The organism is Catalinimonas alkaloidigena (assembly GCF_900100765.1).
GTDB classification, from domain to species: Bacteria; Bacteroidota; Bacteroidia; order Cytophagales; family Flexibacteraceae; genus Mooreia; species Mooreia alkaloidigena.
Genome location: NZ_FNFO01000011.1, coordinates 288,358 through 331,217, shown reverse-complemented (window position 1 = coordinate 331,217; position 42,860 = coordinate 288,358). Strand labels below are relative to the sequence as shown.

At 57.2% G+C, this 42,860-nt stretch carries 30 protein-coding genes; 17 read left to right on the top strand and 13 right to left on the bottom strand.

What is annotated here, in order from left to right; translation table 11 throughout:
* Both BLR44_RS23905 and BLR44_RS23900 read left to right on the top strand, forming a co-directional pair.
* Window positions 1-552: NAD(P)/FAD-dependent oxidoreductase (locus tag BLR44_RS23905; protein WP_143017442.1), on the top strand; the 552-nt coding region annotated here is incomplete at its 5' end.
* Window positions 553-636: 84 nt separating this feature from the next.
* On the top strand, window positions 637-957 hold the full coding sequence (locus BLR44_RS23900; RefSeq protein ID WP_089686932.1) for a 2Fe-2S iron-sulfur cluster-binding protein: 321 nt from the start codon (window positions 637-639) through the stop codon (window positions 955-957).
* Window positions 958-1,024: 67 nt separating this feature from the next.
* Here BLR44_RS23900 and BLR44_RS23895 read toward each other — a convergent pair whose 3' ends face one another.
* Window positions 1,025-1,756: a TrmH family RNA methyltransferase gene (locus BLR44_RS23895; RefSeq protein ID WP_089686931.1), complete on the bottom strand. Its 732-nt coding sequence runs from the start codon at window positions 1,754-1,756 to the stop codon at window positions 1,025-1,027.
* Window positions 1,757-2,458: 702 nt separating this feature from the next.
* Here BLR44_RS23895 and BLR44_RS23890 point away from each other — a divergent pair.
* Both BLR44_RS23890 and BLR44_RS23885 read left to right on the top strand, forming a co-directional pair.
* Window positions 2,459-2,863 (top strand): hypothetical protein, encoded by a 405-nt coding sequence (locus tag BLR44_RS23890; protein WP_143017441.1) that lies wholly within the window; start codon window positions 2,459-2,461, stop codon window positions 2,861-2,863.
* Between the two features lies 1 nt (window position 2,864).
* On the top strand, window positions 2,865-5,210 hold the full coding sequence (locus BLR44_RS23885; RefSeq protein ID WP_089686927.1) for an SBBP repeat-containing protein: 2,346 nt from the start codon (window positions 2,865-2,867) through the stop codon (window positions 5,208-5,210).
* 89 nt (window positions 5,211-5,299) lie between these two features.
* On the opposite strand, the gene BLR44_RS23880 is transcribed toward BLR44_RS23885, so the two are convergent.
* The 3 genes from BLR44_RS23880 to BLR44_RS23870 form a co-directional block, all read right to left on the bottom strand.
* The gene (locus BLR44_RS23880) at window positions 5,300-6,646 is read right to left on the bottom strand and encodes a GAF domain-containing protein (RefSeq protein ID WP_218127166.1); all 1,347 of its coding nucleotides are present in this window, start codon (window positions 6,644-6,646) and stop codon (window positions 5,300-5,302) included.
* Between the two features lie 250 nt (window positions 6,647-6,896).
* Entirely contained in the window at window positions 6,897-7,622 is a 726-nt protein-coding gene (locus BLR44_RS23875) for a 4'-phosphopantetheinyl transferase family protein (RefSeq protein WP_089686923.1), read from the bottom strand.
* Window positions 7,623-7,703: 81 nt separating this feature from the next.
* A complete protein-coding gene (locus BLR44_RS23870) occupies window positions 7,704-14,987 on the bottom strand; it encodes a type I polyketide synthase (protein WP_176956186.1) in 7,284 nt (2,427 codons plus the stop codon).
* A gap of 703 nt (window positions 14,988-15,690) precedes the next feature.
* Between BLR44_RS23870 and BLR44_RS23865 the strand changes: the two genes are divergently transcribed.
* Both BLR44_RS23865 and BLR44_RS23860 read left to right on the top strand, forming a co-directional pair.
* Window positions 15,691-16,770, top strand: a complete 1,080-nt coding sequence (locus tag BLR44_RS23865) for an AMP-binding protein (protein ID WP_176956185.1) — start codon at window positions 15,691-15,693, stop codon at window positions 16,768-16,770.
* Window positions 16,771-16,831: 61 nt separating this feature from the next.
* Window positions 16,832-17,593 (top strand): hypothetical protein, encoded by a 762-nt coding sequence (locus BLR44_RS23860; RefSeq protein ID WP_089686919.1) that lies wholly within the window; start codon window positions 16,832-16,834, stop codon window positions 17,591-17,593.
* Between the two features lie 19 nt (window positions 17,594-17,612).
* Here BLR44_RS23860 and BLR44_RS23855 read toward each other — a convergent pair whose 3' ends face one another.
* Both BLR44_RS23855 and BLR44_RS23850 read right to left on the bottom strand, forming a co-directional pair.
* Window positions 17,613-18,311, bottom strand: a complete 699-nt coding sequence (locus tag BLR44_RS23855) for a hypothetical protein (protein WP_089686917.1) — start codon at window positions 18,309-18,311, stop codon at window positions 17,613-17,615.
* Between the two features lie 213 nt (window positions 18,312-18,524).
* The gene (locus tag BLR44_RS23850; protein WP_089686915.1) at window positions 18,525-19,280 is read right to left on the bottom strand and encodes a hypothetical protein; all 756 of its coding nucleotides are present in this window, start codon (window positions 19,278-19,280) and stop codon (window positions 18,525-18,527) included.
* A gap of 136 nt (window positions 19,281-19,416) precedes the next feature.
* Here BLR44_RS23850 and BLR44_RS23845 point away from each other — a divergent pair, with 136 nt between their 5' ends.
* Window positions 19,417-19,626 (top strand): hypothetical protein, encoded by a 210-nt coding sequence (locus tag BLR44_RS23845; RefSeq protein WP_143017438.1) that lies wholly within the window; start codon window positions 19,417-19,419, stop codon window positions 19,624-19,626.
* Here the strand turns inward: BLR44_RS23845 and BLR44_RS29295 are convergent.
* The gene (locus BLR44_RS29295; protein ID WP_089686911.1) at window positions 19,623-20,570 is read right to left on the bottom strand and encodes a helix-turn-helix domain-containing protein; all 948 of its coding nucleotides are present in this window, start codon (window positions 20,568-20,570) and stop codon (window positions 19,623-19,625) included. The two genes, BLR44_RS23845 and BLR44_RS29295, sit on opposite strands and share 4 nt — an antisense overlap.
* Window positions 20,571-20,681: 111 nt before the next feature.
* Here BLR44_RS29295 and BLR44_RS23835 point away from each other — a divergent pair, with 111 nt between their 5' ends.
* Window positions 20,682-21,914, top strand: a complete 1,233-nt coding sequence (locus BLR44_RS23835) for a nucleoside recognition domain-containing protein (RefSeq protein ID WP_089686908.1) — start codon at window positions 20,682-20,684, stop codon at window positions 21,912-21,914.
* Here BLR44_RS23835 and BLR44_RS23830 read toward each other — a convergent pair whose 3' ends face one another.
* The 3 genes from BLR44_RS23830 to BLR44_RS23815 form a co-directional block, all read right to left on the bottom strand.
* Window positions 21,915-22,757 carry a glycoside hydrolase family 16 protein gene (locus BLR44_RS23830; RefSeq protein ID WP_089686906.1) on the bottom strand — a complete coding sequence of 281 codons (843 nt, stop codon included), beginning with the start codon at window positions 22,755-22,757 and terminating at the stop codon, window positions 21,915-21,917.
* A gap of 99 nt (window positions 22,758-22,856) precedes the next feature.
* Window positions 22,857-26,315: a DUF7619 domain-containing protein gene (locus tag BLR44_RS23825; protein ID WP_089686905.1), complete on the bottom strand. Its 3,459-nt coding sequence runs from the start codon at window positions 26,313-26,315 to the stop codon at window positions 22,857-22,859.
* A gap of 262 nt (window positions 26,316-26,577) precedes the next feature.
* Entirely contained in the window at window positions 26,578-28,665 is a 2,088-nt protein-coding gene (locus tag BLR44_RS23815) for a gliding motility-associated C-terminal domain-containing protein (RefSeq protein ID WP_143017437.1), read from the bottom strand.
* 276 nt (window positions 28,666-28,941) lie between these two features.
* Between BLR44_RS23815 and BLR44_RS23810 the strand changes: the two genes are divergently transcribed.
* On the top strand, window positions 28,942-30,294 hold the full coding sequence (locus BLR44_RS23810) for a Gfo/Idh/MocA family protein (protein WP_089686898.1): 1,353 nt from the start codon (window positions 28,942-28,944) through the stop codon (window positions 30,292-30,294).
* A gap of 135 nt (window positions 30,295-30,429) precedes the next feature.
* Complete coding sequence (locus BLR44_RS23805; RefSeq protein ID WP_089686896.1) at window positions 30,430-30,867, top strand: PH domain-containing protein; 438 nt, start codon at window positions 30,430-30,432, stop codon at window positions 30,865-30,867.
* An 80-nt stretch (window positions 30,868-30,947) separates the two neighbouring features.
* Here the strand turns inward: BLR44_RS23805 and BLR44_RS23800 are convergent, their stop codons facing one another.
* Window positions 30,948-32,423 carry a leucyl aminopeptidase family protein gene (locus BLR44_RS23800; RefSeq protein WP_089686894.1) on the bottom strand — a complete coding sequence of 492 codons (1,476 nt, stop codon included), beginning with the start codon at window positions 32,421-32,423 and terminating at the stop codon, window positions 30,948-30,950.
* A gap of 212 nt (window positions 32,424-32,635) precedes the next feature.
* Between BLR44_RS23800 and BLR44_RS23795 the strand changes: the two genes are divergently transcribed.
* Window positions 32,636-33,796: a Gfo/Idh/MocA family protein gene (locus tag BLR44_RS23795; protein WP_089686892.1), complete on the top strand. Its 1,161-nt coding sequence runs from the start codon at window positions 32,636-32,638 to the stop codon at window positions 33,794-33,796.
* A 166-nt stretch (window positions 33,797-33,962) separates the two neighbouring features.
* Entirely contained in the window at window positions 33,963-34,991 is a 1,029-nt protein-coding gene (locus BLR44_RS23790; protein ID WP_143017436.1) for a hypothetical protein, read from the top strand.
* Here BLR44_RS23790 and BLR44_RS23785 read toward each other — a convergent pair whose 3' ends face one another.
* The gene (locus BLR44_RS23785; RefSeq protein ID WP_089686888.1) at window positions 34,992-35,336 is read right to left on the bottom strand and encodes an MmcQ/YjbR family DNA-binding protein; all 345 of its coding nucleotides are present in this window, start codon (window positions 35,334-35,336) and stop codon (window positions 34,992-34,994) included.
* 79 nt (window positions 35,337-35,415) lie between these two features.
* Window positions 35,416-36,843 (bottom strand): Gfo/Idh/MocA family protein, encoded by a 1,428-nt coding sequence (locus BLR44_RS23780; RefSeq protein WP_089686887.1) that lies wholly within the window; start codon window positions 36,841-36,843, stop codon window positions 35,416-35,418.
* 392 nt (window positions 36,844-37,235) lie between these two features.
* Between BLR44_RS23780 and BLR44_RS23775 the strand changes: the two genes are divergently transcribed.
* The 5 genes from BLR44_RS23775 (at window position 37,236) to BLR44_RS23755 (ending at window position 42,596) form a co-directional block, all read left to right on the top strand.
* Complete coding sequence (locus tag BLR44_RS23775; RefSeq protein WP_143017435.1) at window positions 37,236-38,576, top strand: MFS transporter; 1,341 nt, start codon at window positions 37,236-37,238, stop codon at window positions 38,574-38,576.
* 152 nt (window positions 38,577-38,728) lie between these two features.
* Window positions 38,729-39,172 carry a GNAT family N-acetyltransferase gene (locus BLR44_RS23770; RefSeq protein ID WP_089686883.1) on the top strand — a complete coding sequence of 148 codons (444 nt, stop codon included), beginning with the start codon at window positions 38,729-38,731 and terminating at the stop codon, window positions 39,170-39,172.
* A gap of 123 nt (window positions 39,173-39,295) precedes the next feature.
* Window positions 39,296-40,294 carry a helix-turn-helix transcriptional regulator gene (locus tag BLR44_RS23765; protein ID WP_089686881.1) on the top strand — a complete coding sequence of 333 codons (999 nt, stop codon included), beginning with the start codon at window positions 39,296-39,298 and terminating at the stop codon, window positions 40,292-40,294.
* Between the two features lie 202 nt (window positions 40,295-40,496).
* A complete protein-coding gene (locus tag BLR44_RS23760) occupies window positions 40,497-41,354 on the top strand; it encodes a helix-turn-helix domain-containing protein (protein ID WP_089686879.1) in 858 nt (285 codons plus the stop codon).
* A 102-nt stretch (window positions 41,355-41,456) separates the two neighbouring features.
* Window positions 41,457-42,596, top strand: a complete 1,140-nt coding sequence (locus BLR44_RS23755) for an acyl-CoA dehydrogenase family protein (RefSeq protein ID WP_089686877.1) — start codon at window positions 41,457-41,459, stop codon at window positions 42,594-42,596.
* Window positions 42,597-42,860: the final 264 nt, after the last annotated feature.

The window sequence follows — 42,860 nt, the reverse complement described above, 5'->3', positions numbered from 1 at the left end:
CAGCGGGTGGTGCTGGCCGGCGGCGGCGACTCGGCCCTGGACTGGGCCATCTACCTGGCCGAGGTGGCCAAAGAGCTCACGCTCATCCACCGGGGGGAGACCTTCCGTGGCGCGCCTGACTCGGCCGAGAAGGTGCTGGAACTAACCCAGCAGGGCAAGATCCAGCTCCTGCTCAAGTCGAACGTGACCGGCCTGGAGGGCAACGGCCACCTGCAGGGAGTGCGGGTGGTGGACAAAGCCAAGCTGGAGCTGTTGCTCCAGACCGACCACTTCATTCCCCTGTTCGGGCTCTCGCCCAAGCTGGGGCCGATGGCCGACTGGGGGCTGAACCTGGACCGCAACGCCATCGAGGTCAACACGGTGGACTACGCCACCAACGTGGAGGGCATCTACGCCATCGGCGACATCAACACCTATCCGGGCAAGCTGAAGCTGATTCTGTGCGGCTTTCACGAGGCGGCCCTGATGGCCCAGAGTGCCTTTGCCCGGGTGTTCCCCGACAAGAAGTACTCCCTGAAGTACACCACCGTCAACGGTGTCCAGGCCTTCTAAGCACTGCAACGCAAACCGGCGGCAGAAGCCTGGCTTGGCGACACCACGCTATTTGAAATTTGCTCATTTGTAATCTCTACTTCTTTGGATCTCGTAAAATTTACCGTCAACGAACCTGACGGCTCCCAGACCGAACTCGAAGCGCCCACCGATATGGGGCTCAGCCTGATGGAATTCCTGAAAGCCAGTGAATACCCTATCCAGGCCACCTGCGGCGGCATGGCCCTCTGTGCCACGTGCCACATCCGCCTGGAAAACGCCGACGTTCCCGAACCGGAAGATGCCGAACTCGACATGCTCGATACCCTCCCCTACGTTGAGGACGAGAGTCGTCTGTCGTGCCAGATTCGCATCGCCGACGGCCTGCACGGTGCCAGCATCACTTTGCTGGCCGCTGAAGAATAATAAATAAAAGGTGCGCCGCCATCTCCGCGCACCTTTCTTTCTCCTCTTTAGGCGTCCTGATCTAGGGTCATAACCAACTGTCGAGTTCCGCAGGGAAGGGCTGTCCTCGCTGCGCATAGAAATGCTCTACCAAGGCCCGGCCGCGCGGCAACGAACGCAACGCCCACCGCAAACGCAGCACCAGCGCTTCGTCGGGTGCCAGTTGCCACGTTGTGTCTTCCTGTTGCCGCAAACGCTGTGTTAGCGTGTAGAGTACCAAGGCCGCCGAAACGGCGATGTTATAGCTTTCGGTGAAGCCCACCATCGGAATGTGCAACACAGCATCGGCCTCCTGGAACACCACCGGCGAAAGTCCACGTTTTTCCCGCCCAAAGAATAGCGCCGACGGGCGTTTCAGATCGAACGTATCCGGCGTGGCCGCCCGTTGATGCGGTGTGGTCGCCACCACCTGATATCCCTCTGCCCGCAAACGCTCCAGGCAAGCCACGGTGTTGTCCGGATGATCGCGGTACAGGTGGAGGTCAACCCATTTTCGGGCTCCCATGGCAATGTTTTCTGCCACTTGGTAATCGGACGAATTCGCCACGAGGTGCAGGTCTTGGATGCCGCAACAGTCGCAAGTACGCACAATGGCACTGGCATTTTGCTCCCGAAAGGAGTCTTCTACTACGACGGTCAGATGGCGTGTACGCTGGCGTGCCACCTCCACAAGTTTCTGTCGCCGTTCATCGGTCAGGTACGTTTCTAAAAATTGCAAGAGTTCCTCCATCGGCACCGCAGAGGGTAGTAGACTGGACATGCCGGCAAGGTAGGCATTTGCACGGCACCGAGTTTTCTCCTAACGCAACAGGAACTGAGCACGCAGCCCTATCTATACAGGGTTAGTGTGTCGTACAATGCTTCATTCAGCCACAGTAACGCCATGGTAAACGTACATGGGATGTAAAGACAGCTTAGGGAACATCTCTATCAAACAACATGAACACACCTCTGGAAATCAGGAGGTGAGATTACATCAAAATACCTAAAAATAGGTATTTACTTGTACTTATAAATAGTAGTACCTTGAGCCTCGCTAGTTGGAATGAGCCACATAACCTCTTAATCATCAAGACGATAAGAAACAAGAAAAATCATTCCAATTCTTTATCTGTAGCAAGTAGACTTTAGAAGAAGTACGTCAGAATATAATTGGCACATTCGGTTTGCCTGTAATTGCGCCAATGCATTAATACCTGCTCTTCTACAGAGCTCACTACACACCGGGAGAATAATCAATTCACAGACCCATTACTTCGCCATCGCATAAGGCACATCGCTAGTAAAAATTATACGACACAGATGCCCTTATCCGATGTTTTGTAAAAGGCTTTTATAGTTGCTGAGCATCGTATGCCTTGGCCAAAACAATTTTTGAATGCTTGTCCTACTACCATACTGCCAGTATAAACACGTTTCTTCCTAACCTATTTTCTTATATCAATTAACTACGCTAGTCTTTATGAAAACACCTCTTTTACTCCTAATGCTGCTGAGCTTCACCACAGTTCAGGCGCAGCGCGCTGAAAAAGCACAAAAGCCCAAAAAAGAAAAGTGGCAGACGATCTACAAGAAACATGGGGTTACTTTTTCTTACCAGATTGTAGACTGCGATGGCCCTGAGTACGTGGCTTGTCGCATTAGCAATGCTCGTAAAAAGAAGACCGCCTTGTCTTACACGCTCTTTACGGTAGATGCACAGGGTGAGCGTTTGCCCTTGGAGAAATCGCGCCACCTCGTTCTCAAACCAAAGCAGACGGTACAGGGTAGCTGCAATAAGCCTCGCCCTGAACTTTTCCAACCGCAACTTCTCCCCGAAGTTCGGGACATCACCGTTGAACTAGATTTTCAGGCTTTAACCAAGTAAAATGATGCATAAAATTACCATTTTAACAGGGAGCTTACTCCTGAGTGCTACACTTCACGCACAAGTAAATCAAGAGTGGGTAGAGCGATACGACAACGCACAGGAAGGTAACGATTATGCGACAGCGCTGACGGTCGACGATGCAGGCAATGTATATGTTACAGGCTACAGCTTAGACAACGATACCGACTACGATTACGCCACTGTGAAATACAACGCAGAAGGCGTGGTACAATGGGTCAGTCGTTATGAACAGAGCGGGGACGATAGTCCGGTAGCGATAGCGGTCGATAATTCGGGTAATGTATACGTTACAGGCTACAGCTATGGGGGTAGTACTGATTATGATTATGCTACTGTAAAATACAACGCCAGCGGCACTCAGCTTTGGGTTAAACGCTACAATTATAGCTCTATCAATGGCTATGACAGCCCATCGGCCCTGGCGGTTGACGACGCAGGCAATGTGTATGTAACAGGTCAGAGCTACGGCGGTACTACCTATAATTATGACTACGCCACCGTGAAGTACAGTCCCAGTGGTACCCAATTATGGGTAAAACGCTACAATGGCCCCAATGTGAACCAAGACGTTGCTACGGCATTGGCCCTGGATGCTTCGGGCAACGTTTACGTAACAGGTAGAAGTTGGAACGGCTCCAATAACACCAAGTTCGATGTTGCCACGGTAAAATACGACACAGGTGGTAACCTGAAATGGACAAGTCGTTACAATGGTCCCAGCAATAACAATGACCAAGGTGTTGGGGTTGCTGTCGATAATGCAGGTTATGTGTATGTGACAGGCCCCAGCTACGGCAGCAGTAGCACGGGGTTAGATTATGCAACTGTTAAGTATAATGCTACTACGGGTACTCAAGTATGGGTAAATCGGTTCAATGGCGATGACAGTAACAATGACATTTCCACAGCGATAGCCGTAGATTACGCTGGCGATGTGTATGTGACGGGCTACAGCCTAGACAATAGTACTGATTATGATTACGCCACTGTGAAATACAATGGCAGTAGCGGAAGTCAACAGTGGGCTAATACCTACAATGGTCCTGGTAACGGTGCCGATTATGCAATGGACATCGACGTTGATAATTCAGGCAATGCCTATGTAACGGGATTTAGTCTGGGAAGTACTAGTAGTTTTGACTACGCAACAGTAAAGTACGATAACTCTACTGGTAATCAGTTGTGGGAAAAACGATACGACGGACCAGCAAATTCGTATGACAGAGCCGCGGCACTAGTTACCGACGACGCAAACAACGTTTACGTAACTGGCTTCAGCAACGGAGGTTCAGGGTACGGTTACGACTACGCAACCGTCAAATACAGTCAACCCAATTGCGACATTCCGCCTTCGTTTACAGCCTCGCCAACAGGCCCCCAATCCGTAAATACGGAAATCACGTTGGAAGCCTATTTCGAGAGTTACAGACCCGAAGGAGTATCTTTTGACTGGGGCGATGGCACCACCGAACCGGCTGAAGTCTTAGAGGGTCATACGGCTACGGCTTCTCACACTTACCTCACTGCTGGTGTCTATACTGTCAATGTCACTACTGAAGGGGGCTGTGAAGGATATACATACCCCTATAAGTATGTCGTTATCTACGATCCGTTGGCAGGTTCCGTGAGCGGTGCAGGTTCGTTCACCTCTCCTTCTAATGCAAACCCCGACTCGCCAGCTTCCACAGGAACCGCTTATTTTGGTTTTTTAGTCGCTTATGATGAGCCCGACGATACTGTACCTTCCGGGTATACCTACTTAGGATTAACAGTTGCATCAGTGGGCGAATTTCTGAGTGAAGATTTTGAATGGTTAGCCATTAACGATGATAATGCCATCTTTCAAGGCACAGGCAAGATCAACGGTAGCGGGAATTACGGATTCCTCATCTCTTCGATAGACAGTGATCTGCACAGCAGTAGTGCTCCTGACATGCTTCGTGTCAAAATTTGGGATCAAGATGCAGGAGGCGTTGTTGTTTATGACACTCAATCCGGGGCAGATGATAACGCAGACCCAACTACTCCTGTCAAGATGGGGGATATTCAGATTGATGCGTACAGCAGTCCATTGGTCAGATCAGCTTCTGGAGCACAAGCTACAACAAACTTCTCCTTGTCAATCTACCCGAATCCTGTTCGTGATGTACTCACAGTCGAAGCAGACGGCTCTCATTCAATACGTATTTTCAATACGTTAGGCCGCGAAGTCATGCGACAGGAGGTGGTAGGACAAACCGAAATCTCGGTCCAGCATCTGCCTACCGGACTTTATTTTCTGCACTCAGAAGGCTTGCCGATCCAACGGATTGTAAAATACTAGTGCTCTACTCTAGGCGTTGCGTAAGCTGGATAAACAAAAAGCCCGCTATATTCGAACATAGCGGGCTTTTTTCCTGATTCGCTGTTACGTTAAACTTTGGTGGCCATGAGCTGCTGTAGCTCCCGGATTTCCTGTTTGTAGTCTTCGATTTGCTTCTCGTATTGCCGCGTTTTCCGCTCGTATTCTTCCTGCGTGGCCGCCAGCTCTTCCATGTTCTGCTGCATTTCCTCTTCCTGCGCTCGCATCATCTCCGCCTGAAGTTGCGTCTCTTCCAAGAGGGCCCGGGTGTGTTCACTAACCCGATGGCTCTGGACGAACGAGCCAATCGACTCACCTAGTTTCGTTAAAAACTCGACTTCGTATTCCTCAAAAGCACGGAACGAAGCCAATTCCAGAATGCCTTCCACACTTTCGTTCACCTTGAGCGGAATGACGGCCAGCGACGAAGGCGTGGCCGCGCCGACCCCGGAGGTAATTTTTACATATTGGGGGGGAATTTCGGTCATTACGAGGGCCTCCCGCTCCAGGTAGATTTGTCCGATCAGGCCTTCGCCGGGTTTGCAGGAGTAGTCACGGTATTTTTTACGCGAGTAGGCGTAGCAGCCTTTCATGCTCAGCCGCAGGTCCTCATCGCTGCCTTCCACGATGTAAAGCGCGCCCTGATTAACGTCCATGTACTGAACGATCTGCATCAGTAGCCGATCGTAAATGTCTTTTTGGTTTTGGTGGGTGCGAATGGTTTCAGAGACGGCGGCAATTCCCTCGGAGGTCCAGTTGCGTTGGCGCTCCGACTCTTTGGCGGCCTCGAGTTGTTCCAGATTCAGGCGCAGCGATTCCGAAGCTTCTTCCATCGCGGTATTCTTTTCCTCCGCCAACGTCAGCATCTGTTCCACCTGTTTTTCGGCCTGTTTGTTGATGGAGGCCAGGCCAATCAGGCAACCAAAGCCTGTCAACACACCGAGTGCGTTGGCTACTACACTGACCCAACCCTGCCGAATGACGGTGGTATCGGCCTCTAGGGTTACCCACTGGCTGGTGATGGGAAACGTCATGATTCCCAGGAAGGTAATGCTACACAGGATGGCCAGTGCCACCTTTTCTTCCAGATCGAAGATCACAAAAGGAATCAGCGCAAAGCTGAACTCTACCAGAAAAACGCTGGTGATGGGCTCGTCGCCGGGTCCGCACAAAATCCGGTTGTAGCTGGAAGCCAGAAAAAACGGCAGGAGCGAGATGATGTAGCGCGATACGGCAATGCCGCCCCAGTAGTTCATCATAATCACGAGCGCGCAGGTAATGCCCCCGGCAGCCGGAATCCAGGCTAGGGACGGATAATAGAGCAGCGAAATTCCTACGAAGGGTATCGCAACGGTAGTAATTAATAAGAAAGCCAGAATGTTGGTAGGGCCTATTTTCCGGCGAAGTTTGGGAGGCAAATCAAGACTATCATTTCCGTGAATGATGGCACTCAGGAAAGAGGTACCAAAAGCGGCCATGTACTGTAGAATTAGGGTGAATACTAGAAGTGAGTTACTGGCACGAAAATAGAGATTCTCCACCCTATTGATTTACAGTACCTTAGTCATAATATAGCGATGTAAGAAAAAGATGTACAAACATAAACTACCTCTAATCACCATCGATTCATCTACAAAAAATCGGCTTTTACTGGACAATAAAGTTGAATTAACTATACAAACGGCGCCGCAGATCGATTTTTTCCCTCGCTTCAGTCATTGTATACTCTGATTCGGCAGGTAACACCACCGTGCAGAAACACGCGTTCCACGCAAAAGTCAATGCTTTGTATTGCAAAAAGTGCTTGAACTGGCAACACGTGAGGTCCTTTTGCCGGGTAACGGAGGCGATTTCGTAGAACTCCATAGAGACGGTCAGCCCGGTGCGCAGCACTTTCGAGAGTGCTTCTTTCACCGTCCAGAGCCGGGTGTAAAACGCATCCATCGACTCTTTGCCATCCCAGAGACCTTTTTCGTGGGGCGTGAGCTGCGAACCGATGTTTTCCCAATTGCCCGGTTGTACGCGCTCCAGATCCACACCCATGGGATGCTCTTCCGAAAAAACCAAACACGCGGCCTGGTCGGCGGTATGCGAAAGGCTCACGCCCACGCTAGTCGGCGTGCCGACGACCAGCGGCTGTTGAAATACCCCGGACGTCAGGTAGACGTCTGGCGATGCTTCTCCCAGGTACGTATGGAGCGTTTGGCGGGCCAGAAAACGCCCTAACAAAAAGGAAGTCTGACGGGCCGGAATACGCAGGGTCTGGTACTGGGCAAATTCCAGCGGATGCAAATACGCTTCCGGCTCGGTAGGCAAGTGCGCAGTACTGGCAAAACTCAACACGCCGCGGTAGGTGCGGGCGGTCCGCTGTAGGGTCAATGGAAAAATGGTCAACTCGGTCGGGCCTTGATCGATGAAAAAAGGATAGCGGACGGAGTGTCCCCGCCCGCTATCATCTGTCTATTCCAGGCGTCGCTAGGCGATATTCTGCGCACGCTCAGCATGAATCAACTCGCTGAGGCAGGCCAGAATACGCTCTTGGTTCCGGCTCAGGAACCAGTGATCGCCTTCTACTACTTCCAGTGTAAAATCGCCCGTGGTCTGGTCGCGCCAGTGCTGAATCTCCTCCATTTCCACGACTTCGTCCTGATCGGCCGCGAAGACCGTTACGGGGAAGGGGAACGGTGCCTCTTCGTGGTAATAGTAACTCATAATCAACGGCATGTCCTTTTTCATCACCGGCAGGATCTGCTTCAGGAAGTCGACGTCGTCGATGTAGTTGAGCAGCGAAAGGATTTTCTCCTCCGAGTTGGTAAAGACGGCCGTTTCCCGGATCGACTCTTTCTCGCGCCAGAGTGGCGTCAGGTGCGGCGGAATGGTACCGGTCAGCAACAGACGCATGGGCTGCGGACCGCCTTGCCGGCGCAAATGGCGCACCAGCTCGAAGCCGACCACCCCGCCGAAGCTGTGGCCCATCACCACGAACGGCTTGTCGAGGTATGGCTGAATGGCCTGCGCCAGGTCTGCGATCAGCCGTGGCATGTCCTCGTAAGGCGTTTCGTTCCGGCGATTCTCCCGTCCCGGCAACTGAATGGCCATCACGTCGGTGTGGGCCGGTGGGTGGTAGAGGAAATGGCTGAAGATGGACGCCCCTGCCCCTACCGGGTGTATGCAGAACACACGCGTCTGGATGTCTTGCGTGTTTGTCCGGTTGCGGATGAACCACGTGTCGACCACTTCCAGCTCCTCTTCCCCGGCGATGCCCGACACGTCGGTCGCCACCGCAACACTCGCTTCTTCCCCGGCCTCTTCGTGCGTCAGTTCCTGCAACAACTGGTTTGCCAATTCCAGCAGGCTCGGGCCTTTGGCGATCTTCATCAGCGGGAAATTAAGTTCCAGTTTTTGTTGAATCCAGTTCCGAAACTGATTGAGCATCAGCGAATCCAGGCCGATCTTGGAAATTGATATATCGGTCTGAATCTTATCGACCGACGTGCCCAGAATTTTCGCCAGCGACTCGGCCAGCTTGTTCTGCAGCATCTCGGTCTGTGCTTCGCCCGACGCGGCCAGCAACTGATCGACCAGCGTAACCTGCCCGTTCCCCCCACGGCTGCGCAGGCTTTCCTGACTCAGCAGATGGGCAAAGCGGGCGTCGTTTACCTGATGCGGGAAGAATTCGCGGAACCGTTTCCAGTCGAGCAGCGCGGCCATCCGATGCGAAGGCTGTTGTAGCACGATGTTCTCGATCTGGTTCAACACCCGCTGGAGCGGCATGGGCTGCCAGCCCTGGCTACCCAGTACCTTCAACACGTGCTCTCCTTCTTTCGACATGCCGGCATAGGTGTCGAGTACGCCCAGGTTGACCGACGCCGCGGCCAGCCCCTGCGCCTGACGGTAGGCACACAGCTTGTCGAGGAAGTTGTTCGCGGCCGAGTAGTTCGACTGCCCCGGCAATCCGAAGATGGCCGACACCGACGAGATCGTCAGGAAGAAGTCGAGCGTATCGTGGAGCGTCGCACGGTGCAACGTCCAGGCACCCATGGCTTTCGGATGGAATACCCGGTGGAACCGCCGTTCGTCCATGTTGGGCAGCGTGGCGTCGTCCAGCACGGCTGCACTGTGAATGATCCCCTTCAGCGGCGGCATCAGCGCACGTACTTCGGCAAGCATGGTGCGCACGGCCGCTTCGTCGGTGATGTCTACTTTCGGCAACCGCACGCAGACCCCGGCCGCTTCCAGGTCGGCGATGGTCTGCCGGTCATAGTCTGATTTACAGCCGCTCCGGCTCGCCAGCACGAGGTACTGCGCACCTTTGGAGGCCAGCCACTTCGCCATTTCCAGGCCCAGGCCGCTCGCCCCTCCGGTGATCAGATAGGTCGCGTCTTTCGGGAGCGAAAGGGTTTCGGCCGGCAGCACATCGACCTGCTGCGTTGCCATCGTCACCGCCACTTTCCCGATGTGCGTGCCTTTGCTGAGGAACCGCAACGCCTCCGACAACGCCGACACCGGATACGTCCGGAACGGCAGGGCTTCGATCTGTTCGCTCGCCAGCAAATCGGCCAGTTCGCGGTACATCCGCTGCGCCAGCCTGGGTTTCTGCGCCATCAGGCGGTCCAGATCCACCGCGTGGTACGACAGGTTCTCTCCGAAGCGCTTCAGCCCCAGTTTGGTATCGCCGTAGATGTCGACTTTGCCGATTTCCACAAAGCGGCCGAACGGCGCCAGGCACCGGATGCTCTGCGCGATGGCTTTGCCGGTCAGCGAGTTGAGGACCACGTCTACCCCTTCGCCGTTGGTTACCTCCAGGATCTGATCGGCGAAACGGAGATCGCGCGAATCGAATACGTGTGCAACGCCCAAGGCCCGCAGGTAATTTCGCTTCTCCTCGTTCCCCGCCGTGGCGATTACTTCGGCCCCGCGCCACCGGGCAATCTGGATAGCGGCCAGCCCGACGCCCCCCGAAGCGGAGTGAATCAGGACGCGCTCGCCTTCTTCCAGGTGCGCCAGGTGGTGCAGCGAGTAATAGGCCGTCAGGTACACGACCGTTAGCGTCGCGGCTTCTTCAAACGACAGATTTTCGGGCTTCTGCACGACGCACTGACGCTTGGCGACGGTGTAGCCCGCAAAGCTGTTCGAGGCCCACGCCATGACCGGATCGCCCACCCGGAGGTCGGATACGCCACAGCCAACGGCGGTCACCACCCCGCTGCACTCCAGCCCTAGGTTGGCTTCGGCAATGCCTCCCGCAACGGCTTCCGGCGACAGCAGGCCCATTGCGTTCATCACGTCCTTGAAGTTGAGCCCCGCCGCCCGCACTTCGATCTCCACTTCGTTGGGGGCCAGTTCGGGACGGGCCGCCTGCCGGAAGGCCAGACGATCGAACGTGCCGTAGTCGCGTACTTCGGCCCGGTACCGGGTCCCGATGGCTTCGGCGCGTTGCGTGGCGGCCTGTTCGGCGCTTTCCTGATGCACCGCTTCCAGACGGCGCGCGTACCGTTGCGTACCGCGAAGCGCCAGTTCGGTGTGGCGAACTTTCTGGAGCGATTTCGGCTCGACGATGGTATCGTACAGCGATTCCAGCTCGGCCTCGTTCCACTCGGCCGACAGGTCGATCAGGCGCAGCGGGATGAACGGATATTCGTTGGTCATCACGCGGGTGATGCCGTAAAGGGTTCCCTGGGCGAAGTTGACCTGCGTATCTTTTTCGGTGAGTTGTTCTACTCCCCGGGTCACGAACGTAAAGGCCGGTTCGATGTCCTGGCTGACCACCGCCTTCACCGCCTGGATGGCCGACAGCGCCATCTGTTCCTGACGCGCGGCCATGGCGTCTGTATCCAACTCATGCGCGGCCGCTTCGTCCAGTCCCCACAGGTACACGACCCGGGTAATGGGCTGGCCCTGCGCTTGCACCATCCGGATCACTTTTTCCAGATCTTCCTGTTGCAGCGGATCGACTTCAAAGTGCTGCCCGAACAACTGCTGGTACTGGTTGCTTTGCATCACCAACGCCACCGAACGGTGCGCGGCATTGAAACGGCGCAGCAGTTGCATCGCCACTTGCCCTTTGTCGGCCAGCAGCAGCGTGCATTCGGCCGGGTTGGTCGGCTCTGTGCCCAGCGCCTGTTTTGCCGTGGCCAGCAGTTCGGACTCTTCCAGCAGTTGCCACTGGTACGTGTACATGCCCTGGTAGAGTTCGTCGCGCTGCTCACCACGCGACCCTTCGATGTACTTACAGGTTAGCCCCTGAATTTCTGCGACCAGTTCGCCTTCTTCGTTGAAGAGGCAGTAGTCGCCGTGCATGTACGTAGCGTTGCCTTCGGTCAGGTTCACGTAACACCACAGGCGATGCCCCGGATGCTGATGCACTTTGAAACGCTCGATGTGCACCGGCAGGTAGATGCCGCCTTTGCCCGTGTCGCTCTGCTCCTGCGCGAAGTACAGAATGGTGTGCAGCGACGCATCCAGCAGAGCCGGATGGACGTGGTATTTCTCCACGCCGTACAGGTCCTTTTCCGACAGGCTGATGGTGCTCAGCAGTTCGTTCCCGTGCCGCCACATTTTCTGCACGCAACGGAACGACTCGCCGTACTGAAGGCCGCCTTCTTTCAACGTCACGTAGAAATCGGAGACCGACAGTGGGTCGGTCACACGCTCGCGCACCGCATCGAGCGAAACCGTCTGTTTCACGAACCGATCGCCGAAGCTGTTCACTTTGCCTCGCGAGTGGTGTGTCCAGGCGGCGTCTTCGCTGTAGCGCGGGCGGCTGCACAACACGTAGGTTCCTTCGTCGGACGTTACTTCCATGCGGACTTCGGGCGACTCGCCTTCGTCGGGCAGAAACACGGCCGATTCGAAATGGACATCTTCCAGGAAGAAGTCCGTGCCGGGGAACGACGCGTGCGCCATGGCGTTGGCGACTTCCAGGTGGCCGGTGCCGGGGAAGATGATGGCCCCGTCGACTTTATGATCTTCCAGATAAGGGAATACGCGCTGATCCAGCCGCACGTCCCACAGCAGCCGATAGGCATCGGTCGCCGACTGATGTTTGGCAACCAGAAACGGATGGAGGGTTGTCCCCTGCCGCTCGCGACGGTGCGCTTCAGTTTCGAACCAGTAGCGCTGTTTCTGCCAGGCGTAGGTCGGCAGTTTCACGTAGCGCGCACCGGGTGTCGCCAGCTTCTGCCACTGCAAAGCCAGACCGTCGGTGAACAGCCGTCCCAGCGAGCCCATCATCACCACGGCTTCGTCATCTTTGCGACGCAGCGACGTGACGGTCAGGCCTTCCTTCTGGTTGGCTTTCAGCAGATCCTGCACGCCCTGCGACAGCACCGGATGCGGGGCAATTTCTACGAACGTATCGAATCCCTCATCGATCATGGCCTGCACGGCATCGGTAAAGTACACGGGTTCGCGCACGTTCTGGAACCAGTAGTGGCTCGTCAGGTGCAGGCCGTCCTCGCGCCGCCCGGTTACCGTCGAATAGAGCGGCAACGTGGCGGCCGCCGGTTGCAGGTGCACCAGCGAGTCGATCAGTTCGTCTTTGAGCTGATTCATGTGATGGCTGTGGAACGGCACGTTCACCCGCAGAAAACGGTGGAACACGTCTTTCTTGTCCAGCGCCGCGGCAATGGCTTCCAGCGGTTCGGCATCGCCCGACAGGGTCACCATCTCGGGGCTGTTGATGGCCGCAATGGAAACAACGGCTTCGTACCCGACAATTGCCTTTCTCGCTTCCGCCAGCGTCAGGCCCACGGCAAGCATTTTACCGGCTCCGGTCGCTTTGTTCTGTCCCCGGCTGCGGTGGTAAATCACCTCCACGGCCTGCGCCAGCGTCAGCGCACCAGCCGCGTAGGCCGCCGCCACTTCGCCAATCGAGTGCCCGACACAACCGGCGGGCTCCACGCCCCATGACTTCCACAGTTCGGTCAGGGCAATCTGAATCGCCATGATAGCAGGCTGTGCAATGCGGGTGTCGCTAACGCGTGAAGTGGCCTCGTCGCGGTTCATCTCTTCCAGCAGCGACCAGTCGGCCACCTTCGCGAAATGTTGCTCGATCTCCAGAATGGTCTCCCGGAAAACGGGCGACGCCTGTAGCAATTGCTGCCCCATGGCGTACCACTGGGGTCCTTGCCCCGAGAAGACAAAGCCCACTTTGGGCGCCGTTTCGCGGGTCACTTCCGCGTAGTGCATGCCGGGCCGGGTCTCGTCGCGCAGGAAAGCTTCAATCGACGCTTTCAGTTCGGCTTTGGTGCGGATCGCGATGCTCAGCCGATGCGGATGCGCCGAACGCCGCGTACCGGCCGAGAAACAGATATCGCTCAGCGCAGCGGGCGTCTCTTCCAGAAAGGGCACGTACTTTTCGGCGGTGGCGCGGAGTGCCTCCCGGCTGCGGGCCGTCAGGGTAAACAGGTGGACGTCGTGACCTTCGTCGGTGGCTGGTAGCTCCTGCGCGGTCGGTGCGTCGTAGGTCTGCATCACCACGTGGGCGTTGGTGCCCCCGGCGCCGAACGAGTTTACCCCGCCGAACAACGTGCCTTCTTTCGGCAGGTCTTCCAGTTGAGTAGGTACACGCAGTTTGTAGTCGTCGAACGGAATGTTCGGGTTGGGCTTCAGAAAGTGGAGGTTGGCGGGCACCTGGCGGTTTTTCAGCACCATGGTCAGCTTGATCATCCCGGCGATTCCGGCGGCGGCTTCCAGGTGGCCCATGTTGCTTTTCACCGACCCGATGGTCAGCTTCTCGTCGGCCGTGCGCTTTTCGCTCAGCACCTGCCCGAAGGCATTGGTCTCTTTCGGGTCACCGACGGGCGTGCCGGTGCCGTGCGCTTCGACGTACGCGACCTCTTTCGGATCGACCTGCGCATCCTGATAAGCCGTGCGCAACATGTCGGCCTGCGCTTCCAGACTCGGTACGGTGAACCCTTCGGGCGTATGGCCATCCTGGTTGACCGCCGAGCCGCGAATCAGCGCGTAGATCTGGTCGCCGTCGGCCTGCGCCTGCGAAAGCGGTTTGAGAAGGACCACCCCCGCGCCTTCGCTGCGCACGTATCCGTTGGCCCGGCTGTCGAACGACTTACAATACCCATCGGGCGAAAGGAAATTGCCTTTCGACATCATGATCGTCGACTCCGGACGCAGCATCAGGTTGACGCCCCCCGCCAGGGCCTGGGTGCTCTCGCCCGACCAGATGCTCCGGCAGGCCTGGTGTACCCCGACCAGCGACGACGAACACGCCGTATCTAGTGTTACGCTCGGGCCTTTCAGGTTGTAGACGTACGAAAGTCGGTTTGCAATGGAGGTGAGCGACACGCCCATCGGCACGTGGGGTGTAATGTTATCGCGCTGCAGATGGGCGATCTGAATGTCCCAGTAGTCATTCATGAATACGCCCATGAACACCGCCGTTTTGGAGCCGGAAAAATCTTCGAGCCGGATGCCGGCGTCTTCCAGGGCTTCGTAGGTTACTTCCAGCAGCAGCCGTTGCTGCGGGTCGATGCGCTCCGCTTCTTTCGGAAAAAGTCCGAAGAAATCGGCGTCGAAGTGGTCTACGTTTTTCACAAAACCGCCCTTCCGCGACTTGGTTTTGCCCGCTACGTTCGGATTGGGGTCGTAGAACGCTTCAAGGTTCCAGCGCTCTTCGGGCACGTCGGTAATGGCGTCGAAGCTACGTTGTAACGCGGCCCAGTATTGGCTGGCACCATGAACATCTCCGGGAAACCGGCAGCCGATTCCCACCACGGCAATGGGTTCTTTGTGAATCATACAGAGGAGTTGAAGTAGTAGAATTATGGAATTGAACAGAAAGCAATGGACATAGCCTTCCCTGCCGTGCATCGCTTCCCTCCCCGAAAACGAGGCATACCTTTCCTGCTCCGATTTCGGCCCCAGCGACAGAAATCGGCGTTTGTGCAAGAACACGTCAGTTTAGTAAGAAGAAGCCTCTCGCAGACTACTTACCACGGCGGATTTCCCGAAGCACACGGGCCACCCCACCAGACAGAAAAGACAGAAGGGATGTTTACCGGAACACTTTGCGTTCCCAGCAAACGGACGACAGCAACGAAACGGGTAATAGCGTACTAGAAGAAGTCGTAATGCAGTTCATAGACAGAGTGATTGAAAACTTACACAGAGAGTGCTTTATAGTTTACCAACTGAAACTATTTCTAGACAATACTTATTTGAACCTTACCCCAAATATGGTACAAAAACGATAAAATATACTACTTAAACCAACAAAAATCTTACGAGTCGTTTCTCTATCGATTTAAACCCAAACACTATATACTCTTTGTACTATGGTAAGATTTGTCCCTCATTCAGCCAGTATTGTTGCATTCTCTGCCCCGCCCCTCTGTTCTCGCCGACCTACAGATTTGCAATTTATTACACAAAAATTACATCAAAGATTGTACATATTTTTTCTTTTTATTTCTCCGTATGTTTAAGCTCTCGTTTACATCGCATGAATGTTGTCTGGTTTCAAAAGCAAAAAGTATCGTTAGCGGCCCTGCCACCCCGCCTCGCCGATCAGGAACAACACGCCGCTCAGTTCTGTAAAATGTGGCAACAAGGCCAGCCTGAATTCTGGCTGCTGACGTCCGGCTCTACCGGCACTCCCAAACCTCAATGCCTCACCCGCGCCCAGATGGAAGCCAGCGCCCGGTTGACCGGAGAAGCGCTGGGACTCACGACGGGCGACAAAGCGCTGGTCTGCCTGCCGACCCGCTACATTGCCGGCACCATGATGCTGGTGCGAGGACTGGTGCTGGGACTGGAGCTGCACCTTTATCCGCCCCACCGCAACCCGCTTGCGTTGGTAGCCGCCGGTACGTCGTTCGACTTTACGGCGATGGTGCCCATGCAACTGGAAACGATTTTGCGGGAAACGCCCCAGGCCCTGGCGGCTTTTGCCCATGCCAAGGCCATTCTGCTGGGCGGTGCGCCGCTCTCGGCCACGCTCGAGGAGCAGGTGCAAGCCCTGCCCTGCCCCGTCTACCACACGTACGGCATGACCGAAACCGTTTCGCACGTCGCCCTGCGCCGCCTGAACGGACCTGAGCGGTCGGCCGTATTCACGTCATTACCGGGCATTGATCTTCGCCTGGACGACCGGGGGTGTCTGTGCATCCGGGGAGCGGTCACCAACGCGCAGTGGATCACCACCAACGATCTGGTGGAACTGCACGCCGACGGTCGGTTCCGGTGGTTGGGGCGCGCCGACCATGTCATCAACAGCGGAGGCGTAAAAGTGCAGCCCGAGGCGGTGGAGCAAGCCGTGGACAAGCTCTGGAAAGAGAATAAAATCGCCGAACGCTATTTTGTAGGCAGCCAGCCGGACAAGTACCTGGGCCAGTGTGTCGTGCTGTTTGTGGAGGGCATGCCCTTCCCGCCCACCCGCGAAGAATGGCTCCTGGAAGCGCTGCGCGAGCGCCTGCCCCGGTACCACGCCCCCAAGCGCCTGCTCTACGTGCCGTCGTTCGAAGAGACCCCCACCGGGAAAATCGACCGTACGGGGACGTTGCAGAAATTAGCACGCTCCTGAAAAACAGCCGCTTCCCTTCGTAACAACCTATTACATTTGCGCAATGGATGCATTGCAACGTATGGCGGTTCGTTTCCAAACCGCCGAGTACATCCCGCCGCCGTATAGCCACGTGTACACCCTGGAGGCCGTCCCACGACCCGACGGGCTGGCCGTTCGTTATGAATTGACCTACCTGGATCGCGAAGACCTGACCGAAGAAGAAATTTATGACGAAGGATTTACACCCGACGACGATTTCGTGTGGGAAGGCGTACTCTCCAGCGCCTGGACCAAGGCCCTGCGCGACCTGCTGCGCAAGGGCGGTAGCACCGACATGAAAGAAAGCGACGGGGAAATCCACCTGACCCTGACCGATGCGCAGGGACAAGTTGCGGAAGGCACGCCCCGCAAGCGCGAAACCTGGGCCTACTTTTGCCAGGAACTGGTGCAGGCCATCTACGAAGTGTCGGGTAAAGAACGCGCGCTGGTCGTGCGCTTCGCGAAAGTGGACCCTGAGCAGCGGGTGCAACTGGTCACCGTTCAGCCTTCGTTCCGCGAGCGGCGTGTGCAGGTCCGCGTCGAAACGCCGCCGGAAGAACGCACATTTCCGCTGGCCTGGCCGCGCCTGAAACCGCTGCTGCGCAGCGTCTACGCTCCCGACTACGAGATGGACAAATCGTTTGAAGCGACGCCGAACCGACCGGGGCATTACCTCGATCCGGGCGAAGGCGTCTGGTACCGCTTCGGCAGCGGCGTGCTCAACCCCGGTCCCGATCAGGAGGTGCTTCAGGCGCTGGAACAGTGGCTGAACGAACTACTGGAGAAACCGGGCGCTTCCTGAATGGGAACCACCCGGATCGCTACAGCACCGTCACACTGTAAAACGTAAACGGTTTTTGTTCCAGCGACCTGTAGAGCTGGCGATACATCGGCTCCAGGGTTTGCAAGACCTGCGACACCCAGAAGTGCGTATCGACCGCGAAAGACGCCGAGCCGTCCATCTGGGTAGACAGCGTCAGGTAACTGCGGAAGGCCAGCGGCGAATTATCCTCCGTAAACGCGTACAAACTGACCCGGTACGAACCGTACGGGCTTCGTCGAATCACACGGCGGGCCTCTGTAGTGCGCAAGGCGCTCAGGCTGGAGCCCGGTGCCAGAGCGAGCCGCGTACTCTCCACAAACGCACGCGGGGCAATAAAACTGATGCGATCGGGCCGTTCGGCCACGCCCGTCGTAGTCGTAGAAATGTAGTAATGCTGCGACACGGTGTTGATGTCGTACGCGTCGCGCCAGTACGGAAACGTTTCGTTTCCGACCACCAACGCCGACCGGGACCAGTCTATGTACAAAGGCTGATTCAATTTGTTTTCAATATGGACCAGCACGGGTGCCCCCTCGCCCTGAAAGCTGTAGCGGATCAGAAGCGTATCCGTCTCGACGATATACTCTTCCGTAGAACCCGAAGCCTCCGCACTGGATAGCGTCGCGAATTGGTAGGCCGTGCACCGGCTAAACGCCAGGCAACTCAGCAAAGCGAAAACGTAGATGGAAAGGCGCATAGAAGTAAAAGGATTGAAAATTTGAGATGACGTCAAAGAGCGGCTACGGCCCCAGTAGCGCGAAAGCGGAATCCGAGCACCAAGCTGGTCGTAAACAGAATCGCGGTGATCGGCTCATAGCCGGGCGGGGTAGCCAGAAGGGCTATTGCGTAAACAAGTGGTTGCCTACATCGCTCGGGAAAAAGTGAGAAGATAGGCTTACAGAAGACCGCCTTACCCGCCCCATGCCGCTACCAAGAGGAGCGACATCATCACTGAACTGAGCAAGGTCAACGACGAAGCAGCAAGTACCCTCGAATCGTTCTGCTGTTGCACGGTAAACGTATCGCCCCACTGCTCATTTCTGACCAGACGAACGTAGCGGGCGCTGGTCGTTTGCAACACTTCCTCCAGCCAAAAAGTAGTTTGCTGGTAAAAAGGATGCGTCAGGGGCCGATCGGTCCCAAAAGCCAGGTAACTGCGGATGTACACCGGCGAAGTCGCAGCACTGTACCCCTGACGTTTGAAAAGCCGCCCGCCGCGCCGTTCCTGCCATACGTCGCCCGGCAGGCCCTGGTAGGGCGTTGGGGCCAGCCAGAACAGCGGACTTTGCAGATAACTGTGCGGGGGCACCAGGGCTACGTCCTGCGACGATCGCAGGGGCAACGCACCGAAAGGTCCGCCCAAGGCCTCGTACACATACCCTTCCGAAGGCCCTTCGACGTACGGAAACACCTGCCCACCGACAATCAGCGACGACTGCCGCCAGTCGATAAACAGAGGGTGGTTCAGCTTGTTGTAAATGGAAATGGCGACGGGGCCACCTTCGCCGGAAAAATTGTAGGTCAGTAGCAGGGTGTCGGTTTCCACGACAAATGCACGCTGCAGGGTTTGGGGATGATCGCTGGCCAGCCGGATGACCTGGTGACGGGTGCAGCTCCCAAAGCCGCACGCCATAAAGACGAGTAACACGTAGAAGATGGGGCGCATGGCGAAGGGAGTAGAGGTTGACTTGCCCAGAGCAAAAACTTCGCCAGATCGCAAAAGCATGGCTTTTTTGCGCCCGGAACTTGGCACACGCCCGAAAACTTCCCTACTTTCGAAGGACGACTTAGTTTATACCCCCATGGACCTACACCTGCAGTATGTAACCAACGCCGACGGCGAGCGCATCGCCGTACAAATTCCGCTCACCGAATGGGAGGCGTATCAGGCTGAATTTCGAAAGCTGGAAAACCGCCTGGCGGGGCAAAAAGCGCTGAAAGCCGAAGCCGAAACGGCCACCCGAACCAAACGCGAAGGCGGCACGCAGCACTCGCTGTTCAGTTTCGACTAGCGGCGCTTGAGTCGCTCCACGTCGGCCTGCAGTTGCCGCACCAGTTGCGTGAGTTCGGCCACCGAAAGCGGCTGCCCCGCCTCGGCCGACACCGGAGGGCGGTCGCTGATCCAGCGCACCGGCTCCCAGATTTCCAGGATCGACTCGACCGGCGTCGCCTCGTTTCCCACCTGCACACAGCCCGTTTCGGCAATCTGATTGTCGAGCACCGCCTGGTGTACGCGCCCGCCCCGCGTCAGCAGCACGTACGGCTTGGCCTGTAGCGAATACCAGTTGCGCACGTAGCGCCCCACCACCACCACCGCATCCAACTCAAACGCCCGGTACACGTCGCCTCCTTCAAGCGACGGGAGTTGCATTTTGGGCAATCCTTCCAGAAAAGCCGGATCGGCGTATTGCGTTTCGTACGCCCGAAGTTGCGCCTGCGGCACCAGCTCGATCTGCTGCCGTTGTTGGGCATCGACCGTAACCGACAGCATGCGGATTTCGCGCCCTTCGGCGTAGCGATTGGTGCCGGAAGCGGCGGGTTTGGGAGAGGCAACGGCCACGCCGTTATCGGACCGGGGCGTCGGTGCTGCCGGCTCAGGTTTTGGCGGAGCAGGTTTAACGGCGGTATAAGTCGTCGGCGATGGCTTCGGAGGGGCGGGCATGTTTCGGACGGGCGCGGCGTGGTGCGACCGATGGGCATCGTCGTGGTGACGCGTCGGCACACTGCCCGGCAACGGCGGCGGATTCCCACCCGTCAGGTCGCGGGTCATCAGTTGCACGAAGTCCACTCCGAACACCTCGGCCATCCGCGCCACGTACTCCTCGCGCGGTTCGGCGCGCCCTTCTTCGTAAGCGCCCAGCAACGACCGCTTGATGCCGATTCGGTCCGCCAGCTTCTGCTGCGTGAGTTTGTGTTGCTTACGAAGAAAACGGAGGTTAGCCCGCAGTAGACTCATATTCAGTTATATTGCGCCGTTGCGACGGACCGCCGTGACGACGATTCGCCGGGGAAAGTTTCCTGCCAAATTTATCCTTTTTGCTAAAAAGGAATTAGCAAAATTACGCCTATGGTGCTCAACTACATCTGGATTGCCTTTTTTCTCATTGCCTTTGTCGTCGGTTTGATTCGACTGATCTTTCTGGGGGACGCCGAAGTTTTCCCCAACATGGTGTCCGCCACGTTCGATATGGCCAAAACCGGCTTTGAGATATCCCTGGGCCTGACGGGTGTGCTGACGCTCTGGCTAGGCCTGATGAAGATCGGCGAAGCAGGCGGCATGATTCGCATTTTAGCAAAACTGATCGGGCCCCTCTTCCACCGGCTCTTTCCGGAAGTGCCCGCGGGCCATCCGGTGTTCGGCTCCATTCTGATGAACTTCTCGGCCAACATGCTGGGCCTTGACAATGCTGCCACGCCGCTCGGCCTCAAGGCCATGGAAGAGTTGCAGGAACTCAACCCCACGCCCGAAACCGCTTCGAACGCGCAGATCATGTTTCTGGTACTGAACACGTCCGGCCTGACCTTGATCCCGATTTCGATCATGACGTACCGGGCCGAACTCGGAGCCGCCAACCCGGCCGACATTTTCATTCCCATTCTGCTCACCACGTTTTTCTCCACTATGGCGGGGCTGATCGCCGTCTCGCTCTACCAACGCATCAACTTATTCCATCCGGTGGTGCTGGCTTACCTGGGCGGCCTTTCGCTCTTCATCGCGGGCATCATCTGGTATTTCGCCACGCTGGATTCGGGGGCCATCAACCGGGTTTCTACCATTGTGGGTAACCTGATTCTGTTCACTATCATCGCCGCGTTCATCGGATTGGCGTGGCGCAAGGGCATCAACGTCTACGACACATTTATCGAAGGGGCCAAAGAGGGATTTCAGGTGGCCGTTAAAATCATTCCGTACTTGGTGGCGGTACTCGTGGCCATCGGGGTGTTCCGAGCCTGCGGCGCGCTCGACTACATCCAGAACGGGCTGGCCGCGTTCTTCGGAAGCCTGGGCGTCGATACACGTTTTGTGGCGGCCCTGCCCACCGCCCTGATGAAGCCCCTCAGCGGAAGTGGCGCGCGCGGACTGATGGTCGATCTGATGCAAGCCGAAGGAGCCGATTCGTTTGCCGGGCGGCTGGTTTCCACCATTCAGGGGGCGACGGACACCACGTTCTACATCCTGGCCGTCTACTTTGGTTCGGTCAACATCCGAAACACCCGCTACGCCGTTACCTGCGGCCTGATTGCCGACTTTGCCGCCATCATCTCGGGCATTTTCATCGCCTATCTATTCTTCGGGTAATTATTTCTGTTGGTATACCCGCACGTAATCGACTTCCATGGCGGTAGGAAAGGCCGTGGTGTCCACGCCCTGCTGGCCGCCCCAGTTGCCGCCCACCGCCACGTTGAGTAGCAAGTGGTGGTCGTGGTCGAATGGCCACTCCTCCCACCCCTCGCCGGTGTTGCCGAACGCAAAATAACGTTGGTCGTCGATATAGGAGATGATGGAGTCGGGCGTCCAGTCGGTGCGGTACACATGAAACGCCGAGCGCGCCGTAGGAATGCGGAGCGTATCCCCCACCTGCGTGCCGATGCTGTGGTTAAACGCTTTGTCGTGTATCGTGGAGTGGATCACGTCCGGATCGTACCCCACCTCTTCCATGATGTCGATTTCACCGTTGTCGGGCCACCCTTGGTTGCCATATTCTTTATCGGTGTAGAGCAGCCAGATGGCCGGCCACGTTCCCACGCCCGAAGGCAGCTTGGCGCGTATTTCGAAACGTCCGTAGGTCCAGTCGGCTTTGCCTTTCGTGGTCAGGCGCGCCGAGGTAAATTCCTTACCTTCCCAGGGTTCGTGGATTGCCGTAATCCGCAGTGTTCCGCCTGCCAGACGCGCGTTTTCGGGACGCGCGTCGGTATAAAACTGCAATTCGTTGTTGCCCCAGCCGTGCCCTCCCACGTTGTAGTTCCACTTGGTAGTGTCGAGGTGCTCGCCATCGAACTCGTCGCTCCAGACCAGTTGGTACGCCGCACCCGGCGTCGCATCGGCCATGGCCTCAGCCGAAGTACTGGTGTCGGAAGGAGCCGATTGGCAGGCGACGAGCAGAAGGCCCAACGCCAGGGCCAAAGGAAGCGAGTAATGCATACGAATGAAGGGGGTTGGTGCCGCCGACTCAACCGAGCCGACGACACAAAGATCCAAGATTCGCGGAATTGTCACCCGCTTTTTGCCGAAGCGGTGGCGCTACTGGATCACGATCTTACGCAGCAGCTGCCCGGCGGGGGTTTGTACGCGCAGGCTGTAAAGGCCGGCCGGTTGCAGACGGAGATCAATCGCTTCTTCTAGCACTTCCTGTTGGTTGCGGACGGACTTACGCCACACGGTCCGCCCCATCAGGTCTACCACTTCCAGGGTCAGACTTCCGTGCGGAGCTTCTGCCCACTTCAGTTGGAAGTACCCGGCACTGGGATTGGGATAGAGCTGCACGTGGCGATCCAGAGCGGCAGAGGTCGTGGTCACCGCTTCAAATTCAATAGGAGGCATTTTTGTAAAATCGGCGAATACACTGTCGGTCAGCGTATGGAACACTAGGTTGGTATGCACCGGCGCGTTGAAGTCAAAGTAAATGTCAGCTTCGTTTTCCACCCGCGTTAACTCCGGCAGCGTGTCGTAGGGCCGAATGGAGAAACTCACGTACCCGTGGCTGGCGGGTTCGTTCCGCGTAGAGTCCGGTAGGTCGATATCGGTAAATGTCCAGGTCAGCACTGCCCGCCCTTTGCCGGAAAGCGAGAACTGATACGGATGTGATGATGCACCCTGCTGCAGCGTTGATAAGTCCAGTCCGGCATCGAGCGTATCGACGATCACAACGCGGTAGGCCGTATCGGTACCCGTATTCTGGAAGCGAATTGTGTACTGGAGCGCGACGTCGGGCCGTAGGTAATGCTGTGCAAAGCGCCCCGTCGGCAACGCTAACTTGTCGTTGGGATCAAACGAATCGATGATGGGTAAGCACGAAACACTTATTTCCTCTGGCTCGTCGTCCGGCGGCAGTTGCGCCACGTAGCCGTAGCTGATGGCTCCCTCAACATTGGTCCCACAGCCCTCCAGTGTGAGGTGAGTCTGCTGCTGGTACGGATGCCCCGGACGCTGATCGGCTTCCAGCCGTACGGTCTGGCCGTTGACCGGCACACGAAACACCAGGCTGTCGTCAGCTACCAACTTCAGCTTGGCTTGATAGACCAGTTGCGCATCCAGGTAGAGCCGGTAGGCGCTACTGTCCTGCATGGCCAAGCCCTGGTTCCGAACCACAAAGCGCACAAAGCCGTTGTCCAGGCAGGTGGCGGTCAGCTTCACTTCCGACTGGTCCCAGTTCGGGTCGACGTCCCGCAGATTACGTGGAAAAATTTGGGCTTCGGTGCACTGGGTCAGGCCACGAATGGAGTCGATGCCGCAGACCACCGAGTCGGTAATTTGAATCGTCCCGAACCGATGCGGTGCCAATGTTCCCAACACAAAGACATAGACGTTGTCGTCTTCTACCCGACTCCAGGGCATGGTACTGGAAATAGGCACCACATACTCCGGATATTTTACTTTCACTTCCACAGGCGAAGCGGGAGCGGCCCCATCGTTGGTATAGCGCACCGTGGTGGTGCTCCTGAAACACCGACGACGTCGATCAGAAGAGACCGCAACGGTGAGATAGGGCACTTGAACCAAATAGTTACCAAAATCAATATCCGTTACCGTGGTATCTTGTGTGGAAACCTGCACCCGGTGATAAGACGGGTTAGTCGGGCAGGTTTGTTCTACCCATTGCCATCGTTTCAGGTCAGGAAGTAGTTGATTGACATAATATGTACCAGTATCAACCTGAATTGCGTAGCGCCCTTCCTGATCAGGGTAACCATAATAGGACCCCGGCTGCACGGTAATAATGCTTTGGTTAAATTTTGTATCACTCGTATCCCATTTACAGTTTTCGTTGTTATCTCCGTATACTCTTCCGGTGATTGTGCTGAACGCAGTAGGCAGGTATTCCCGATTCGTGTACTGATAAACAACATGGGTTAGCCAATTACAAGTAACTCCCATTATCCCCTTATTAGGACTAATCGCGATCAAGTGATTTGACCATATGGATGTTTCTGACAGAAGATCACCTTGACTGTTCCACACACGCAACTGCCAATCGTTCGCCGTAGTGGTCCACACATTACCGTAGGCATCGATAATGATTCCTTCCGGTTCATCACCACGATAAAAAGAACTCGGTTTTCCAAAATGTTGCAGAAACTGGCCGTCAGAAGAGAACTTTTGCACGTTGCGCCCATCTTGCTGTGCTACATATACATTACCGGCCTCGTCTAGAGTAACACCTTGCGGTCCATTTAAGAGTTCGGCACCCTGCCCCGTAGTCTTGAAGCTGTCCAGGTACTTGCCAGTCGCATCAAGCTTACGAACACAATTCCCAGCGTTATCAGCAATGTACAGTTGCCCTGTAGGTGTCAGTGCTATGCCTTTGAAAGCATAATGTGTGTCAGTGGGGCCAAAATCAGAAATCTCATAGAGCAGGTTTCCAGCGCCTGAGAATTTCAACAGACGTTTTTCTTCCAGCAGATAAAAATCACCAAATCGGTCCAGTAGCATCATGACAGGGTCTAGGAAACGCCCATCCTTATTCATTTTTAAGGGTAACTGTCCTATGAGTGTCCCAGCAGGAGTATATTTGACAATTTGTTGGTGATCGGATTCAAACAGGTAGCAGTTGTTGTACCGGTCAAACGCGATCCCTTGATATTCTTTTTGAGGCCACTTCTGTTGTTCGATAACTGTTGTAATTTCTCCATTTTCAATCGACATAATAGCCTGGTAAGGATCATCTATCAGTACATGAAGTATCTTTTTATTTTTTTGATCAATCGCCAGGGCTATCACTTCCCGACCCGCTAAAATTGCTCTCAAAAATTGCCCGTCCGCATCAAACTGATCGATCCCGTCTGAGTACCCAGCGTTTACCACACCATTTCCGTCTACTTCTAGACTTTTATAGAAGTGGCTTGTCCCTGTAGCCATGATATGGCTCAAAAACCTACCTGATGAAGAGAATTTATTAATCCTGTAGTGCCCTGATTCCAGCGCATAAATATTCCCGATAGCATCAAAGGCCAAATCATTGTAACTATAACCCTCCTCTATTATATCCAACACTATCTCATTCAAGTAATTTCCTTCGGCATCAAACTGTAATACTTTTGATAAGTATGATCTACCCACTTCTTTATGAATCAGCACATACAAATGTTGTTCCCCATCCGCGCGAAGTGCATCAATGTGATACGTGTGCTCCGGTTCAGGAAAGGTTATTTCCATCACGAAATTACCTGCACTGTCAAACTTGTATAGTTGCTCATAGATTCCTGCTTCTGCTATCAAAAACAAGTTTTGCTTCTCATCTACGAATATTCGATCTTCCGATCCCCCACTCGGCTCAATCCACCCTTGATGTTTTCCATCTGCACTGATTTTAGCTATATAGGGATTCTCTAGAACATAAAATTCACCATCAGCGCCCACGGCCAAATCACTTGGATTTTTAAAATACGACCCTAAAATTGTCTGCATTTCATAGCCTGGTGCTTGCCCAAAGGCGCTAACAGCCATTAATAGAAACAGGAAAAGTGTAGTTTTCTGAAGCATTTTGTCTGATTGAATTTATCGAACTAACTGCGCTTACTCTTGGGCGTGCAGCGGGTCTACACCCGCAATTTTTAAGAGCTAACAAGCTATTCTGGTCGGAGCGACTTCTGCCGGTCCAGCCTTATGAATGTCGTGGCTCTCTTGTATCTGGTTTCCTTCAAATTCTGCCCATTCTCCGGTTTTGCCTGATTAAGCGCCTCTTCCGTAGCCGACAGAGACACGTAACGAATTGCTGCATTGCGTTGAAACGATTTAGTCTTCCTCATCGCACCACCTCCACCCAGCCTTTGAAGCTGTCGCCGCAATCAGAATTGAGATGCAAAAAGTAGTAATAAACACCGCCCGGCAAGGGTTCGCCAGCCGTGTTGCGTGCCTGCCAGTCGTTCTGGTAATTGTTGGAGACGTAGACCTGTTTCCCCCAGCGGTTGTAAATGAACAAACCGCTTGACGGCGCCAGCCGACCGAAATCGAGGAACTCGTTTCGCCCGTCGCCATTCGGGGTGATTACGTTGTAGGACCGCGGTGGCACTGCAATGGTCACGTATACCGTATCGCGTACCGTACACAGGCCGTTGGTAGCTTCAAGCCAGTAAAGCCCGGAACTGTCGGCTTCGATAGTGGGGGTGGTAGCCCCTGTCGACCAGCGATATGTGACGTTGGGCTCCTTACTTCCCCCCAGCACGTACGGGGGCGGACCACAAAACATACGTTCAGACGGCAGCCCGGCAGATGAGCCAAGATGCTGCCGTACCTCAAACGTATCGGCGACCGCACAACCGGCTTCGTTCGTAGCCGTCAGCGTGTAGACACCCGGTGCGGCAAGGAACTGCGATGACGGGAGCGACCAGACAGAATCCGCATGGGTCAGTTGGTACGTGACGTGCGCTTGCCACTCGACCGGAAGAGCCACGGAGTCGCCGGTACACACGACCAGATCATCCATAGCCAGGGTCGGCAACGGGCTCACCGCGATGCGCACCCGGGCCGAATCGGCACAGCCGTTTCCGCGATCGACCCGCACAGTATACACCGTGGTTTCCAAGGGGCGAGCCACCGGCCGGGCGCTGGTCGGGTCACTCAATCCTGCCGCTGGCGTCCACTGGTAGGCGAGGCCACCGGTTGCCCACAACGTCGTTGCGTCGCCCGCGCAAAGCTGCTGGTCAGCGACCACCCGAAACGGACGCAACACCGGGGCTTGAATCTGGTCTGAAATGCCGAGCGACAACGGCATACCAACGGGAATGATCGTGAACGTCGGTGCTACCGAATCAGGCTGGTGAATTACGGTGATGGCACACCCACCCACCTGTGTCACGTACAAACGGCCGTCGCTGGCCAGTTCGATTTGCCCCAGTCCTTGTGGCGTGCCCGTACACCCCTGGGTCACAAGCGGCACGGTCCAGGAACGGATTTCGTCGGTCACTAGGTCGTAACAGAACAGGTTTGGATTCACTACATTACCAAACAAGTCGCGGTTGTTAAAATCGGTGCAGTAGACCTTGGTGCCATCGGGCGAAAATTCCAGTCCATACATGCCTGTATCCTGAAACTTGGTAGGACTCACGTAGCTCAAAAAACTGACCGAACGGGCGCGGCGCACGTCACCGGTTTCCGGCTCGAAGTCCCCCACCCAAATGCGTTGTCGGTAGGCCACGGCATACCCTAACCGCCCCTGATAATAGTCAAGTTCGCCACGCCCACCGGACTGCGCTGCATCGAAAGGGGCGATCAGCTCCGCAGTTCCCAGCCCTGTCGCCGTTACGCGAAAACGTACAAATCCTTCGTACCGTCGATAGGCTAGCACCCAATAGTCGTCACTGCACGGGATGGGAACTACCTCCAGGCCTTCGCCGTGCGAACGTGCATCAAGTGACTGGTTGAGCTCTGTGACATCTCCGGCCCCGTTGCGTTGCGCTAGGTCCACGATCGAATAGAAAAGAGGACTGTGTTCCTGGTTGTCGGAACGAAGTTGATTGTAAATCAGAAAATAGCGAGACAGATCGCCGGGCACAGGGCAAATGGCAATTTCGGTGGCGGAAGGGTCGGCAAAAATGCCGACGGAGCCTGGCATCAGGTCGCCGTTGCGGTCGTAGACACCACCGGCGTTTACCCAGAGCACCACCGTTCCGGTGCTATCTTCCAGGTGCGCGAGGCCTTCACCCACCGAACCGCCCGACCCCACGCCTGTGTACTGTACCGTGGGCGGTTGGGTCTCAAAATCAAGCGCGACGATGTTTTCTGTACTGTTGAAGTAGAGGTGGCGCAGGGCCGACTGGCTCCATCCCAGTTCACATCCCAAAAAGGCCACCAACATCCAGAGAAGCCGACGGCAGAAAGAGGGGAATCGCACGATCAACAAAAAAGCTGGTTCGACAGAAAGTAAAAATCAGGTGGCAACATAAGCAAAAAGCGTGTTGGCTCGACGTCCGCCAAAGTATTTTTCAAGAAGGATGAAGTAAGATTTTTCTCATAACCCTGATGCACAGCCTGTTGCTCCTGTCGCCTTCGTTCCCATCTACAGGAGGCCCCCCTGCCACCGCCCCGAATATTTGCCCCTCCGGTGAGTAAACTCCCACCGCTCCTGTCTCTTTGTAGGTGCAACTACGTTTCAAACCTGATCGACACCATGAACACATTTTCTACGAGGCGTCAATTCCTGACGACCACCAGCACGGCCGTAGCCGGAAGTTTACTTGCGAGTCCGCTCTTGGCGCAGGCGGTCCCGGCCCCAACTGCCAAACGCAAACTGGCCATGGTCGGCACGGGCAGTCGCGGTACGGGCATGTGGGGAAAAAGCGTGGTAGAGGCGTACGGCGATCTGGTAGAATTTGTCGGTTTGTGCGACGTCAACCCCGGGCGGGTGGCGTATGCCAAGAAGTACATGGGCGTGAAGTGTCCTACCTTCACCAATTTTGAGGAAATGATGCGGCAGACGCAGCCGGAAACGCTGATTGTGACCACCGTAGACGCCACCCACCACGAGTTTATCGTGCGCGGCATGGAGTTGGGGGCCAACATCATCACCGAAAAGCCGATGACCACCGACGCACGCAAGTGCCAGGCGATTCTGGATGCGGAGCGCCGCACCGGCAAGAAGGTGACCGTCACGTTCAACTACCGCTACTCCCCACACCGGCAGAAACTCTACGAGCTGCTGCGCGACGGTGCCATTGGCGAAATCACCTCTACCGACTTCCACTGGTACCTAGACGTTTCCCACGGCGCCGATTATTTCCGCCGGTGGCACCGCCTGCGTGAGATGGGCGGCACGTTGTTCGTTCATAAAGCCACACACCATTTCGACCTGCTCAACTGGTGGCTGGAGTCCGATCCGGAAGAGGTATTCGCGCTGGGCAAATTGGAGCACTATGGCATCAACAACCCGTTTCGTCATACCCACTGCCGGCCCTGCCCACACAAAGACAAGTGCAATTTTTACTGGGACATCACCGATAACAAGCAGTACATGAACCTGTATGTGGACCACGAACAGTACGACGGCTACCACCGCGACGGCTGCGTGTTCCGCAAGGACGTCAATATTTACGATAAAATGGCGGCCACCATTCAATACGCCAACGGCGTGCAGGTAAGCTACTCGCTCACCACGTACTCGCCTTACGAAGGCTACCGCATCGCCTTCAACGGCACCAAGGGACGCCTCGAAGCGTGGATAAAGGAGCGCCAGCCCTGGGAGGCCGAAGACTACGACGAATTGCGCCTGACGCGCAACTTCGGAGAGACGGAGCTGATCAAAATTTCGCACGGCGGCGGCGGGCACGGCGGTGGCGACACGCGGCTAAAAGACAAGATCTTTAAAAATCCGGCGATGGAAGATCCGTACCGACAGTCGGCCGGAACGCGCGACGGTGCCATGGCGTGTCTGCTGGGCGTAGCGGCCCGCGAGAGTGTCGTGACGGGCGAGAAGGTGAAGATCGGTGCGCTGACCGACCTGCAACCCCGGGCGCAACGGATGTAAGCAAGCCGAGTAGTAACCTGATGAGAAACAGCCACGTACTTGTCTTAGTGCAATGGTTTGCACCATAAACTGCAAGTTTTTTTCTAGGAATTGAGAAAAAACAAAACTATCTTTTGAAACGCAGGCCTCTCTCCTATGAAAAAAGTATACACCTCTCAGAAGGGCGAAATTGTGAGCATCGTGCTCTGGGTTCCGCTGCTCGGCATGTTGGGCTTCAGCCTGTGGGACGGCAAGTGGGTGATGGCGCTGATCATGATTGCTACGTGTGCGCTGACCGCCGTGGTGTGGTACGGCACACGCTACCAGATTGTCGGCGAAATGCTGGTGGTCAAAGTGGGCCCGCTGACGACCTCCACCCTGCCGATCAGCCGCATCCGCGAAATCCGGCGTACGCAAACCCTGCTGGCCGCGCCGGCCAACTCGCTTGATCGCCTCGAAATCCGGTACAACCGCTACGACATGCTGGTCGTTTCGCCGGAACGCCCCGATGCGTTTGTGGCCGATCTGCAACGGATCAATCCCCACATCCGCTGGGTAGCGCCGAACGAAGTGTGGGAACACGCCATGAACTAACCCCTTACGACTTTTGCAAAAAAGCCCGCGTCCTCATTACGGAAACGGGCTTTTTTATGCCGCTCGGTTGGTTCTCGGTGTTAGGAGACCAGTCCGCTCAGGTACGTGGTCAGCAACCGGACGCCCCAGGCCGTTGCGCTTTGCATGGACGAAAACTCGGAACTGCCAAACGCCACCCCCGCAATGTCGAGGTGCGCCCAGCGCGGATGTTCGTTGGTAAACGCCTCCAGAAATTTAGCCGCCGTAATGGCACCGGCGTAGGGCTTGCCGTGGTAATTTTTGATGTCGGCCACGTCCGATTTCATCTCGTCGGCGTAGACCGGCCACAGCGGCAACCGCCAGACGCGCTCGCCGGTCTGTTCGCCCGCCGCGGTCAGGGCCTGCGCCAGGGCATCGTCGTGGGTAAACAGCCCCGCCGCGTGGTAACCCAACGTGCCGATTACGCTGCCGGTCAGGGTCGCCAGGTCGATCAGGATCTCGGGATCGAAGTGCTTTTTGGCGTAGGCCAGTCCGTCGGCCAGAATCAGCCGCCCTTCGGCATCGGTATCGATAACTTCGATGGTTTTGCCGGAATACGAGCCGATTACATCACCGGGACGCAGCGACGAAGCGTCCACCGCATTTTCGGCCGTGGGCACCACCCCGATCAAGTGAATCGGCAGTTTCAGCCGCGCCACCAGCTCCATCGTGCCCAGCACTGCCGCCGCGCCGCCCATGTCGCTCTTCATGTGGTGCATGTTGGCCGAAGGCTTGATCGACAGCCCGCCCGTATCGAACGTGATGCCTTTGCCCACCAGCGCCACTTTGGGCAAGGCTTCGCCCTCGGGTTTGTATTCCATCACCACCAACTGAGGCGGATGCGCACTGCCCCGCCCTACGGCCAGCAATGCCTCAGCCCCCATCTCCTGGAGTTGTGCGCGGTCGTAGGCCGTTACGGAAAAGCCCCACTGGGCACCGGCATCGACGGCCCACTGCACCAGCGTTTGCGGCGTTACTTTGTTGGCCGGAGCGTTGACCAGATCCAGGATGCGGCGTTGGACGTCGGCGGTCGCCTGCGCTCGCTCCACCACGTCGGCCGTTGCGTCGGTGCGCAATTGCAGCAACGCCGCGCCCCGGCTGCCGGGGGCTTCCTCCGGCGGATCGGATTGCGTTTTGTACAGCCCCAGGTTGTAGGCGCCGAGCAGAAATCCGTTGACGGCGGCGTCGGTCAGGGTGCCGGCCGCATCGGCATCGGCTCCGGTGAGGTACTGGAAGAAGATGCCCACGCGCGTCGGCAGTTTCTTACCGTAGCGATGAGCGAAGCTGCGAAACGCCAGCAGCACCGACGCAAAATCGGGTTCCTGGCCCACTCCCAACAGGTAGACCCGTCGTGGGCCTTTGCCCGGACGCGCGTACAACAACGCCACTTCTTTCAGTTCACCTTCAAAATCGACGTCGCCGTCCAGGCCGGCGCGCTCGGCCAGCTTGACACGCCGGTCGGCCAGGCGGCTGTCCTGCACCAGCGGCACAATCATGGCTTCAACTTCTTGTAAATCAGGATCAATACGTATTTCCATTGTTCGGTGTATCCATTCGGTTCAGGGCCGTAAATTGTCAAAATCCTGCCAGCCGACAACCCCCGCGCGGGCTTTCTCTGCCGAACCGGGAACAAACCCCGCTCAGGCGTAACTTCTGTGCAATCGGTTTCGTGGGTTGTTGCATTCCAGCGCGGAATTCTGTTTGTTGCACCTCATTAACGCACCTCTATTCACAAAACCTCCCAAACTGTATGTCTCAATCGTTTCACCGTCGAATTTTTTTACGTCGTACGGCCCTGGGCGTCGGCTCCATTCTGGCGGCTCCTCTGGCGTTTTCGGCGTGTACGCCTTCGTCCAACCCTTCGGATACCGCCTCGACCGACACCACGGCGCAGGCCAATGCCAACGATCCGCAGAACCGTAAGCTGGGCGTGGCGCTCGTCGGCCTGGGCAGCTATGCCACCCACCAACTGGCACCGGCGCTGGCCGAAGCGCAACACTGTTACCTGGCCGGGATTGTGACGGGCACCCCCGAAAAGGCTGAAGAATGGAAGAAGAAGTACAACATCCCCGACAAAAACGTCTACAACTACGAAACTTACGACCAGATTGCCGACAACCCCGACATCGACATCGTGTACGTGGTGCTGCCCAACTCCATGCACGCCGAGTACGTGATTCGCGGCGCCAAAGCGGGCAAGCATATGATTACGGAAAAGCCGATGGCCATTTCGGTCGAAGAATGCGATCAGATGATTGCCGCCTGCAAAGAGGCCAACCGCAAACTTTCGGTGGGGTATCGGCTGCACTTCGAGCCGCACAACAAAGAGATGATGCGCCTGGGGCAGCAGCAGGTCTTCGGGCCGGTGAAGAAGATTTCGGGGGCCGACAGCTTCAAGATCGGCGATCCGGACCAGTGGCGGCTCGACAAGGAGCTGGCCGGCGGCGGTCCGCTCATGGACGTCGGCATTTACTGCGTACAGGGCGCGTGTTACACACTGGGCAAAGAGCCGACGGCCATTACGGCGCGGTTCGGCGAGGTGACCGATCCTAAAAAGTTCGACGAGGTGGAAGAGACCATCATCTGGCAGATGGAATTTCCTGACGGCGTCACGGCCGATTTCGTTTCCAGCTACAACCAGAACGGCGCAAAACTGCGTGCTGAAGCGGAAAACGGTTGGTTCGAACTCGATCCGGCCTACGGTTACGATGGCCTGAAGGGCGAAACCAGCGAAGGCAAAATGGATTTCCCGCAGGTCCGCGAACAGACGTTGCAGATGGACGACTTTGCGCTCTGCGTCCGCGAAAACCGCGAGTCGATCGTACCGGGCGAAATGGGCCGCCGCGACATGAAAATTCTGACGGCGATTTACGAAGCTGCCCGCACCGGCAAGAAAGTACAACTGACGTAAGCGCACTTTACGGCAAGCGTTTCAACCCCACGGACGGCGAACTCTTCTTCGTATTCCGTGGGGATTTTTATGGGGAGTCGGCAGAAATCGGAAGCGTATCTTCTTGAAAAAGAGGGATTTATTCTTACCTTGATGCACGTATTACGAATTTCCACGTCCACCTGCCATGAACCGGTTCTCCCCCCTTCTGGTGCGGCGTACGTTACTAGCCAGTCTTTTCCTCCTCCTCCCCTTCACTGGTCGTACGCAAGCCCCGCCCCGTGATGCCCGCATCGCCCCTGCGTCGGCGGCCCTTTCGCAGGCCGTGCGGTTGCAAAACCCGCGTCTGTTGCGACAGGGCTCCAGCCGCACCGATTCGCTGCGGATTACCGATGTCGACTGGCAGGCGTACGACAGCCTGACCGTCTACCTCTGGTCCGACACCCTCCGCCTCAGTGCAGACGAGCCCCGCTGGGCCGAATTGCAGGCCTACATCCTCCGCCTCGACACCACCTCTTCCTGTTACTTCACGTTTCAGGACTCGGTCATTACCGTTTACGCCCAAGGCGTCGAAACGGCCAATCCCGGGGTATCCGCCCCTTCGCCGGCGGCAGTGGCCGACGCCGCCGAAGCCGAACTGGGCCACATCGCCCACAACCTCCTCGACAGCATGGAAGTGGGCCAGCCGCAACAGGTGCGCATTTACATTTCGCGCGACGCGCTGGAGGCACCTTCCCTGTTCGCCAACATTGTGGGCGAGGTGACGCGCGCCGAGATCGAAGTCAGTTCGCTGATGAGCACCAAGGTATACTGCCCTGACGACGACCCAACGAATCCTAAATTCGCCGTCACCCTGACCAACGAACCGGCGCTGAAGCCCATTCTGGGCCAGGATGAGGTGTTCTGGGACTGGTCGGTGACGCCGCTGCGCCCGGGGCGGTTCCGGCTGAACATCACGGCCTCGATTCAGGTCGAACTGGACGGCGAAAAATACCTGCGCGAGAAAGAAGTCTACTCCAGCGAGATTTTCATCCAGGCACAACCCGAAGCGGGCTTCTGGACGGCGACCTTGCTCAAGTGGCGTGACGGTATTCTGCACGATCCGCAGTGGCTCCTGACCGTACTCCTGATTCCGCTGGGGCGCTGGCTCTACCAGAAATACGGCAAGAAGAAAGCACCCCAGGCAGAAGAACAACCGACCGAGCCCGTGAGCTGATCACGACGCATCCAGGTAAGGCTGCGCCAGCCGCCGGGGGGCCACATGGCAGTAGGCGGCGGTCAGCGCATCGGCCACGACCGATTCCGGCACCGAATCCAGCTCTACATACGTCCAGCCTTCTTGGCCTGACGGGTCCGGCACCGCATAAATCGCGTTGGCATCGAAGTCGGTAAACAGCGACTGATCGAGTTCGGAGAGTTTCAGGCAGACCCGTTGGTCTGGCTCCGAAAGCGTCGCAAAGCTTTTCTGCGCCACTTGAAACAACGTTTTCTCATGGTCGGGTTGCTCTTCCACTTCCGGAAAAGCAAGCGCACGTTGGCGGAACTGAGCGAGTACACTCATGAGGGAGTTTGGGAAAAAAGTCGCCTACTAATAAAAAAGCAAGCCCCGGCGAGGCTTGCTTTCGTCTAAACAATGAAGTTTACTTACCGGGACGCATGTCCCCTTTATCGCCTTTCAGCACCTGCATCCGCTCGGGGTCCCAGTGAATGACACGTTGCTCGAAGTAACTCATGTTCGAGGCCAAGGCCGGACCCGCCGCCCGCAGACCGAACGTAGCGTCTTCCACGATTTTCTTGCCGTTGCGCACCCCTTCGAAGAAGTTCACAAAGTGGTCGAGCCGCTCGTCGTAGCCCTTGGGCGCTTCGTAGCGCTCTTCGTCGGGTGGCATCACTTCGGCGCGTTGCGACGGATATTTTTTGTGGTAATCTTCCACAAAGGCCTTTTTCTGCGCATCGGTGAAAACGTTGTAGATGTCCCATCCGCCGTAACCGGGCGCTTTCGGCAGCTTGTCGCGCCGCACCGTCAGGTTGCCCCAGCCGATCTGAATTTCGCCTTCCGACCCGACCAGACGGGTCAGCTCGCCCCCACCGGAGCCGTCGGCAAAGTTGCAGCGCAACGTCAGTTGGAACGCCGGGTGCACATCCGTTTTCGGATAGTCGTGGATGCCGACCAGCAGATCGGGCACGTCGCGCCCATCCTTCCAGTAGTTCAACCCGCCCGACGAGTAGATCCGCGTGGGGCCCAGCGAGCCCGTCACCATGTGCAGCCCCGAAATCAGGTGCACAAACAGGTCACCGGCCATGCCCGTGCCGTAGTCGCGGTAATTCCGCCAGCGGAAAAAGCGTTTCGGATCGTAGGGCACCTTGGGGGCATCGCCCAGGTAGCGGTCCCAGTCCACCGTTTGTGGCGAAGCGTCGGTCGGAATCGAGTACTGCCAGGCTCCCAGCGCACTGTGGCGGTCGTAAGCCGCCTCGACCATGTTCAACTCACCGATGATGCCCGACTCGTACAGTTCCTTGGCTTTCTCGAAAATGATGCTGCTGACGCGCTGGCTCCCGACCTGAAATACTTTGCCCGTTTTCTTCTGGGTGTCAATCACCTTCTGCCCCTCGTCGATGTGGTGGACCATCGGCTTTTCGCAGTAGACGTGCTTACCAGCTTCCATCGCCGCCACCGAAATGTGATCGTGCCAGTGATCGGTCGTGGCGATGATGACCGCGTCGATGTCCTTGCGGTTCAGCAGTTCCCGGAAGTCGCGGGTGGTAAAAATATCTTTGCCGTAAAGCTCCTTGGCGTGTTGCAGGTGCCCGTCGTACAGGTCGCAGGCGGCCACAAATTCGATGCCGGGCACTTGCAGGGCCGTGGCCACGTCGCCGAAGCCCATCAGGCCCATGCCGATGCATCCGAGGCGAATCCGGTCGTTGGCAGCCACGCCCGCGTGGTGAGCCGGACGTTTCAGGAGCTGCGGAAAACCCTCGGCGAACGCCAGCGGTGCGCTGGCCACCAGTGCGGTGGTTCCGCCGAGTTTCTTGAGGAAGGAGCGGCGGGAAGATGTAGGTTTGGACATAGGTGTGAGAGGTAAAAATAGAATGGTTACTCTCCACAAGATAGATCTAAAATTTGAAATGGGAAGGATGTGATCGGAGCGATTCCCATCCCGATTGCCGAACACGTCACAGAAGGCCGCGCAGCGTTTAAAAATCAAATCGGCAGGTAGCCCCACTCCCCCGAAAGTAGGTACCTTTTCCAGAGGTTTTTGGGCGATGTGGTGCAGATGTCGGCGCTGTACGCGATATTGCTCTATCCTCCAGGACACAACTTCAACATGAGATTCTTCTACTGTTCGCCCTGAGGTACCACCGTCTCGTGTACCCTCGTGGTGGTACGGGTCCGACGCGCCTGGGCGGTTGCTCGAACGTCTGCCGGTCGCCCCACGACTTTTTGACTGATTAATTGCACATGACCCCATCAGAGGTGATGGTGAAATGGCGGGCGGCTCGGGCGACGAACCTCCCTGCCCTTACCCAACAACGCTGGCTTCGTTACGTGGCCTTTTCGGTGCTGTACGCCGCCCAAGGGCTGCCGTACGGCTTTATTGTGGTGGCGCTGCCCGCGTTCCTGGCAGAGCGGGGCCTGTCGGCCGCGCAGATCGGGAGCTTTATCGGCATCGCGCTGCTGCCTGTCAGCATGAAGCTGCTGGTGGCCCCGCTGATGGACCGCTGGAGTTTTCTGCCCATGGGCCGCCGCCGGCCGTGGGTGCTGGCCGCACAACTGGGCATGGCCCTGAGCTTCGCCGCCTTCGCGCTGGTAGCGCAGCCGCTGGCGCACCTCACGTGGCTGACGATCGCCGGTTTCGCCGCCTACTTCTTTATTGCGTTTCAGGATGTCGCCGTGGACGGCATGGCCATCGACGTGGTGCCCCTGCAGGAACAAGCCCGCACCAACGGCGTGATGCGGGGCAGTATGTTGCTGGGCATGTCGGGTAGCACGGCGGGAGTCTCCTGGCTCCTGAACCACTGGGGTTTACCTCCTACCGCGCTGCTGGTGTCCGGGATGATGGTGGCCATTATGGTGGTACCGCTGCTGCTGCGTGAACGCCCCGGCGAACGGCTGCTGCCCTGGAGTAGCGGCGAAGCCAGTGCACAGGCTACCCTGAGTACGGCCCCCAACTGGAAGAGCATCGGGCGGAATCTGGTGCAGGTGCTGGTGTTGCCCTCCAGCCTGGCCCTGGCGGGTACGATTCTCGCCTGCCGGGCTGCCTCGGGACTGCTGGAAGCGGCCCTGACCGTGATCACGGTACAGGAACTGGGCTGGCAGGATACGACCTTTACCCAGCTCAACGCCAGCGGTTACCTGGCCGCCGGACTGATCGGCATGCTGCTCGGCGGACGGCTGGTCGATACGATCGGACGCAAACGAGCGATGACGGCCGCCGCCCTGGTATTGATGGTCGCGACGGTGCTGCTGGGGGCCGGGCCGCACTTGTGGCCGGAACGCGGGGTGGTGTCTTCCTACATCATCGCCTACCTGCTGCTCGACATGGTCTTTACCATTGGGTTTTATGCCACGGCGATGGCCCTGTGTGCGCCGCGCGTCGCGGCGACGCAATTTGCACTTTACATGGCCCTCAGCAACTTCGCCTTTTCGGTCGGGGCCTCGCGACTGGGCATATTGAAAGATACCTTCGGCTCGGCACACCTGCTTTTCTGGGTGGCGGGCGGCCTGGCCCTCGGCGCGCTGCTGCTCCAACTCATTCAGTTCAATGTGCACCGGCAACGCCTCGATGCACTGGAAAAATAACCTTCGGGGTTGTGTCGGCATCCGCGCGACTCCTCACGGTACCTCCCGTTCGCGTAGCTTGCCACATTTCCCGCGCTACAATGAACGTAGCGCTTTCGACGGGTAGATGGGCCTGTTGCCCTGCACTACCAGTAACGTAACCAACGCTAGCCATGCCTTTTACCATCCGACGCGCCCACCCGGCCGACTTTGAAGTGTTGTACGCCCTGATGCTGGAATTTGCCCATTACCTCGACATGCCTGGCAAGCTGACCACGTCGCCGGAGCAATTGCGGCGGGATCAGGACATTTTCCGGGCGCTGTTGGTGGAGGACGACGACGGAACACCCATCGGCTTTGCGACCTACTTTTATGCGTATTATTCGTGGAGCGGCAAAGCGCTGTACCTCGACGACCTCTACATTCGGGCAACGCATCGGGGACACGGGCTCGGCGCCACGCTACTGGATCGCGTCATCGAAGTTGCCCGCGAAGCCGGATGCCGGCAGATGCGCTGGCTGGTGCTCCGTGCCAATCAGGACGCCATCGCGTTTTATCAAAAGAAGGGCGCAACGGTAGACGACACCGACCTGGTCTGCACCCTGGACCTGACGTAACAAAGCCGTCTCAACAGAGGAGGCGGCAGATTTTCCGCGTCCAACTACCCGCCCGACTGGTTTCCTGCTGGAATAGATTGTATATTCGTTCGACTACGGTTCCCCGCCTTTCTGCCCCCTCCTATGCATCGCCTCGACCGCCTTACTGCCCTCCTGACCCTGCTGCAAAGCAAACCCGTAATCACGGCGCAGGAACTTGCCGACCGCTTTGCCGTAAGCCTGCGGACCATTTACCGCGACGTGCGGGCCCTGGAAGCCGCCGGCGTACCCGTTGGGGCCGAAGCGGGCAAAGGCTATTACCTGCCCGAAGGCTATCGGCTGCCACCGGTGATGTTTACGCCCGACGAAGCCGGGGCGCTTCTGCTGGGAGCCAAGCTGGTAGAACAATGGTCGGATCAGTCGGTAGGGCCTGCGTTTCAGTCGGCGCTGTCAAAAATCCGGGCGGTGTTGCGCCCCGGCGACAAGGCACGACTCGCCGAACTGGACGATCGCGTGGCGGTGTTCCGTCCCGCAAGTAGCGGCGGCGCGCGGGCGAAGAAGAGTGAGTTTCCGGACCACTTTCTGACGACGCTGCAACAGGCGCTCAGCCAGCATCGGGTGGTCGAGCTCGATTATTTCTCTTCGTACAACCAGACGTGGACGCGCCGCACGGTCGAACCCATCGGCCTGTTGTATTACGGGTCCGGCTGGCACCTGATTGCCCACTGCCGCCTGCGCCAGGCCCAGCGCGACTTCCGGGTGGACCGGATGAAAAACCTGGCGGTGTTGGCGGCACAGTATACGCCCGTGGCGCCCTTCAATCCCCAGGAGTACATGACCCCACCGAGCTGCGTCACCGAAAAGACCGAAGAGGTAGCGGTGCTGTTCAAGGGCAACACGGCGCGCTTCACGGCCGAGCAACGCTACCTCTGGGGATTCACGCACGAAGTCAAAATCCCGGAAGGCACGCGCCTCCACTTCGAAACGCCCTTTCTGCCAGGCATGGCCCGCTGGCTTCTGCCGTTCGGCAACCGCATCCGGGTAGAATCCCCCGACCGCCTGCTGCACCTGTTGCAAGACCTGGCCCGCGAAGTCCAGCACCATTACCTGCCGGAAGAAGTCGTCGCACCGGTAGAAGAATAATCAGGCAGAATGCATCTGCGACTCGCGCAGTAAACGGGTAAGAACGTGGCCATGTGTGCCATGGCGATTGAGTGAGGCAGGCCTGCCCGGGCTTTCTCCTAGGCTCTTCTACGCTTTCTCCGTCCGGTCCCCTCGTTACCGAAACTCCCAAAAACCAGCAGAGCGAACTCTTAACTCTTTTTAACCCGCAACTCCTACGCCCATGGACAACCTATTTGATTTTGCTTCGCAGCAGGGGCTGTTCCGAAAACTGGAAGTCTCCGACGTACTGTTCACAGAATACAAATGCATGCAGCAGGAATCGGTGTTTGGCGTCTGGTCACACTACAACTACGTGGTGTATGTCCTGAGCGGAAAGAAGAAGTGGCGTACGCTTTCGCAGGACTACATGGTCTATGCCGAAGAGGCCATTTTCGTGAAGAAAGGGGCGAACATCATCCACAAATTTTTCGAGGAAGAGTTCTGTGCCCTCATCATGTTCCTGCCCGACCACTTCATCCGCGAAGTGGTCGCCTCGCTGCCCCCGCCACCCGCCGGCCCCGCCCTGCCCACCGACGCCGTCATCCCGATTCACCTGAACCGTACACTATCGGCTTACTTTCACTCGCTGTACGCCTACTTTCTGGAAGAGCAACCGCCGCCCGCGCACCTACTGGAAATCAAATTCAAGGAATTGATCGCCCACCTGGTTTCGTTCGAAACCAACCGACCGCTTTGCCACTATTTCCGGGAGCTGTGCCACCAGCACAAGCCTTCGCTGCGCGAGATTATGGAGGCCAATTTTAAATACAACCTGACGCTGGCAGAGTTTGCCCGCCTTACCGGCCGTAGCCTCACTGCCTTCAAGCGTGAGTTTCAACAGCAGTTTCAGATGTCGCCCGGACGCTGGCTGACGCAGGCTCGCCTCCACTACGCCCGGCACCTGCTGGAAACCTCGGACTGGCCCGTCAACGAGCTGGTGCTGGAATGCGGGTTTGAAAATACCTCGCATTTTTCGCGGATCTTCAAACAGCACTTCGGCACCTCCCCCCTGCAGTACCGAAAAGTACACGCCTCGTAGGCTGGGCTCCTCAGCACATTTTTTTGTCTTTTCAGAAAACCGGCCCAGGCCGCCTGCGCCTATCTTGCCTTCATCTTTCATTCACACACAACCTCTTGCCTTATGGAACACGTCATTGCCCACGACTGGATCGCCCTCGTCGAAGAACTGGGTCCCACCCTTGCCACCAACGCCGCTACGGCCGATCAACACGACACCTTTGTGCAGGCCAACTACGCTCTGTTGAAAGAGCACCGCTTTTTTTCGGCCCTGATTCCGGAAGAACTGGGCGGCGCCGGTAGCTCGCACCGCGCCATGTGCGACACGCTGCGCACGATGGCCCATTACTGCAGCTCGACCGCCCTGGCCCTGTCGATGCACCAGCACCTGGTGGCGGCCAACGTCTGGAAATACAAGCGCGGACAGGGAGCCGCCGACATGTTGCAGAAAGTGGCGGCCCAGCAGTTGATTCTGGTCAGCACCGGTGCCGGCGACTGGCTGGAGTCGAGCGGACAGGTCGAAAAGACGGAAGGTGGCTATCTCGTCACCGCGCAGAAACACTTCGCCAGCCAGGCACCCGTTGGCAACGTGCTGGTCACCAGCGCTCCGTACGAGGCCCCGGAGGCGGGCTGGCAGGTGCTGCATTTCCCGGTGCCTTTTCGGACCGAGGGCCTTACGGTCCTGGACGACTGGTACACCCTGGGCATGCGCGGCACCGGCTCCCACACGGTGCGCTTGGACCGGGTCTTTGTACCCGAATCGGCCATTGTGCTGAAACGCCCCCGGGGCACGTACCACCCCGTCTGGAACGTGATTCTGACCGTGGCCATGCCGCTGATCATGGCGGTGTACGTGGGCATCGCCGAGCGGGCCGAACAGCTGGTTCTCGCAACGCTACGGGCCAAAGCGCAGCGGCCGCCCCACGTTCCGTACCTGGTCGGCGAAATGCACAACGCCCTCACCACGGCGCGGGTGTTGTGGCAGGACACGATTCGCCTGTGCCAGAATTTCGACTTTCAGCCGGAAGATGCGCAGGGCATCGCCATCCTCACCCGGAAAACAGAAATCGCCAACGCGGCCATCCGAACTGTCGAAAAAGCGATGGAAGCCCTCGGCGGCGCGAGCTTCTTCCGGCACCAGGAACTGGAACGGCTGTTCCGCGACGTGAAGGCCGGGCCGTTCCACCCTCTGCCGGAGAAACCCCAGCAACGCTTCACCGGCGACTACCTGCTCGATCCCGCCCAAACGCTGTCGTTTTTCTAAAAATTGCCCCGGCGCATGGCGTTGCCCATCTACGCCCCGACGTCGAAAAAGGTCGTTTGCCAGGCCAGATGTTCCTGGCCTTTGCGGGCGTTTCTACCTGGCAGGCAGGTTCCTGACAAGAACTCGGCAACACGCCCGAGCGGCTGACCGGCCAGGTGCTGGCACAGGGATACGCGCTGAACCAAGTCGGTCGCGCACTCTGCGTACGAGTTGGCTTCAACCCGACCGGAGCCGCTCCTGACGCTGGTTCAATTTCAGGTTTAT

Bases quoted from the DNA above. Each gene is read 5' to 3' on its own strand.
- BLR44_RS23800 (WP_089686894.1), bottom strand. From the start codon at position 32,423: ATGGAAATACGTATTGATCCTGATTTACAAGAAGTTGAAGCCATGATT.
- BLR44_RS23865 (WP_176956185.1), top strand. From the start codon at position 15,691: ATGAATGTTGTCTGGTTTCAAAAGCAAAAAGTATCGTTAGCGGCCCTG.
- BLR44_RS23870 (WP_176956186.1), bottom strand. From the start codon at position 14,987: ATGATTCACAAAGAACCCATTGCCGTGGTGGGAATCGGCTGCCGGTTT.
- BLR44_RS23810 (WP_089686898.1), top strand. From the start codon at position 28,942: ATGAACACATTTTCTACGAGGCGTCAATTCCTGACGACCACCAGCACG.
- BLR44_RS23805 (WP_089686896.1), top strand. From the start codon at position 30,430: ATGAAAAAAGTATACACCTCTCAGAAGGGCGAAATTGTGAGCATCGTG.
- BLR44_RS23785 (WP_089686888.1), bottom strand. From the start codon at position 35,336: ATGAGTGTACTCGCTCAGTTCCGCCAACGTGCGCTTGCTTTTCCGGAA.
- BLR44_RS23790 (WP_143017436.1), top strand. From the start codon at position 33,963: ATGAACCGGTTCTCCCCCCTTCTGGTGCGGCGTACGTTACTAGCCAGT.
- BLR44_RS23795 (WP_089686892.1), top strand. From the start codon at position 32,636: ATGTCTCAATCGTTTCACCGTCGAATTTTTTTACGTCGTACGGCCCTG.
- BLR44_RS23890 (WP_143017441.1), top strand. From the start codon at position 2,459: ATGAAAACACCTCTTTTACTCCTAATGCTGCTGAGCTTCACCACAGTT.
- BLR44_RS29295 (WP_089686911.1), bottom strand. From the start codon at position 20,570: ATGAGTCTACTGCGGGCTAACCTCCGTTTTCTTCGTAAGCAACACAAA.
- BLR44_RS23765 (WP_089686881.1), top strand. From the start codon at position 39,296: ATGCATCGCCTCGACCGCCTTACTGCCCTCCTGACCCTGCTGCAAAGC.
- BLR44_RS23860 (WP_089686919.1), top strand. From the start codon at position 16,832: ATGGCGGTTCGTTTCCAAACCGCCGAGTACATCCCGCCGCCGTATAGC.
- BLR44_RS23845 (WP_143017438.1), top strand. From the start codon at position 19,417: ATGGACCTACACCTGCAGTATGTAACCAACGCCGACGGCGAGCGCATC.
- BLR44_RS23835 (WP_089686908.1), top strand. From the start codon at position 20,682: ATGGTGCTCAACTACATCTGGATTGCCTTTTTTCTCATTGCCTTTGTC.
- BLR44_RS23770 (WP_089686883.1), top strand. From the start codon at position 38,729: ATGCCTTTTACCATCCGACGCGCCCACCCGGCCGACTTTGAAGTGTTG.
- BLR44_RS23825 (WP_089686905.1), bottom strand. From the start codon at position 26,315: ATGCTTCAGAAAACTACACTTTTCCTGTTTCTATTAATGGCTGTTAGC.
- BLR44_RS23885 (WP_089686927.1), top strand. From the start codon at position 2,865: ATGATGCATAAAATTACCATTTTAACAGGGAGCTTACTCCTGAGTGCT.
- BLR44_RS23895 (WP_089686931.1), bottom strand. From the start codon at position 1,756: ATGTCCAGTCTACTACCCTCTGCGGTGCCGATGGAGGAACTCTTGCAA.
- BLR44_RS23760 (WP_089686879.1), top strand. From the start codon at position 40,497: ATGGACAACCTATTTGATTTTGCTTCGCAGCAGGGGCTGTTCCGAAAA.
- BLR44_RS23780 (WP_089686887.1), bottom strand. From the start codon at position 36,843: ATGTCCAAACCTACATCTTCCCGCCGCTCCTTCCTCAAGAAACTCGGC.
- BLR44_RS23855 (WP_089686917.1), bottom strand. From the start codon at position 18,311: ATGCGCCTTTCCATCTACGTTTTCGCTTTGCTGAGTTGCCTGGCGTTT.
- BLR44_RS23830 (WP_089686906.1), bottom strand. From the start codon at position 22,757: ATGCATTACTCGCTTCCTTTGGCCCTGGCGTTGGGCCTTCTGCTCGTC.
- BLR44_RS23850 (WP_089686915.1), bottom strand. From the start codon at position 19,280: ATGCGCCCCATCTTCTACGTGTTACTCGTCTTTATGGCGTGCGGCTTT.
- BLR44_RS23755 (WP_089686877.1), top strand. From the start codon at position 41,457: ATGGAACACGTCATTGCCCACGACTGGATCGCCCTCGTCGAAGAACTG.
- BLR44_RS23775 (WP_143017435.1), top strand. From the start codon at position 37,236: ATGACCCCATCAGAGGTGATGGTGAAATGGCGGGCGGCTCGGGCGACG.